Here is a 56,130-nt window from a genome sequence, read left to right as displayed (position 1 = left end):
AACCCGTTGGAGCGCCTGGCCAGGATTCGCAAGGTGTTCTTCCCCGAGCCGGGCCGCACGCTCGGGCGGCACTCGGTCAAGGTCGAGAGCCAGGTCGCGCAGGGCATTCCGGAAGACGTCCGGTTCACCCGGGGCGACGTGGCGTTCGCCGCCCTGCACATCGTTGGCAGCAACAACAGTATGGCGCCGTGGACCGGCCGGACGGCGCCGACGCCGGAGCAGACCGCCGAGGTGCTGAACCGGACGGCGGCGGTCATGCAGAGCATCCGCGACACGTTCGCCCAGGCGCGCGACGAGCACAACAAGGCCGTCGTCCTGCTCACCCAGGCCGACATGTTCGACCCGACGGTGACGTCGCCGTCGTTCGCGGACTACTACGCGTTCCAGCCGATCGTGCAGGAGATCGCCCGGGAGGCGGCGAACTTCCGCGGCCCGGTGTACCTGTTCAACGGTGACAGCCACGTCTACAACAGCGACAAGCCGCTCGCGGCCACGTCGGCGTGGACGAAGTTCTACGGTGTGACCGCGCCGGTGGACAACCTGTCCCGGATCACCGTTGACGGCTCGACCGGCGACAACGACTACCTCCGCGTCACGATCGACTCCCGTAACCCCGCGGTCCTGAGCTGGACCCGCGTCCCGTTCACCTCCTGAACAAGGCAAAGACGCCCGGTGAGCAGGTCGCCGGGCGTCTTTGCGTACTACGTCACAGCGAGGCGAGCGCGTCGTTCCAGGTCTTGGAGGGGCGCATGACGGCGGCGGCCTTCGCCGGGTCGGGCTGGTAGTAGCCGCCGAGGTCGACGGGGGTGCCCTGGACCGCGAGGAGCTCGTCGACGATGGTCTGCTCGTTCGCCGCGAGCGTCTCGGCGAGCGGGGCGAACGCCTTTGCCAGGTCGGCGTCGTCGGTCTGCTGCGCCAGCTCCTGCGCCCAGTACAGCGACAGGTAGAAGTGGCTGCCGCGGTTGTCGATCCCGCCGACGCGACGGGTCGGGGACTTGTCCTCGTTCAGGAACGTGGCGGTCGCCCGGTCGAGCGTGTCGGCCAGGATCTGCGCCCGGGCGTTGCCGGTCGCCTGCGCCAGGTGCTCGAAGCTCGCGGCCAGCGCGAAGAACTCGCCCAGGCTGTCCCAACGCAGGTAGTTCTCCTTGACCAGTTGCTGCACGTGCTTCGGGGCCGAGCCGCCCGCGCCGGTCTCGAACAGACCGCCACCGGCCATCAGCGGAACGACGGACAGCATCTTCGCGCTGGTGCCGAGCTCGAGGATCGGGAACAGGTCGGTCAGGTAGTCACGCAGCACGTTGCCGGTCACCGAGATGGTGTTCTCGCCGCGGCGGATCCGCTCCAGCGAGAACGTGATCGCGTCCACCGGCGCCAGGATGCGGATGTCCAGGCCCTCGGTGTCGTGGTCGAACAGGTACTTCTGCACCTTGGTGATCAGATTGGCGTCGTGCGCGCGGGTCTCGTCCAGCCAGAACACCGCCGGGTCGCCGGTCGCCCGGGCCCGGTTGACGGCCAGCTTCACCCAGTCCTGGATCGGGGCGTCCTTGGTCTGGCACGCGCGGAAGATGTCGCCCGCGGAGACGGCCTGCTCCAGGACGACGGTGCCCGCGGTGTCGACCAGGCGGACGCTGCCGGTGGTCTGGATCTCGAAGGTCTTGTCGTGCGAGCCGTACTCCTCGGCCTTCTGCGCCATCAGGCCGACGTTCGGCACCGAGCCCATGGTGGCCGGGTCGAAGGCGCCGTTGGCGCGGCAGTCGTCGAGGACCGCCTGGTAGATGCCCGAGTAGCTGTGGTCCGGCAGGACCGCGAGGGTGTCGTGCTCCGCGCCGTCCGGGCCCCACATGTGGCCCGACGTCCGGATCATCGCCGGCATCGACGCATCCACGATCACGTCCGACGGGACGTGCAGGTTGGTGATGCCCTTGTCGGAGTCGACCATCGCCAGCTTCGGGCCGGCCGCGAGCTCGGCGTCGAAGGAGGCCTTGATCGCCGGCCCCTCGGGCAGCGACGCGATGCCGTGCAGGATGCCGCCGAGGCCGTCGTTCGGCGTCAGGCCGGCCTTGGCGAGCACATCGCCGTACTGCGCGAACGTCTCCGGGAAGAACGCCCGGACCACGTGGCCGAAGACGATCGGGTCGGACACCTTCATCATCGTGGCCTTGAGGTGGATCGAGAACAGCACGTCCTCGGCCTTCGCCCGGGCGACCTGCGCGGTGAGGAACTCGCGCAGCGCCGCCACGTGCAGGACGGACGCGTCGACGACCTCACCGGCGAGCACCGGGACGGACTCGCGCAGAATCGTCGTGGTGCCGTCGTCGCCGACCAGCTCGATCCGCAGCGATCCCTCGGCCTCGATCACCGCGGACTTCTCGGTGGCCCGGAAGTCGTCGGTGTCCATCGTCGCGACGTTGGTCTTCGACTCGGCGCTCCACGCGCCCATCCGGTGCGGGTGGGTCTTGGCGTAGTTCTTCACCGAGGCGGGGGCGCGGCGGTCGGAGTTGCCCTCGCGCAGCACCGGGTTCACCGCGGAGCCCTTGACCTTGTCGTAGCGGGCCTGGATCTCCCGCTCCTCGTCGGTCTTCGGCTCGTCCGGGTACTCCGGCAGCGCGTAGCCCTGGGACTGCAGCTCGGCGATCGCGGCCTTCAGCTGCGGGATCGAGGCCGAGACGTTCGGCAGCTTGATGATGTTCGCGGCCGGCGTCTTGGCCAGCTCGCCGAGCTCGCCGAGCGCGTCCGCGATCCGCTGGTCGTCCTGGAGGTACTCCGGGAACACCGCCAGGATCCGGCCGGCCAGTGAGATGTCCCGGGTCTCCACGCCGACACCGGCCTGGCCGGCGTACGCCTGGACGACAGGGAGGAACGAGTACGTGGCGAGCGCCGGAGCCTCGTCGGTGTGGGTGTAGATGATCGTCGAGTCAGTCACGGGCCCACCTTATCCGGCGCAGGTCGGACTCCTACGTGGGCCGGATCACGCTCAGGACAGGTCGTCCGGGTGCGCCAACGTGATCCCGGCGGCGACGGTGACGGCGCTCGTGAAGGCCAGCGTGTCGATCGGGGACGCCGCCGCCACGGTCGCCCCGGCCAGCGAGGCGAGGCCCTTTGCGTCGTCCCAGGTGCAGTCGACGAACACCGCTTTGGCCGCCTTGACCTGGGAGAACTCCACACCGGACAGGTCACAGCCCCGGAACACGGCGCCGGTCAGGTCGGCGGACACGAAATCGGCGCTCTGCAGCCGGCAGTCGGTGAGCTCGACCTTGACGAACTTCGCGAACCGGAACGACGCGAAGTCCAGCACGGTGTCGCGGATCGTCACGTGCTGCAGCACCGCGCCCGGGCCGGCGAACCCGATCATCCGGGCGCCGGCGATCGCGACCCGGGTCAGCGCCGCATCGGACCAGCGGGAGTTCGCCAGGTCGCACTGGGTGAGCTCGGTGTCGACCAGGATCAGCTTCTCCAGATCCGAACCGGCCAACTTGCTCCGGGTGAAGCGGCAGCCGCTGATCTCGAGGTGCTCGGCCTCCAGATCGCTCAGGTCCACATCCTCCAGCCCGAGATCGAGCAGTCGCTCCTCGTCCTCGATGGTCTCGGGCAGGCCGGACTCGAGCTGGGCCCGGAAGCGGGGCGCGGCGATCTTCACGGTCCCGACCGTAGCGGGGGTTACCGACAGGTGGCGGACCTGCGCCACTCAGCAAGCGCCGGGGACGCGGCCTGGCTCACGCTTAGGCGGCGTCGTGGAGAGGCCGCTAGCCAAGGTTGGTGAGTGGCGCAGGTCCGCCTCAGGCGCGGAGGTAGTGGGCGGCGGCGCCGATCAGCGCGGAGTGTTCGGTGTCCTTGGTCGCCGAGGCCGGGAAGTCGAGAGCCGATGTCACCAGGTCGAAGGCGCCCGAGATCGAGCCGCCCAGGACTGTGTGAGTTACCCCGAAACGCTCCAGCCAGGGCCTCAGCGCGTCCGCGAGGTCGGTGAACGCGGCGCGCAGGACGGCGAGAGCGGCGGAGTCGCCGGCGCGGGCCAGGTCGGCGATCTCCTTGACGCCCGGGGCCTCGCTGCCGGTGCTCTCGGCGTAGCGGCGCAGGATGGCACGGGCGGAGATCGAGTCCTCCAGCGGTTTCCCGGCGTACGACGTCTTGTACAGCTCACCGCCCGGCGGGACCGTGCCGCCCTCGCGGACCACCTGGCCGTCGGCGAGGAACGCCGTACCGATGCCGGTGCCGATCGTGACGCCGACGCAGCGGGCGGCGCCGCGGACCTCGCCCGCGGTCCACTCGCCGACCGCGAACGCCTCCGCGTCGTTCATGAACAGCAGCCGGTCGATCCCCAGCTCCTTGCTCAGGGCAGCGCCGAGGTTGAACCCGTACAGCCGGTCGAACTTGCCCTGCCCGCGGTACCACGCGACGCCGGTGGCGAAGTCGAACGGGCCGGGCAGCGCGATCGCCAGACCGTTTGCCAGCGGCAACTTCCGGGCCGTGTCCGCGAGCTGCGCGACCACTGCCTCGGCGGCCGCCCGGGAGTCGAGCTCGGCCCGGTCCACCTCGGTCACGTCCCACGTTCCGGGCGCCACCACGGCCGCCGTGACGTGGCTTCCCCCGATCTCCAGCACAGCTACGTCCATCCGCACATCATCGCAGCAGGTCAGTACTCCGCCCGGAACACCTGCTTCCCGGCGCCGTCGTACATGCTGATGTAGATCGGGTCGGCGTTGCCGTTCCTGATGTCGGCGGTGTACACGCGGTGCACCCAGTACCCGTCCTTCATCGCGGCGTCCGCGTGCTGTCCGAGGCCGGCGAACGCGATCCGGGTGACTCCCTCCGGCACCCGGCCCGCGTAGCTGTAGACGACGCCCATACAGGCCGCGAAATCGGGCCGCTCGACCTTCGCCGGACCGCACGCCTGGCTCCAGTACCGCTGGATCTGGTAGGCGCGGGTGATGATGCCGGTGTTGAGCAGGGTCGCCCCGAAGCCGCCCAACTGGTGGCCGCGGATCGGTACGCCGGCCACGCAGTAGGCGTATTGCGATCCGTCGGGCGACCGGCGGACCGTGATCGTGCCGTCGGCATCGCTCGCCTCCACGACCTTGTCGGTCCACCCGCTGCTGACCTGCCGGCGCCAGGCGTCGTCGTTCGCGGTCCGGAAGAAGTCGTCGGACTTCGCGCACAGATCGGTGACGGCGGCGGGAGCGGGCTCGCTGGGCGTCGTCGCCGGCTGCGGCTGCGCGGTGATCCGGCCGACCAGTACCGCGGCGACCACGGCAGTCGCCGCGGTGACGGCCGTCGCAGCGGTCAGCGTCGCGCGACGGACCCGGGTCCGGTGCCGGCCGGCGGCGACCAGTTCGGCGACGTCCGGCGCGAACGACGTACCGCGCTCGGTGGCCCGGTCCAGCAGGGTCTTCAGGTCGTTCGTCATCTCGTCCCCACAACCTCGGAGAGCTCGGCCAAGGACGGGTGTTCGCGCAGTTTGTCCAGAGCGCGCAGCGTTTGGCTCTTCACGGTTCCGGGGCGGCAGTCGAGCGCGATGGCGGTCTCCTCGACGGACAGCTCGTCGAAGTACCGCAGGACGACGCAGGCGCGCTGGCGGGGCGGCAGTTCGGCGAGGGCCTTGGTGATCACCAGCCGGTTCTCGACGACGCCCAGCGCGTCGGCGTCGGCCTCGTTGGCGAAGTACCCGTCGCCGCCGACGACCTCCTGGCTGGACTTGCGGCGGAGCCCGTCGAGAGTGGTGGAGACGACCACCTTCCGCGCGTACGCACCGATCGCGCCCTTGCGCTGGATGCGGCCCCAGATGCGGTACAGCCGGATCAGTGCCTCCTGGGTCGCGTCCTCGGCCCGGCGCCAGTCCCCGCACAGAAGGTAAGCGGTCCGGCACAGAGAGTTGGCGTGATGGGTCACGAACTCGACATAGTCCTGCTCCGTCTCCGGTCTCACCCGCGACCCTCCCCAGTCATGCCGGGTCAAACGTGGTGGGGTACACGTTCGGTTGCACGACGACGGCACTCTTTTCAGTGCTTGAGCACTGAGGGAACGCCCGCGCGCTCCCGACCGTACAGTGACTGCGAGGGGATGAGATGCCGACCGAGAGCAGGACGACGTCCGTGGTCGCGGCGCTGAGCGTCGCGGTGGCGGTGGTCGGTCATGCCCTGGTCGGGGGCGGCGGCGTGCCGCTGGGCGTCGTGCCTCCGTTGGCCGCGCTGGCCGGTGTCTGCTGGCTGCTGGGTGAGTATCTGGCAGGCGAGCGGTTGCTGACCGGCCTCGTGCTCGCCGGTGTGCAGCTGTTCGTCCACGTCACGCTGGACTCGGTGACCATGCACCACGGCATGTCTCTCGCGACCAGCGTGCTGATGACCGCGGCGCATCTCACCGCGCTGCTGGCGGGCGTTCTCGCGATCGGCCGGGCGCACAGCTGGCTCCATCGGGTACGGCGGGTCTTCGCGCGCCTGCTGCCCGAACTGCCGGTGCTCCGCCCGGTACGGCGGATCGCGGCGGAACACGTTTTCTTCGTGGCCTGGACACCGAGCGGGGCCCCGCTCGGCACGAGTCTGTCCGGGCGCGGGCCTCCCGGCGTACGAGGAATCGCAGCTGCCTGAACCGGCCGACCGTGCCGGACTACTCGTATGCCCCGAAAGGTTCTCTCATGCCCAGGAGATTCGCCGTGCGTGCCGCCGCGATCGGCGCGGCGTCCGCACTCGTCGTGATCGGCGCCGCGAGCTCGGCGTCGGCCCACGTCTCGGTGTCGTCGCCGGACGCCAAGCCCGGCGGGTACGCCAAGCTCGTGTTCCGCGTGCCGACCGAGTCCGACGACACCAGCACCACGAAACTCGTCGTCTCACTGCCCACGGACCATCCGTTCGCGCACGTCGGTGCGCAGGTGAAGGACGGGTGGAAGGTGGACAAGCAGGAGACGAAACTGCCCGCCGCGGTGAAGGTCGGGGACGTCACGCTGACCAAGGCGATCACCACGGTCACCTGGACCGCGACCGCGGGCGGGATCCCGGCGAACGACTTCGACGAGTTCGCGTTGTCGGTCGGCAAGCTGCCCGAAGGGGTGGACTCGCTGAGCTTCCCGGCGGAGCAGACGTACAGCGACGGTGAGGTGGTGAAGTGGGCCGACGTCGCGAAGGACGGCGCCGACGAGCCGGAGCACCCGGCGCCGGCGCTGAAGCTGGCCGCGGCGGTCACGCCGGTCGCGGCGACGACGTCGACCGATTCCGCCGACACTGTCGCGCGCTGGCTGGGCGTCGGCGGACTGGTGGTCGGGCTGCTCGGTCTCGCCTTCGGACTCCGGTCCCGCCGGCCCGTGGCGGTCGCAGGGGAGAAGCAGCAGCCGTGCGCCGACTGATCGCAGTACTGGTCGCGTCGCTGGTCGCGTCGCTGGTAGCGCTGGTGATCTCCACCGGCGTGGCGGCGGCGCACGCCAAGCTCGAGTCGATGACGCCGACCGACGGTTCGTCGATGGCCGCGCCGCCGACGAAGGTGGTGCTGACCTTCAGCGAACCGGTCGGCGCCACCGGGACGCAGGTCCAGGTGAAGTCGCCCGGCGGCACGAACGTCGCGACCGGCGACGTCCAGGTCGTCGACAACACGGTCACGCAACCGGTGGGCGCGATGATCGAGGCCGGTAAGTACACGGTCGAGGCGCGCGTGGTCTCGGCCGACGGTCACCCGATCACGGTCGCCGGGGCCTTCACGGTCACGCACGCCGGTCACCCGGCGACCCAGCCGGCCGGGGCCCCGCCCCAGGCCGAGGGGAATTCCAGTGTCGTGACGATCGTCGCCATGTGCCTGGTGATGCTCGTCGTCGTGGCGCTGGCCGTCGTCATCGTCCGCCGCCGCCCGGCCGCCTGATGGAGGTCAGGCGTCCCCGGCTGCTCGTCCTGGCGATGGTTGCCGCAGGCATCGGTGTGATGCTGGTCGCGCTGCTCGCCGCCGGCGGTGCCCCGGGGAAGCCGGCCGACGGGCTGCTCGGCGCCTCGCTCGGTGTGTCCTGGGCGGTTCCGGTCCTGCGGTTTCTCGCGGACGCGGCCGCGGTGGCGACCGGCGGGGCCGTGGTGGCGGTGATCCTCTTCCTGCCGGCGAAGGACGGGAAGCTCGGCGCCAAGGCGATCCGCGCCTGTCAGGACGCCGCGCTGGCCGCCGGGATCTGGGCGGTCGCGAGCATCGGCGGCCTGGTCGCGACCGCGACGGTGATTCTCGGCATCCCGCTGTCCCACCTCGCCGAGCACGCCGAACCGGCCGGCCGGCTGAGCCAGGTCCGCGCACTCGCGGTCGCCGTCGTGCTCACCGCCGTACTCGCCGTCGTCCTCAGCGGCACCAAGACGCTCCGCACCGCGCGGCTGGCCGCCGTACTCACGATCGCGGCTCTGACCGGCCCCTTGCTCACCGGCCACGGCGCGCTCGACCGCACCGACCTGTGGTCCGTCCTCGCGACAACCTCGCTCGTCGTCCACGTCGTCGCCGCGACCGCATGGATCGGCGGTCTTGCTGCGGTGCTGCGCTACACCCGCTCGCGTGAGGCCGTCGAGATCTTCAGCACGCTCGCCCTCGTATGCGCGGTGACGATGGGCATCACCGGACTGCTCACCGCCGAGATCCACCTCGACGGACGGCAGAGCGGCTGGGGCCTGGTCACGCAGTGGGTGACGACCGGGTACGGCGCGCTGGTGTTCTCGAAGGCCGTCGCGTTCGCGATCCTGGTGACGATCGGCTGGTGGCACCGCCGTACGACGCTGCCCGAGCTCACCGCCGGCAACTCCGCCGCGTTCCGCCGGCTGGCCGCGGTCGAGCTCCTCGTCATGGCCGGCACGGTCGGCCTGGCCGTTGCCCTGTCGCGCACTCCCTAGCGCGAGTCGATGACATGTCAACTTTTGTCCGTACAATGGGCAGATGGTGGAACCGCGGTGGCTCGGCGAGCAGGAGGCCGCACTCTGGCAGTCGTACCGCGACACGCATCGTGAACTGATGCGTGCCCTCGAGGCGCGGATGATCACGAACTCGGGACTGTCCGGCGCCGACTACGCCCTGCTGCACCCGCTGTCCGAGGCCGAGGACGGCGTGCTGCGCACCCGCGACCTGGGCCGGTCCGTCGGCTGGGAACGCAGCCGCCTGTCGCACCAGGTCAGCCGGATGGAGAAGCGCGGCCTGGTCTGCCGTGAGGAGTGCACCTCCGACGCCCGCGGGTCGATGGTCCGCCTCACCCCGCTCGGCCGCAAGGCGATCGATTCCGCCGCGCCTGACCACGTCGCCGCCGTTCGCACGTACTTCTTCGACCACCTCACCGCTCAGGAACAGACCCAGCTCGCCACCCTCCTGGACCGCGTCGCCGCCGGCATCCCCCGGACCTGCGTCACCCCGGACTGCGACGAGTAGGCGGGACCGAAGGACAGGACGTAGTGCCCTTTGCCGGCCGTCTGGCTCGGCGGCTGAGCGCGCGCGTGCACCGGTCGGGCGGACACCTCCTGTCCGTCGGGGCCGGTGACACGCCGTTACGGCGGGCGGGTTCCGGCATGCCCCCGACAGAATGATCGCGTCGGGTTCGGATGCGCGCTGGATTTGACAATCGTTTTCACTAAGGTGAGGATGTGGCGCGTGTCCGAGGCTTTGGGTAGGCGTGGGTTCCTGGGGATGGCCGGGGCTACCGGGCTGGCGGCGATCGCCGGCTGCGGGGCGGACGGGGGTGCGGCGGCACCGCCCAAGCAGGGCGGGCGGCTACGCGCTGTGTACGCCGGGGGCGGGGCGAAGGAGGTGCTCGACCCGCACGTGCAGAGCCTGTTCGTGGACATCGCGCGGCACAAGGCGATCTACGAGAAGCTCGTCGAGCTCGGGCCCGATCTACGGCCGGTGGGCCGGCTGGCGTCGACGTGGGAGCACGACGCCACGGCGACCATCTGGCGGTTCACGCTGCGGGACGCGACGTTCCACGACGGCGCCAAGCTGGTCGCGGACGACGTGCTGTACAGCTTGAGCCGGATCGTGGATCCCGCCGTGCCGGAGCGGGTCGCGCAGTCCTCGCTCGCGACGCTGGATCTCAAGCGCAGCAAGGCGATCGGCCCTTCCACGGTCGAGTTGGTGCTGACGCAGCCGAACGCGGAGTTCCCCGCGTTGCTGGCCGGCATCGGTACTCAGATCGTGCGGGACGGCTTCAAGGATCCGGCCAAGCCGATCGGCACGGGTGCATTCCGGCACGTGTCGTTCGAGGCCGGGCGCTCGCTGGTCGCCTCGCGGTACGACGAGTACTGGGACGAGCCCGCGCGGATCGAGGAGCTGCACATCCTGTCCGCGGACTCCGAGGCGCGGGCGACCGCCGTCCAGGGCGGGCAGGCGGAGTACGCCAACGACATGACCGCGACGTTCGCGCGCACGGCCGGGAAGACGGTCCGCATCGTGGCGTCGAAGGCCAGCACGATGCAGGCGTTCGTGATGAAGGTCGACCGGCCGCCGTTCGACAACCCCGACGTACGGCTGGCGTTGAAGCTGGTGGCGGACCGGCAGCGGCTCGTCGACGTGGTGCTCGCCGGGCGCGGCGAGGTGGGGAACGACCTGTTCGGCAAGGGATATCAGTACTACCCGGCCGATCTGCCGCAGCTCGAGCGGGACGTCGACCGCGCGAAGTCGTTGCTCGCGAAGGCCGGGCTGGCGGGCAAGGAAGTCGAGATCTTCACCGCGGACGCGTCGGCCGGGTTCGTCGAGGCGGCGACGCTGTTCGCGGAGCAGGTCGCGGAGGCCGGCGTCCGGCTCAAGGTGACCACCGGGAGCCCGCAGACCTACGCCAAGGACCTGCTCACGAAGGGTGCCATCGGCAACCACCGGTCCGGCGCGATGCCGATCCCGCAGTACGTCACCGACCGGCTGCTGTCGCACTCGCCGTTCAACGTGACGCACTGGCGGCGGCCCGCGTTCGATGCGGCGTTCGCGGCGGCGCGGGCGGTCACGTCCGAGGCCGAGCGGTCGGCCAAGTACGGCGTACTGCAGAAGACGGTGCGCGACGAGGGCGGGATCCTCGCGTGGGGCCTGCCGGACTACCTGATCGCGGTGTCGGCCAAGGTCCAGGGCGTGCAGGCGGTGCCGCCGAACACGCTGGACCAGGGCCGGTTCGACAAGGTGTGGCTGGCCTGAATGCGGTCCTACGCCGTCCAGCGGGCAGGGCTCGCGGTCGTGCAGCTGGCCGTGCTGTCCGTGCTGGTGTTCGTGCTGACTTCGTTGCTGCCGGGGGATGCGGCGGAGATGCGGTTCACCGAGACGCTGACGCCATCGCAGGTCGCTGCGCTCCGGGCCGAGCTCGGTCTCGATCAGCCTGCGGCCGAGCGGTTCGTGCATTGGCTGGGGAACGTGCTGACGGGTGATCTCGGGACGTCGCTGATCAGCGGGGGACCGGTGGTCGACATCGTACGGGACTCGATCGGTGCGACGCTCGTGCTCACGCTGACGACGCTCGCGGTCGTCGTACCGCTGGCCGTTGCCCTCGGCATCGTGATGGGCACGCGGGAGAACGGGGGCCTGGACCGGGCGATCACGTCCGTCACGCTGGCGTTGTCGGCGATCCCGGACTTCGTGATCGCGGTGGTCCTGGTCGCGGTGTTCGCGCTGAAACTCGGCTGGTTGCCCGCGACCTGGGTCGGCGGGGACCTCCTGGCGTCGCCGGCTCTGCTGATCCTGCCGGTCGGGGTGCTCCTCGGCCGGACGGTCTGCCTGTTGTCGCGTCAGGTCCGGGCGGGGACGGTCGCGGCGCTGAACGCGGAGTACGTGACCCAGGCCCGGCGGCTGGGCGTTCCGCGCCGTCAGCTGCTGCTTCGCCACGTCCTGCCCAACGCGGCGGTTCCCGGCGTACAGGAGCTGGCGCGGACCGGTGACACGCTGCTCGGCGGAGTGCTGGTGGTCGAGGCGATCTTCGCGATCCCGGGCTTCGCGACGGCGCTCGTGGACGGTGTGGAGACGCGGGACGTCCCGACGGTGCAGGGCCTGACGCTTGTGCTGGCCGTCGCCGCGCTGCTCATCAACCTCGGTGCCGACCTCGTCTGCAACCGGCTCGTACCCCGGACGGAGGCGCTCCGATGAGCGTGCTGCGCGGGGCCGCGGGATGGGTGGCGGTCGCGCTGTGTGTGGTGCCGTTGGCGGTGGCTGTGCTGGGGCCGTTCCTGCCGTACGACGCCCGCGCTGGGCTGCCCTACTCGTCCGAAGGTCTGCTGGGGACGGACGGGCTGGGGCGCGACGTGCTGGGGTTGTTGCTGGTCGGTGGGCGGACAGCGTTGGGGATGGCGTTCGGCGCGGTGGTGCTGGCGTACCTCGTAGGCGGACTGGTCGGCCTGACGGCCGCGTCGACCCGGCACCGCTGGTTGGACGAGGGGATGATGCGGCCCCTCGACGTCCTGCTGCCGCTTCCGTCGTTGCTGGTGATCAGCGTGGTCGCCGTCGGCTGGCAGGCGTCCGCGCCGGCGATCACGGTGGCCGTCGCCATGGTGAACGTGCCGACGGTCGCGCGGCTGGTCCGGGCAGCGGCCTTGGACGCAGCCAGCGGACCGGTGGTCGAGGCGCTCCGGATGCAACGGGAGTCGTGGTTCACGATCCAGCTCGGGTACGTCGGACGCTCGGTGCTCGGGCCGGTCGCGGCGGATCTCGGCACGCGGATCACGCTCGCGGTGTTCCTCGTCGCCTCGGTCAACTTCCTCGGCCTCGGCCTGAGCCCGACCGCGCCCGACTGGGCGGTCAGCGTGTCCCGCAACCGCGAGGGCCTGCTCCTCCAGCCTTGGTCCGTGCTCGCCCCCGCCCTCCTCCTTGTCTCCTTCACCCTCGGCTTCAATCTCCTCGCCGACCGCCTCGTCCACCACTCCCGTCGTCTTGTCGGGAGCCCCGCATGAGCCGCGACCCGCAGACGACCGAGCCGCTGGTGGGTGAGCCCGACGCGGTCGAGCCTCGCGCGGCCGAGCCGCACGGGGAGTCGGCGGCCGGCGAAGCGTTGGTGCGTGTGGTTGGGCTTTCCGCGGTTGCTGGGGTGGGGGTGTTGGTGGACGGGGTGTCGTTCGAGGTTGTTGCGGGAGAGGTGACGGCGCTGGTCGGGGCGTCCGGGTCGGGGAAGACGACCTCGGCGCTGGCGTTGCTCGGGGAGCATGGCGACGGGGTTCGGCTGGGCGGGCGGGTCGAGGTCGGCGGCCGCGTGGTTGTCGATGGCAACGGCGTGACTGCCGCCGCGGCGGCGGTGCGCGGCCGAGTGGTGGCTTACATGCCGCAGCACCCGGGGAGTGCGCTCAATCCGGCGCGGAGGATCGGTACGACGTTGCGGGAGCTGGCGAAGCTGCATGGCGGCGATCCCGAGGAGGCTGTCCGCCAGGCGCAGCTGCCCGGCGAGGACGCCGTCCTCAAACGTTTTCCGCATCAGTTCTCCGGCGGGCAGCGGCAACGCGTCGCGCTCGCGCAGACGCTCACCTGCCGCCCTGAGGTGCTCGTGCTCGACGAGCCGAGCACCGGCCTCGACTCGGTCACCCGGCTGCAGCTCGTCCACGAGCTGCGGGAGCTCACGGCCGCCGGTCTCGGCATCTTGCTGCTCAGTCACGATCTCGACCTGGTCCGTGCGCTCGCCACCCGCGTGGTCGTCCTCGACGCCGGTCAGGTGATCGCGGCCGGAACCACCGACGTACTCCCGCGAACGCCGGACCTGGACACCTCGGGAACCTCCACGGCGGGCAAACCGTTGCTAACGGCAATGAACCTGAAAGCTTCGCTGCGTCCGCGCGGCCGTGACGTCGTCCTGCACGGGGCCGATCTGTCCGTCCGCGCCGGCGCCTGCCTCGGCATCGTCGGACGTTCCGGCAGCGGCAAGACCACGTTGGCGCGCTGCCTGGCCGGACTGCACGAGCGCTACACCGGCAGCATCCTGCTCGACGATCAGCCGCTGCCGGTCCTGCGCAAGCGCACTCGCGACCAGCACCGCCGCGTCCAGTACGTCTGGCAGGAGGTCCGCGGCTCCTTCGACGAGCGCCGTCCCGTCGACCAGCAGGTCGCCCGTACGGCGCAACGCCTGCGCGGACTCGCGCCGGACCGGGCCTACGCCGAGGCCGTCACCACCCTCGCCCGGCTCGGCGTCGCCGCGATCACCGCCGCCCGTCCGCCGAGCCGTCTGTCCGGCGGCGAGCTGCAACGGGCCGCCCTCGCGCGTGCAGTGCTCGCGCACCCCGACGTCCTGATCTGCGACGAGATCACCACCGCCCTCGACGACCGCGGTACGGAGCTGGTCCTCGACCTCCTGACCGAGCTCAAGCAGCGCGGTACGGCGCTGATCTGGATCGGTCACGACCTGCGGCTGGTCGCGGCCGTCGCCGACCGGGTGATGGTCCTCGACGCCGGCCGCGTGGTCGAGCAGGGCCCGCCCGAAACCCTCACCACCGAACCGCGCCACGCCCTGACCCGCCAACTGGTCGCGGCTGCCCGGATCGGTCACCCCTCATCTCCGCCCGTGCCATCCATCGACACAAGGAGCGAACCGCGCCGATGACGCGACTGCACGACCACCTGGCGGAGGCCATCAAGGATCCCGATCCGATCCGGGTCAGTTCCGCCGCGGGCGACGACCTGATCTGCCTGCGGTTCGAGACCATGAAGGTGTACTCCGCGCTCGGCGCCGTACGCCATCTCCTGGACACCGGGCAGGTCCGGCCCGGCGACACGCTGATCGACAGTTCGAGCGGGATCTACGCGCACGCGCTCGCACTCGCCTGCCACCGGTACGGGATGAAGTGCCACATCGTCGGCTCGACCACGGTCGACCGGACGCTCAGGATCCAGCTCGAGATCCTCGGCGCGACCGTCGAGCAGGTGCCGTCGTCGAACAACCTGCAGCTCGACCAGAACCTCCGGGTCCGGCGGATCGGCGAGATCCTCCGCGACAACCCGTCGTACCACTGGATGCGGCAGTACCACGACGACATCCACTATCTCGGCTACGGGGCGGTCGCGGACCTCGTGGCGCGGCTGGTGCCGGCGGGGCCGCTGTGCCTGGTCGGCGGCGTCGGGACCGGAGCGTCGACCGGCGCGATCGCGGCGTACCTGCGCGAGCGCGGGCGGGACGTGAACCTGGTCGGCGTGCAGCCGTTCGGCAGCGTCACGTTCGGGGCCGGGCACACGCAGGACCCGGAAATGATCATCGCCGGGATCGGCAGCTCGATCGAGTTCCGGAACGTGCGGCACGAGCTGTACGACCGGCTGCACTGGGTCTCGTTCGACTACGCGATGTCGGCCGCGGTCGACCTGCTCCGTACGTCCGGCGTTTTCGCGGGACTTTCCGCCGGTGCGGCGTACCTGTCGGCATTGTGGGAGCACAACTGCGACCGCGGCCGGAAACACGTTTTCCTGGCCGCGGACACCGGGACGCGGTACGTCGAGTCCGCATTCGCGCGGCACGCCGAGGCGCGGCCGCTGGCGTCGATGCGGCCGCGCGAGATCGACTCGCTGGACGAGCTCGCGGTGCCCTGGTCGGCGATGTCCTGGGACCGGCGGGAATCCGCGCAGGCCCGGCGCGAGGAATTCCCATCTGCGACTCCGTCGCATTAATGTGGTCCTGCTGGTTGCACTACAACCCCGAAAGGCCGGCCGATCTCCCATGACCGCTCACGTGGCTGATCTCATCGCTTCTGTTCTGGACGGATCGCGTGGTCCTGCACCGGCAGAGTTCGACGTCACCAGTGCGTTCTGGCTGCACCACACCACCCGGCTGCCCGGCGCCGACGTCACCTACCGGAACTACTACGTGCTGCTGCGAGTGGGCGAGGTCTTCGGTGCCTGCTCCTTCGAGGCCGGCGAGCTCGAGCCGGCGTACTGCGCCGACACCTCCGGCCGCACGCTCGCCGACGTACTCTCGTCCGACGATCCGCTCCCGGTCCGCATCGCGGCGCTGGACGCGTACCTGGCCGCGGTCGAGCCGCACCACACCTCGCCGTACGCCGAGGAGATCGTCCTCCCCGCCGGTACGCCGGATGTCCGCGCCCGCGCCCGCGACGCCGCCGTCGCCGGACTGCTCGACGTTGCCGAAGGCACCAAGGTCGCACTGATCGGCGTCGTCAACCCGCTCGTCGAGGCGATCACCGAGCGTGGCGGCAGCTGTCTGCCGTGCGACTTCAACCTGCGGGCAACTGCGTCCGGCCTGCCCGTCTCCCGTGACATGACCGAGGTGGTCGACGCCGCCGACGCGGTCGTCGCCACCGGGATGACGCTGTCCAACGGCAGCTTCGACCTCCTCCTAACTCGTTGCCGTGAGCAATCGAAGCCGCTCGCGATCTACGCTCAGACCGGCAGCGCCGTGGCCCGCGCGTTCCTCGGGGCGGGCGTCACCGCGCTGTCGGCGGAACCGTTTCCCTTCTCCCAGTTCAGCTCCCGCCCGAGCAGCCTCTATCGCTACAGGACGGACACATGACACAGACCCAGCCGGTCACCACCGAGGTGCCGGGCGACCTCCGGATGGCCAAGCGGCTGTGGCCGTTCTTGCTGGCCTCGACGGCGAGCCTGATCCCGTTCACGGTGTTCGGGATGTACCTGGTGCCGATCGCGGACGCCGCCGGCGGGAGCGTGGCGGAGATCGGCGGCCTGCGCGGGCTCGGCGGGCTGGCGGCATTGGCGGTCGGCGTCCTGCTCGCGCCGCTGATGGACCGGGCGCCGCGCGAGCTGGTTGCGGCCGGCGGCCTGGCTCTGCTCGGTGTTTCCGCGGCATTGGGGGCTGTGGGCAACGTCTTCGCGCTGGCCGCGTTCTGTCTGCTGATCGGCGCCTCGACCTCGATCCTCGCGCCGTCGATCGGGGCCGCCGCGGCCGACCGTTTCAGGTCGCCGGCCGCTGCCGGTCGCGCGGCGACGCTGGTGTCTGCGACGACCTCGGCGATGGCGATGCTGGCGGCTCCAGTGCTGGCCGGGCCCGGGCTGATCTGGGGCTGGCGGGGCAACCTGCTGGCGGCCTCGGCGATCTCGCTCACCCTGTCGGCGGCCTTCTTCTGGCGCGGGCGCGGCCGGAAGGCGCCGATCACCGGAAACGAGCGGGTGAGCTATCTGGCGACGTACCGCGAGCTCGCCCGGATCCCGGGTGCCCTGCCGCTGCTGGCCGTGGCGATGCTGAGGACGGCCGCCTTCATGGGCTACCTCGCGTACCTGGCCGCGTTCTACGACGAGAAGTTCGAGCTCGCGCCTGGCTGGTTCGCGCTGGTCTGGTCGCTGAGCGGCGCGTCGTTCTTCCTCGGCAACCTGCTCGCCGGCCGGTACCTCGCCACCTCACGCCCGTGGATCGCGCCCGAGCGGCTGCTCCTCGCGGGGATCACCGTCGCGCTGATCGCGGTGTCGGCGTTCTACTTCTCGCCGACGCTCCCGCTCACCTTGCTGCTGACCGCGGTCATGGGCGCCAGTCACGCGACGGTGGCGGCCTGCGTCACGACCTTGCTGGTGCACCGCAGCGGTGCACTGCGCGGTTCCGCCCTCAGCGTCAACGCGGCCGGGATGAGTCTCGGCACGTTCCTCGGCGCCGCGATCGGCGGCCTCGGCCTGGGCCTCGGCGGCTACCCCGGTACGGCGATCACGTTCGCCGCGATCACACTCGTCGCGGTGGGATGCGCACTGCGCGTGCAGCGCCGGAGGATCGCCGGGTAGGGGCTGGTTCCGGGATGAATCGGGGTCCTCACCGAGCCGCTGACGATATATCGTTCGGTCTTATGGAGAACCTGCCCGACCGCCCGCACCCGCACGCGCATCTGCGGGCGTCCGACACCGATCGTGACCAGGTCGTCGACGTACTGCGGGAGGCCCTGATGTCGGGCCGGTTGACGCAGGACGAGCACGCCGACCGGCTCGAGCAGACGCTGGGGGCGAAGACCCTCGGCGAGCTGGAGCCGATCACCCGCGACCTCGTCGTCCCCGGTCAGCCGCTGCCCGCGGCGCAGCCGGTGCGGGCCGCGTCGACCAGCCTGGTCCCGATCGAGGAGCCGGCCGACCCGTCGCAGAGCTTCGACACCATGGTCGCGATCTTCGGCGGCGGTGAGCGGAAGGGCCGCTGGCGGGTGAAGCGCCGGACGAACGCGTTCGCGGTCTTCGGCGGGCACGACCTGGACATGACCAACGCGGTCTTCGAGGGCCGAGAGGTGACGATCTACGCGTTCGCGGTGTTCGGCGGGATCGACATCACCGTGCCCGAGGGCGTGACGGTGCGCAACGAGGGCGTCGGCATCTTCGGCGGCTTCGGCGCCCGCGGCAGCGACGACCCGGACCCGAACGCCCCCGTCGTGGTGGTCAAGGGCCTGGCGCTGTTCGGCGGTGTCGGCGGCCAGTCCTCGGTCAAACGGCACGGCAAGAAGAACAAGGGCAAGGGCCACCACGAGTTGCACTGAGCAATTCAGGTGCGACCCGGCGGCGGCGCGACCTAACCTTTCGGCCATGGACTTCGTGCCGGCCGATTTCGACGTGCCCACCGAACTGATCACGCCGCGGTTCCGCCTCGAACCGCTCGGTCCCGAGCACAACGTCTCCGACCACGCCGCGTGGACCGGCAGCATCGACCACGTCCGCGCGACCCCGGGGTTCCAGGGCAGCTGGCCGCCGGCCGACGGCATGTCACTCGAGCGGAACCTCGCCGACCTGCAGCGTCACGCCGACGACTTCGCCGGACGCCGGGGCTTCACGTTCACGGTGCTCGAGCCGGGGACCGGCGAGGTGATCGGGTGCGTGTACATCTATCCGTCCCGCCAGGACGAGCGGATCACCGACGTCCGTTCGTGGGTGCGCGGCGACCGCGCCGCGTTGGACAAGCCGTTGTACGACGCCGTGCACAACTGGCTGACGACGGACTGGCCGTTCGAATCCATCGACTACGCGTCCCGCTCACCAGAGCCGCCCCAAGACCCGTCCAGGTCCTGAGTCGTCCGGCCCCGCTCGTCCGGGCCCTGCTCGTCCAGCCCCCGGCGGTCGAGCGGAGTCGGCCATTCGGGGGTTGACCCCTGAGCTTGCCGGTTGGCCCCTCGGAATGCGAGGGGTCAACCCGCCAGCTGAGGGGTCAACCCCTGAGCCGTGCAGTGGCCGGGGGCAGTGGGTGGCCTGCTCGCCTGCTCGTAGTAGCGAGCCTCCGTGCTGACAGCGGACCTGGTGGCCCGGGCCGCGCCGGGTTGTGCCCGACGTCGAGGTCGGCAGCGGTGGCACTGTGCGGGGCAGGCTGGGCGACGGGACGCCTCGACCCGGGACCCGGAACAGGCAACGGTGACCTGAGACAGGCAATATCAGGTCCCCGCACACCACGTCTTGTCTCACGTCACCCCGCCCGGGGTACTCAGGCTAGATCCACGACTTGAACCACATCCGGCTGAGCCAGTCGGGGTGCGGGAGCACCTTGTCGGTCAGGATCGGCCAGATGTAGGCGAAGTTCAGGACGACCAGGACGACGAAGGCGCCGACGACCGCGCTGCCGATCAGGCGGCGGGGCGTGGCGGTGCTCATCGCGGCGCGGGCCGGGCCGAGGACCTTGCCGAGGACCAGCGCCAGCGCCATCACCGTGAACGGGATCATCGTGACGGCGTAGAAGAAGAAGATCGGTCTGTCGTCGAACGCGAACCACGGCACCCAGCACGTCACGAACCCGACAATCGGTACGCCGAACCGCCAGTCGCGCGCGCCGATCCACAGCACCAGCGCGGCGATCAGCGCGAGCGCACCGCCCCACCACAGCAGCGGCGTGCCGAGGGCAGAGATCACCTGCAGGCAGTTGGTGCCGGTGGGCGCGTCACACCCCGGCGTACCGGGCTTGATGTCGTTGACCGCGTCGAAGCCGATCGGGCGGGCGATGATCGGCCAGCCGGCCGGGTTCGAGGCGTACGGGTGGGTGGCGTGCTTGATGTAGTCGCCGGTGTGGAAGGCGAGCACTTCCTTGTGGTAGTAGGCCAGCGACCGGAAGTCGTCCGGCACGACCTTCATCACGCCGTGCGCCGGGTTGCTCGCGGCCCAGTTGTGGTCGTAGGCGTTGTCGTGCAGCAGCCAGCCGGTCCAGGTGGCGACGTACGTGACGCAGGCGACCAGCACCAGGCTGACGAACGCCGGGATGCCGTCGACCAGCGCCGACTTCACGAACGCGAACCGGACGCCGAGGGCGCGGCGGGCGCCGAGGTCCCAGGCGAACGTCATCACGCCGAACGCGGCGAGCACCCAGATCGCCGACCACTTGGTGCCGAGCGCCAGGCCGAAGCAGACGCCGGCGGCGAGCCGCCACGGCCGGATCAGCAGCCAGCGGCCGACACCTCGACGCTCGCCGTCCGGGGTCGGCTTGTCGAGGGTCTCGGCGTGCCGGCGGCGGGTCCAGTCCCGGTCGGCGACCAGGCAGGAGATCGCGGCGACCAGCCAGAACGCAAGGAAGATGTCGAGCAGCGCGACCCGGGACATCACGAAGTGCAGGCCGTCGACCGCGAGCAGCAGGCCGGCGATGCAGCCGATCAGGGTCGACCGGGTCATCCGGCGGACGGTCCGGATCAGCAGCAGCACGGTCAGCGTGCCGAACAGGGCCGGCATGAACCGCCAGCCGAACGGGGTCATCCCGAACAGTTGCTCACCGGCCGCGATCATCCACTTGCCGACCTCGGGGTGCACGGTCAGGCTCGGGGTGTCCTTGAAGACGTCCAGGTTGCCGGCCAGGATCGCCTTGTCGGCGGCGCCCTCTGGCTGGTCGATGAACTGCCGTGCGTAGCCGAACTTGAGCAGGCTGTACGCGTCCTTGGCGTAGTACGTCTCGTCGAAGACGAACTTCACCGGGTTGCTCAGGTGCCAGAACCGCAGCACGCCGGCCAGCAGGGTGATCGCCAGCGTGGCGATCCAGCCCCCGTCGAAGTCCCGCGGCATCGCCGGGTACAACCGCTCCTTGAGCGGCGGCAGCCGTCGTCCGAGCACGTCCCGCCCGAGCGTCTCCCGCTCCGCGCCGGCGTCACTGCGCCGCGCCGTACCGTCCTCGATCACAGCAGCCACGCCCGCCATCGTACGGACGCGGCGGTACCACCGCCTCCTCAGATCCCCGCACCGGGCTGGGATGATGGGCCGATGAGCGGGCGACTGGTGCTGGCAGGGACCCCTATCGGGGACGTCGGGGACGCGTCGGCGCGGTTGGGGCGGGTGCTGGCGGAGGCTGATGTGGTGGCCGCGGAGGATACGCGGCGGCTGAAGCGGTTGACCTCCGAGTTGGGGATTCAGGTCGGTGGGCGGGTGGTCAGCTACTTCGAGGGGAACGAGCGGGAGCGGACCCCGGAGTTGCTGCAGGCGCTGACCGACGGGCAGACCGTGGTCGTGGTGACGGACGCGGGGATGCCCAGCGTGTCGGATCCCGGGTACCGGCTGGTGGCGGCTGCGATCGAGGCCGACGTCGACGTGACCGCCGTACCGGGCCCGTCGGCGGTGCTGACGGCGCTCGCGCTCAGCGGGTTGCCGGTCGACCGGTTCACCTTCGAGGGGTTCCTGCCGCGCAAACCCGGCGAGCGCGGGCGACGGCTCGGCGAGCTGAAGGACGAGCAGCGGACGATGGTGTTCTTCGAGGCTCCGCACCGGCTCACGCAGTCGCTGGAGGCGATGGCCGAGGCGTTCGGGGGCGATCGGCGGACGGCGGTGTGCCGGGAGCTCACCAAGACGTACGAAGAGGTCAAGCGCGGCCCTCTCGACGATCTCGTCCTGTGGTCGAAGGAGGGCGTCCGGGGTGAGATCACCGTGGTCGTGTCCGGCGCCGACCCGCACCGGGTCATGACGCCGGACGATCTGGCGCGGGAGGTGGCTGTGGACGAGGAGGCGGGGACGCCGCGCAAGCAGGCGATCGCCGACGTCGCGAAGCGCTTCAACGTGCCCAAACGGACGGTGTACGACGCCGTACTCGCTGCCCGGGACCCCGGTAAATAGCACTGGCGCGCGCCACTACCCTTGTTGACATGTCCGAGAAGGTCTATTACGTCACCACCCCGATCTACTACGTCACGGCCGCGCCGCACATCGGCAGCGCGTACACGACGGTGGCCGGGGACGTCCTGAGCCGCTGGCACGCCCAGCGTGGCGAGCGCAAGTGGTACCTGACGGGTACCGACGAGCACGGCGAAAAGGTGATGCGCAGCGCGCAGGCCCAGGGCATGACCCCGAAGGAGTGGACCGACAAGCTCGTCGAGGAGGCCTGGAAGCCGGCCTGGGTGGACGTCGACATTGCGTACGACGACTTCATCCGGACCACCGAGCAGCGGCACACCGAGCGGGTCCGCGAGTTCTGGCAGACGCTCTACGACAAGGGCGACGTCTACAAGGGCGAGTACGAGGGCCTGTACTGCGTGGGCTGCGAGGAGTTCAAGCTCCCGGCGGACATCCGCACCGACTCCGACGGCACCCAGCGGTGCATGATCCACGGGACCGAGCTGGAGACGGTCTCGGAGACGAACTACTTCTTCCGGCTCTCGGCGTACGCCGACAAGCTGCTCGAGCTGTACGAGTCGCAGCCGGACTTCGTCGCGCCGTCGAGCGCCCGCAACGAGGTGATCGCGTTCGTCAAGCAGGGTCTGCAGGACCTGTCGATCACCCGCTCGACGTTCGACTGGGGCATCCCGGTCCCGTGGGACGAGGACCACGTCCTCTACGTGTGGATCGACGCGCTGCTCAACTACGTGACGGCCGCCGGCTACGGCACCGACCCGGAGCGGTTCGAGGAGCTCTGGCCGGCGAACGTGCACCTGGTCGGCAAGGACATCCTCCGGTTCCACGCGGTGATCTGGCCGGCCATGCTGATGGCTGCCGAGGTCGCCGTACCGAAGCAGGTCTTCGCGCACGGCTGGCTGCTCGTCGGCGGCGAGAAGATGAGCAAGTCCAAGCTGACCGCGATCGCGCCGCACGAGATCACCGACCACTTCGGCTCCGATGCCTTCCGGTACTACTTCCTGCGCACGATCCAGTTCGGGTCGGACGGCTCGTTCTCGTGGGAGCACCTGAGCGCGGTCTACACCTCCGAGCTCGCGAACGGCCTGGGCAACCTGGCCAGCCGGATCGCGGCCATGGTCGGCAAGTACTTCGACGGCGCGCTGCCGGAGCCGACCGACCACGGACCGGCCGAGCAGGCGCTCGCGGACAAGCTCGCGCAGACCGTGGCCACCGCGGACAAGGCTCTGGACTCGCTCGCGTTCCAGGACGCGCTGGCGGCGATCAACGAGCTCGTCGGCGCCGTGAACGGGTACGTCACCGAGCAGGAGCCGTGGAAGGTCGCGAAGGACGACACCCAGCGGGCCCGGCTGGCGACGATCCTGTACAGCGCCGCGGAGGTGCTGCGCGGGGTCGCCGTCCTGCACAACCCGACGATGCCGAAGACGTCCGCGAAGCTGTGGACGCTGCTCGGCGCGGAGGAGAAGCTCGGCGCGCTCAAGGACCAGCGAGTCCAGGACGCCGGCACCTGGGGCCAGCTCCCGGCCGGCGCCACTCTGACCAAGGGCGAGCCGTTGTTCCCGCGCCTCGAAGAGGCCTGAGAAAAAGTTCGGCCGGGCTGTCGAAGCCGCGGTGGTGGCTCCGATAACGGGGTGAAAGCGACCCTGATGATCGGAGCGAACGATGAGTGAGCGCGTACTTCCTGGAGTGGTCCGGCCCGCCGCGCGGGTTCGGACAGTGTTTCGGACAGTGGCCGTCTGGGCTGTGCGGGTGGCCCTGGCCGTGCAGTTCGGAGTCGGCGGGGCCGGCAAACTCGCCGGCTCCGACCAGATGGTGCGGATGTTCGACGACATCGGGGCCGGGCGCTGGCTCCGCGTGCTCGTCGGAGTTCTCGAGGTCGCCGGTGCGATCGGGCTGTTGGTCCCGCGGCTGGCGGGTGTGGCGGCGGCGGGCCTGGTCGGCCTGATGATCGGCGCGGTGGTCACGAACGTGGCGATCCTCGGCAGTTCGCCGATCGCTCCGCTGGCGTTCGGCGTCCTCGCCGCGGTGGTGGCGTACGCGCGGCGGCAGCAGCTCGTCGTACTCGGCCGTTCCGTCCGTCGCTGACGCTCGAGGGGACCATCATGTCCGAGCAGTCACCCGCCGACGCCCTGCGCACTCTCGCGCCACTGATCGGCACCTGGAAGGTCGAGGGACCGGGCCACCACGGCACCGTCAGCTACGAATGGTTCGAGGACGGCGCGTTCGTCGTCCAGCGGATCGAGCTGGTGAGCGACGGCGAGACCAGTCGCGGTGTCGAGTACATCGGCGTGGACGCCGATACCGGTATGCTCCGGTCCCATTACTTCTCCAACACCGGCAAGATCCTCGAGTACACCTACCAACTGGCCGGCGGCACGTTGACGATCTGGTTCGGCGGTACCGACTCGCCGGCGAAGTTCGTCGGGGAGTTCGACGCCGGCCACACAGTCAACACCGGTGCCTGGCAGTGGCCGGGCGGCGGGTACGAGTCGACCATGACGCGCGTGGGGTGATCGGCAGTGAAGTACATGATCATGACGTTCGGGGACGAGTCGGCCTGGGACACCCTCGGGCTCGGCGGCCGGGAATCGACCTGGTCGCAGGAGCAGGTGGACGCGCACTACCAGGCGATGGGTGAGTTCTACGGCGAGCTCGCGGCCAACGGTGAACTCGTCACCGGCTTCGGGCTGGCCGACCCGTCGCACACGCTGACGATCGAGGTCGTCGACGGCCGTCCGGTCGCCTCCGACGGTCCGTACGCCGAGGCGAAGGAGGTGCTGGCCGGCTTCGGCATCATCGAGGTCGACTCGCACGACCGGGCCGTCGAGCTCGCCGCACGGTTCTCGGCGCTCGTCGAGACCAGGGTCGAGCTGCGGCCGGTGCTGGAGCAGGGCGGCCAGGAGATGTGACCGGGCCGGCCGAGGAGGTCCCGGCGGAGGCCCGGATCGAGGACCTGCTGCGCGAACTCGCGCCGCGGGTCCTCGCCGCTGTCACGCGGCGCTTCGGCCGGTTCGATCTCGCCGAGGACGCGGTCCAGGAGGCGCTGCTGGCGGCGGCGAGTGGCTGGTCCCAGGACGGCGTACCGCCCAGCCCCGCCGCCTGGCTGACGACTGTCGCCGTCCGCCGGATGACCGACATGCTGCGCAGCGAACAGGCCCGGCGCAGGCGGGAGCAACTGGACGCGACCCGCCGGCTGCCCGAGAGCCTGCTCGGCGACGACAGCATCACGACCGCCGACCAGGACGACACCCTGGTGATCCTCTTCCTGTGCTGCCATCCCGACGTCCAGCCGGCCAGTCAGCTGACTCTCACGCTGCGGGCGGTGGGCGGTCTGACGACGGCCGAGATCGCCCGGGCACTGCTGGTACCCGAGGCGACCGTCGGGCAGCGGATCAGCCGCGCGAAGCAGCGGATCAGCCAGTCCGGCGCACGGTTCCGGCTGCCGGCGCCGGAGGAGCGCCGACAGCGGCTCGACGTGGTGATGCAGGTGCTGTACCTGATCTTCAACGAGGGCTACACCGCCTCCTCGGGGACGACGTTGCAGCGGGTCGAGCTCGCCGCCGAGGCGATCCGGCTGACCCGGATGCTGCGCGAGAAGCTCCCGTCCGAGCCCGAGGTCGGCGGCCTGCTGGCGCTGATGCTGCTGACCCACGCGCGCCGGCAGGCCCGCACCGGTCCCACCGGTGACCTGATCCCGTTGGCGGAACAGGACCGGAGCCGGTGGGACCGTGAGCTGATCTCCGAAGGTGTCGCCCTGCTCGAGGACGTGCTGCCGCGACGCCGGCCCGGGCCGTACCAACTGCAGGCCGCGATCGCCGCCGTTCATGCCGAGGCCGAGCGGTTCGAAGACACCGACTGGGCACAGATCGTCGCGTTGTACGACGTGTTGGTCCGGATGTCCGCGGATCCGGTGGTCCGGCTGAACTCCGCGGTCGCTGTCGCCATGCACCGGGGACCGGCCGCAGGCCTGGAGTTGCTCGACAGCCTCGCGACCGACCCGAAGCTGGCCGGTCACCACCGGCTGGCCGCCGTCCGGGCGCATCTGCTGGAACAGTCCGGCTCGCTGGACACGGCCCGCCAGGCCTACCTCGCCGCCGCCAAACTCACCACCAGCGCACCCGAGCAGCGCTACCTCCGTGCCCGCGCCGCCCGCCTGGTCTAGGCCCTGTCTGGTCTAAACCGCGAGGTAGAGCGCGGCGGCCTGGGTTCGCGTGGTCACGTCCAGTTTGGTGAGGATGTTGGCGACGTGGAACTTCACGGTCGACTCGCTGATGTGCAGGTCGTCGGCGATCGAGCGGTTGCGTTGCCCCTGGGCCAGCCGCTCGAGCACCTCCAGTTCGCGGGCGCCGAGCGCGGCCAGCGGGTCGGACGTGACGGTGAGCGGCGCCTGTGCCGTGCGGAGGGTGATCCGGGCCGTCAGGCCCCACCCGGGGACGGCGTCCAGGTCCAGGTCGCCTTCGTGCAGACGCAGTCGCTCGGACAGCTGCCCGAGGTCGAGGACGTTCTCGATCCGGCCGGGGCCGTCGTCGCGCACGGTCGCCTGCAACTCGGTGCCGCTCCAGCGCCAGCCGACGCGGATCCGGGTCAGCCGGTCTTGCGTGAGCATCGCGAGCACCACCGCCCGGACCGCCACCCGGCCGGCGTGCGCGACCCCGCCCGGGATCAACCGGTCGTTGCCGGGGGCATCCAGCTCGAGCTCGACCGGGCCGTGCCGGAGCAGCGCCCGCAGCGAGTCCGCGAGCCGGTCGAAGGCCTTGCCGACCGGCTCCTCGCCGCTGCAGACGCGGTCGCGCTGGGTGTCGTTGCGAAGTTCACCGAGCCCGTTCAGCGCCAGCTCGACCGCCATCGTGCGAGCGGTCGCGTCGTCGATCCGCTGATTCCGCAGTACGCCGAGAAGCGTCGCGAGCGTCGCCGCATGAGCTTCACCGAGCTCGGCCGCCACATCGTTGCGGGCCTCGGCGACGGCGCGGTTCTGGGCGATCGCGCCTGGTTCGCGTTCGAGAGTCAGCCGGTACATGTGGGCGGTGACGACGTCCCACAACGCCTGCAGCGCGTCGGCGGCGATCGGTTCGTCGGCCGCGCGGAGGAAGACGACGACCGAGCCACGCGGCGCACGATCGCTCGCGATGGCGAGGACCGGGTGCGTGGATCCGGCGATGTTCACGATGCCCTGCCAGGGATGTCCGGCAGTGACTGTTCCCAGCAGCGCGGCGAGGTCGGCACCGGTGATCGCCGCGGCGAGCGCGGGATCGCCGTGCGCGGTGACGGGGGTGGACGCGCACTGCGAGGCCAGTTGGGCGACAGCGCGGTGCGGGATCAGGTCGGCGGTGGCGGCCGAGAGCCGGGAGAGCAGCTCCTCGGCCGGTCCGTCGATGACCTGCGCCGCCGCTGCCAGTACCTGTGCGCCGGCGGTCGGCGCCACCGGTCCCGCGTCCGGAAGCACGTCCGTTTCTCCCATGCCCTTCAGCGTACGTCGGTTGACGCGTCCACCCGGGCCCGTCTTTCGGACGGGGAAGAACTGTCCGATCGGCCAGTCGGGAATAGCCGCGGATCCGCGAACATTTTATTAAAGCGACAACCAAATTTGTGGAGGCAGTGCGATGCGAGCGGTGGTGTTCGAGGAGTTCGGCGGGCCGGAGGTACTCGAGGTCCAGGAGGTGCCGGAGCCGCAGGCGGGGCCGGAGCAGGTGCGGATCAAGGTCCGCGCGGCCGGCGTGAACCCGATCGACTTCAAGGTGCGCCGCGGCTGGACGAAGGGATTCATCGACCCGGTGCTCCCGGCCGTCCCGGGGCTCGAGGTGGCCGGTGTGGTCGACCAGGTCGGTGAGGGCGCGGAGTTCGCGGTCGGCGACGAGGTCGTCGGCTGGTCGGACGGCGGCGCGTACGCCGAGTACGCGATCGCGGGGAACGTGGCGCGCAAGCCCGCGGGCGTGAGCTGGGAGCAGGCTGCCGGCGTACCCGTGGCCGGTGAGACCGCACAGCGCGTGCTTGACCTGCTCGGCGTGAAGTCCGGCGAGACGATCCTGATTCACGGCGCCGCGGGTGCGGTCGGCTCGGTCGCCGTACAGCTCGCGAAGACCGCGGGTCTGACAGTCGTCGGTACGGCGTCGACCGCGAACCACGACTACCTGCGGTCGCTCGGCGCGGTGCCGGTCGAGTACGGCGAAGGTCTGCTCGAGCGGGTGCGCGCGGCGGCTCCGGACGGTGTGGACGCGGTGTTCGACACCGCGGGCCAGGGCGGTCTGCAGGAGTCGATCGAGCTGCGCGGCGGCACCGACCGGATCGTCACGATCGCCGACTTCGCAGCGGCCGAGCTCGGCGTCACCGCTTCCATGGCCGGTACGGCGACGCCCGCGGAGGTCCGCGCCACCCTCGGCGCCCAGCTGCAGGCGGTCGCCGACGGCACGCTGACGATCCGGGTCGCCGAGGCCTTCGACCTCGCGGACGCGGCCAAGGCTCAGGAGCTGAGCGAGTCCGGCCACGCCCGCGGCAAGATCGTCCTCGCTCTGTAGGCGGACCTCCAGCACTCATCAACCTCCGCCGGCGGCGGATCGACCGGGCAGTTCACGCGGGCGCTCGGTCGGCCGTGGCCGGTTGATGAGTGGTGCAGGTCCGGCGCTCAGACGTACGCGAACCGGGACCGCGGTGTCGGTACCTCGTCGACGCGTGGGTCCCAGCGGTCGACGAAGTGCACCCCGGCGGGGACCTCGATGCAATCTGTCGAGGTCCAGCCGCGGGTGAGGGTGGGGAAGTCCGGGACGTCGGGGTGGTAGTGCGGCTTCCCGGTGCCGAGCAGGTCGACGGCCATCGGTGCGCTTGTCGCCTGGTACCGGAAGTCGGCCGACAACCGCAGCCGCTTCGTCCGGTTCGGCATCGCGCCGTGCACGGTCAGGCTGCCGAACAGCAGCACGTCACCCGGCCGGTACGACGCCGTCCGCCACTCCGGATGGTTCTCGTCGGCCTCGGCGCGCATCATCCCCGGCCCGTCCGACGCCTTCACCGGCAGCACGCCGAGCCGCGGCGACCCGGCCAGCACCCGCAACCCGCCGATCTCGGGCGGCGCCGCACTCAACGGCAGCCAGGTGGTGAGCGTGTCCACACACCCCTGGATGAACCGGTAGTCCTGATGGATCGGCGTCGGATTCGCACCCGGCGACGGGGGAGCGATCCGGCAGATGTGCGCCGGATGCGCGAACGTCTCCTCACCCAGCAACCGCGCGGTCAACGACAACAGCTCCGACCGCACAGCCAACCGGTGAAACGCCTCCGTGCTCTGGATCGCCGTATAGGCCCCGAAGAACCCGGCGGACCCTTCCTCGACAGCCCGCCCCGACGCCACCAACTCCAACGGATCGGCATCCCGCGCCAACCAGTCGCTGTCGTACAAGATCCGCGCCAACTGTTCATGCACGTCGCCGACGACATCGCGAGGCAGCAGCCCACGGAAAAACAGGTACCCCTCAGTCGCGAGCCGGTTCCGCAGCACTCCGGCGTCCAGAAGATCGTCGTACGAGTCGGTCAGTTCTTTCATCGGTTTCGTCGCGAGAAGCCCTTCGCCTGCAAGCGGAGGAATCGCGACTCCCTCCCTGCGAAGATCGGGGACTGTCGGTCCCGGCTGATTAGGTGGACTTCATGTCCCGGTTCCGCATGTACCCGACTCCGGCGCAGCAGACTGCGTTGCTGGAGCAGTGCAGACACGCCAGGTATGTATGGAACCTTGCGCTCGAGCAGTGGTCGATGTGGAAGCGCGACAAGGGGCCGACGCCTGGGTTCGGTCAGCAGGCACGGCAGCTGACGGAGGCGAGGGCGGCTTTCGAGTGGCTGCGGTCCGGATCGCAGACCGTGCAGCAGCAAGCTCTGCGTGACTTTGATCAAGCTGTCAGGCTCTTCTACGCCGGCACACACGGACGACCGACGTGGCGCAAAACCGGTCAGCATGAGGGGTTCCGGATCGTCGGTTCCCAGGCGTCCCGCATCGGCGAGCTGAACCGCAAGTGGGCGCGAGTGCGGGTGCCGAAGGTCGGATGGGTGCGGTTTCGCCTGTCGCGGCGCGTCCCGGAGGCGAAGTCGTACCGCGTCACGCTCGACCGGGCAGGACGCTGGCACATCGCATTTGCGGCCATTCCGCCTCCCATTCCTGCACCTCGGAGTGGTGAGGTAGTCGGTGTGGACCGTGGAGTCCACGTGTCGGCAGCTCTGTCCAATGGCGAACTCCTGAGGTGCCCGGGCTGGTCGGTGACCGCGCGGGCGCGGCTCAGGGTGCTGCAACGTCGCATGGCTCGTCGGCAACGCGGCTCCAAACGGTGGGCGCGAGTCAAAGCGGCGATTGCGAGGATGTACGCGAAGGCCGTAGACAGACGCAAAGACTGGGTGGAGAAGACCAGTACGGATCTCGCGCGACGGTTCGACGTCATCCGCGTCGAAGCCCTGCGCATCGCGTCGCTGACCAGGCGTCCCAAGCCCAAGCTCGATCCGGCGAACCCCGGGAGGTATCTGCCGAACCGTCGACAAGCCAAGGCCGGACTCAACCGAGGCATCCTCGCGAGCGGCTGGGGTCAGCTGGTACGCCGCCTGGAGCACAAGGCGGCCGGACGCGTCGAGCAGGTCGATCCCGCGTATACATCTCAGACCTGCAACTTCTGTGGGCATTGTGCACCCGAGAACCGCAAGAGCCAAGCGGTCTTCCGATGCACAGCCTGCGGACGTGAGATGCACGCGGATGTGAACGCAGCACGCAACATCGCGGCCGGACGGGCCGTCAGCGCACGCCAAGAGGTGCCCGTTCGGGTCTCGCCGAAGCGTGAACCTCAACTCACTACCGTGCTGTAGTGGTTGGAATCCCTGGATCTTCGCACCCGGGGAGGACGTCAATTGTTGTTTCCGATCTTGTCCATGGCGGCGGCGATGTCGGCGACGCCGGCCTTGTTCAGGTACAGGTCGTTGACGGTCTTGTTGATCTCGGGGGACTTCGCGGTCCAGCCTTCGGCGATGGGGAGGTTGACGGTGCTGCCGGCGGCCGATTCGAGGAAGGGCTGGACGTCGATGTTCTTCTTCTTCCAGAACGCCTGGTACCCGGCGCCGGCGTCGTTGAGCGCCGGGATGATGTAGCCGGCGTCGCCCATCAGCCGCTGGGCCTTCTCCGAGCCGAGGAAGGCGACCAGCTTGCCGGCCTCGTCGGGGTGCTTCGTCTTCGCGAACATCGCCTCGGCGAGCCCGTTGATCACCACGGTCCGGCCGGCCGGTCCGGCCGGCATCGCCGCGACCCCGATCGGGAACTTCACCTCGGGCAGCGCGAACGGCAGCAGCGCGTTGTTCGCCGGGAACATCGCGACCTCGCCGCGGTAGAACATCTCGGTCGCCTGGCCGGTCGGCGGGTTGGTCCGGGTGCCGTCCGGCGACACTTTCCACTTGAACACCAGGTCGCGCGCGAACTGCAGCGCCTCGACCGACTTGTCTCCGGCGAAGTCGAAGCTGCCGTACGGCTTGTCCATCGCGTGGCCGCCGTTCGACGCGATCCAGTTCAGCCACTGGGTTTGGCTGTGATTCCAGGAGCAGAAGCCCCACTGCTTGCCGACGGTCAGCTTGCGAGCGACCTCGAGGAAGCTGCCCGAGCCGTCGGGCGCCCAGGTCAGCTCGGTCGGCATCGTGACGCCGGCTTTCGCGAACAGGTCCTTGTTGTAGAGCAGTCCGACGATGCCCATGTCCTTCGGCATCCCCAGCTGCTTGTCCTCGAACTTGTACGACTGCACGACGTTCGGGTGGTACGAGTCGAGTTTCAGCCCCGCCTTCGAGATCAGGTCGTCGAGCGGCGTCAAGACGCCCTTGCTCGCGAAGTCGGGGAAGTAGTCGACGGTCAGCCAGAACACGTCCGGTGCCTTGCCGCTGGCCAACTCGGTGGTCAGCTTGGTCCAGTACTGGTCCCACGGCAGCACTTCCATCCGGACCGTGATGTCCGGGTTCTCCTTGGTGAACTCGGCGAAGACGGTCTTGTAGCCCACCTCCTGCTGCTCGTCCCACAGCCGGTAGACGAGCTCGACCTTGCCGCCGCCGGCGGCCTTGTCGTCGGACGAGCCGCAGCCGGCGAGCGCGAGCACACTGCCGGCGCCGATCAGAAATGTCCTCCTGGACAACGACATGAGAGTCTCCGACCTACTTGAGCCCGGTAACGGCGACCGAGCGGACGATGAAGCGCTGGAAGACGACGAACAGGACCAGCAGCGGCGCCAGCGCGATCAGGCTGCCGGCCATCACGGCGTTGTAGTCGACGCCGATCTCCCCCTTGAACAAGGCGATCCCGACCGACAGCAGCCGCTTGTCCTCGCTGCTGGTGACGATCAGCGGCCACAGGAAGCTGTTCCAGTTCGCCACCACGGCGAGCGTGGTGACCGTGACCAGGATCGGTTTCGACAACGGCAGCACGATCGACACCAGCGTCCGGACCCGCCCGGCGCCGTCGATCCGGGCCGCGTCCTCGAGATCCGCGGGGATGCCGCGGAAGAACTGGCGGAGCAGGAAGATCGCGTACGGCGTCCCGAGCATCGTCGGCAGCATCAGGCCGGCCCAGGTGTCCACCAGTCCGAGCTTCTGCATCATCAGGTACAGCGGGATCATCGTGACCACCGGCGGGACCATCAGTGTCGACAAATACACCCAGAACAGGGCGTCCCGGCCCGGGAACGACAGCCGCGCGAACGCGTACGCCGCCAGGATCGCGAACACCACCTGGCCGAGCGTGATGCCGGCCGTGACGAGTGCGGTGTTGACGAGGTAGCCGCCGAAGCCGGAGCCGAGCAGCCGCTCGAACGCCGCCGTACTCGGTGGCAGTCCGGGTTCCCACGGCATCGTCTCGGACAGTTGCCCGGGGCCCTTGAACGCGGTGAGCACGGTCAGGAAGTACGGGAAGATCGAGAACACGCACCCGATCACCAGCACGGCGTAGGTGAAGACGCGCAGTTTCATCCGGACACCTCATAGGTCGTACGGCGTTCGAAGTACGCGAACTGGCTGATCGTCGCGACCAGCACCACCGCGAACAGCAGCACCGAGATCGTCGACGCGTACCCGAAGTCGAACTTGCGGAACGCCTCGTCGTAGATCAGGTACGTCGCGACCTCGGTGCTGTCACCGGGACCGCCCTCGGTCATCACGAAGACCGTGTCGAAGGCCTGGAACGAGCCGATCACGTTGGTGATCAGCACGAACAGCATCGTCGGCCGCAGCAGCGGGAGCGTGATCGTGAAGAAGTGCGCGACCGGTGACGCGCCGTCCAGCGACGAGGCTTCGCGCAACGACCGCGGGATGTTCTGCAGCCCGGCCAGGAAGAACAGCATGTTGTACCCAGCGAACTGCCAGATGTGGACGGCGGCCACGCTCGGCATCGCGAGCACCGGCGACGACAGCCAGGCTGGGCCGTCGATTCCGAACAGCCCGAGGAACTGGTTCAGCGCGCCGCGGCCGGGGTCGAAGATCCAGCTCCAGACCAGGCCGAGAGCGACCGGCGTAGCCATCCACGGGATGACCAGGAGCGCCCGGAAGTACTTCATGCCGCGCAGCTTGCGGTCGACCAGAAGCGCCAGGAGCAGCGACAGGATCGTCGTACCGGGGACGCAGATCACCACGTAGTACAAGGTGACCAGCAGCGAGTGCCAGACGTCCGAGTCCGCGAAGAGCTTCTGGTAGTTGGCGAAGCCGATGAACTCCGGCGTCGACAGCAGCTTCCAGTCGAACAGGCTGACCACCAGCACGATGACGACCGGCGCGAGCAGGAAGCCGAGTACGCCGACCAGGCTCGGCGCGAGCAGGGCGTAGGCCGCGGCGGTCTGCCGGGCCTGGCCGATCCGGCGGGTCCGCCGGGGCGCCGGCCTAAGCATCGGGATCCTTCAGCGGATGCGGGCGCGGCGAGCTCGGGACGAGCAGCTCACGGGTGCGGTCGATGCCCCACCGGTCGAGCGCGCCGATCGGGTCGCTGGACATCCGCAGGCCGGGGCCTTGCTCGATGTGCTGCGCCCACAGCTCGCGCTCCTGGACGTCGGGCCGGACGATCAGGCAGTCGGAGTCGTTCGCCCACCACCGGCCGTGCAGGAACTCGCGCGCCACCGAGGTGGACCGGGCGCCGCGCTGGCCGGGCTGGCTGATGTCGCCGGACGGCGGCTCGACCAACGGATCGGTGTCGGGCGAGATCCGCATGCAGTCGACGAGTCCGAGGCTCGGGAGGATCGGGGCGCCGCAGCCGTGCAGGATCCGGTTCGATCCGACAGCTTGGCGCAGCAGCCGCAGTCCGAGCCGGTACGCCGCGATGCCGTCGACCTGCTCGTGCCGCGGTCCCTCGATCGCGCCGGCGTACAGGAAGTCGAGCTTGAAGTGGTCGTACCCCTGGCGGCACAGCTCGGTGAACACGTCCTGGAGGTGCCGCACGGCGCCCGGATGCGTCACGTCGAGGACCAGTTGCTCCTGGCCCCAGTTCGTGCCGGCGGAAATGCCCGGAACCAGCCATTCCGGGTGTTTCCGGGCCGTCTCGCTGCCGCTCGCGACCAGGAACGGCGCGACCCAGATGCCCGCCCGGCGACCGCTCGAACGGATGTCGGCGGCGAGCGTCACGGTCGAACCGAAGTCGTCGCGCGGCGTCAGCCAGTCGCCGATCGCGGCCTGGTAGCCCTCGTCGAGCAGCACCAGGTCGACGCTCAGGTGGTGCTGGTCGAACTGGCGTACGTCGGTCATCACGTCGCGCTCGGTGACCTTGCCCCAGTATGCGTACCAGCTGCACCACGACGGCCCGAACACGCGCACCGGCGGCGCGCCGGCCGCGAACGCGTCGGCCCAGTCGGCGAGCGCCTGGTTGGGGTTGGCGTGCGTGCTGGTCCTGACGTCGACCTCGCCGTCGGCCTCGATCACCAGCTTGTCGCCGCGCACCTCGGCGCGGATCGACGGGACCGCGTCGGGGGTGATCGCGGCGACGGTGGTGACCTCGTCGGCGGTCGCGACCGCGAGCAGGCCCTCGCCCTGGAAGCGGCCGGCCTCGACCCCCGGGCGGTACGCCATCACGTGATGGTTCGGCGCAGTCGGGCGGGGCGGGCGGGCGTCCAGCCGGTACCAGCCGCTCGGGCTCCAGGACTGCCACCCGTGCTCGAAGACCAGCGTGCCGGTGTCGTGGTCGAGCTCGGCGACGGGGCGGAAGGGCACGGGATCCTCGATTCGGTCGGGTGCAGGATCTTGCTGTGGTTCCGCTAATCTTGGAGCGCCGACGAGGGGATCCACCATGACGGAGCCTGCTGACTTCGAGCACGATCTTGCTACCCAGGTGCTCATCGAGCTGTACAGCGAGATCCCGCCGCCGAGCAAACTGGTCACCGGCCACTTCCACAGCGGCGGCGACTACCGGGTCGTGCGGCCGGACGGTGTGGGCAGTTGGTACCTGCTCTACACAGCGTCGGGCACCGGCCGGTACCTGATCGGCCAGAACAAGCTGATGCTGCGCCACGGGGACGTCGTACTGGTCAGCCCGGGCACCCCGCACGACTACGGGACCGTCGGCACGTACTGGGAGTCCTGGTGGGCGCATTTCCAGCCGCGCCGCGAATGGCACTCGTGGTTGTCGTTGCCCCAGGCAATGCCGGGACTGTCGTACGTGCGGCTGACCCGGTCGTCGGAGACCGATCGCGTGGTGTCGGCGTTCGACCGCCTGCATCGCGACGCGCAGCGCGCCGGGCTGTCCCCGACCGGCGACACCGAGCTGCATCTGCTGGAGAAGAGCGTTGCGACCGAGCTGACGATGAACGGTATCGAGGAGGTGCTGCTGACCGCCGTCGCCAGCCTGCGCCGAGAGACGCAGCATCTCGACGCGCGCGTGCACCTGGTACTCGAGGCCATCACCGCGGACCCGGCCCGCCCGCACACGTTGACCTCACTGGCCGGGCTGGCGCAGGTGTCCGTGTCCCGCCTCGCGCACCTGTTCAAGGAGCAGGTCGGCGACTCGATCATGAACGTCGTGCTCGCGCTCCGGCTGCAGCGCGCGTCCGAGCTGCTCGGCGCCACCGACATGTCGGTGGCGCAGATCGCGGCCGCGGTCGGGTTCGACTCGCCGCACTACCTGAGCCGGCAGTTCGGCCGCCGGTACGGGATGTCCCCGACGGCCCATCGCAACGCCGTCAGGAAGCCGGAGCTAGAGCTATATTGAGCTCGGTCGCCGCCGCGTAGTCCGCACCGCCGGTCAGTCCGACGAGCCGCACGTAGCGTGCCGTCGTACCTGCCGGGAAACGGGCGATCTTCGCGTCGACCGTGCCGTCCCAGGATCCCTGCACCGCCGAGGTGAACGTGACGCCGTCGGTGCTCGTCCGGACGTCGTACGACGAGATGCGGCCGTTCGGTACGTCGGCGTCCTGGCGCGGCGTGTAGACGAGCGCTTCGATCGCCCGGGGCGTCTTGAGGTCGAGGGTGATGTACTGCGGGAGCGGGGCGTGCGGGCTCCAGTTCGAGTGCCACATCGTCGTACAGCTGCCGTCGATCGCGGCCGACGCGCTGTACGCGGCCGAGCCCTGGCTCGTGGCGGTGGCCGTCATCTCGCTCTGCGGCAACAGCGTCAGCGGACCGAACGGGCCGTCGGCCGGTGGCGGCGTACCGGGGATCGCGGTCACCCGGCCCAGACTGGGTGCCTTGAGCAACGGGTGGGTGCGCAGGTAGGTGAGGAACACTTCCTGGCCCATCCGCGGCGCTCTGGTGAGATCCGTGTACTGCTGGAAGCCCGGATAGCCGTACTGCGTGCCGTGCAAGGGCATCGCGGCGCTCGTCGTCACGCGATACGTCTTTCCGAGTTGCAGTGGCCTGCCGTCGATCAGCACCTTGGCCGGATCGACCCTGTCGCCGACCGGCCGGCCGAGATCGTAGGTGTAGCGGAAGTTCGCCGAGGTCGCGAGCGATGACAGCCGGCTGCAGCCGTACGCCGGTGGGATCCACTGCTGCTCCAGGACGGCCTCGACCGTGGAGCCCTTCATCGACAACGTGGTGATCGGCGAGATCCCGGCGACCGGCCATGCCTCGCCGTACGTCACCGTCCCGGCCTGCAGCCCGGCGGCGATCACGTCGACGCCCAGGTCGGCCGGTACCAGCGCGAAGTCGCCGTCCGCCTCCGACCTGTAGAGGTCCGCGACCAGGTTGCCCGTCCGGCTCTCGGCGGTGCGTGCGAAGTCGAGGTCGCGGTCGAGCTTCGTGAGCGGCTCCTGCTGACGTGCCGCCCACTTGTCGGTCCAGTACTTCACGATCTTCTGGACACCGGCGTCCGGCGTGATGTCCTTGGTGACCGCGTGGTTGGTGGCGGTGGTCGCGTCCCGGATCACCTCGCCGGTGGACGGGTCGAGCGAGAGGTTCACCTCGCCCAGCACGCGCCCGTGGTTGCTCGCCTCCAGGACCGGACGCCGTACGCCGTTCGGGTCCGGAATCATGCACTTGAACGCCGTGTGCCAGTGGCCGCCGAGGATCACGTCGATGTCTGGCGACATCGTCCGGGCGGCGTCGAAGATCGGGCCGGTCGGGTTCTTGCACTCGTCGTACAGGCCGCCCTGCTGCCCGCCTTCGTGCATGCTGACGACGATCGCGTTCACGCCCTGGGCCTTCAGCTCGGCCGCGGCCCGGTTCGCGGCCTCGACGACGCCCTGGAACTCGAATCCGGAGCCCTCGATCGACAGCGTCTCGGTCGGCGTGCCCGGAAAGCCCAGCCCGATGAACCCGATCCGCTGCGATCCCGCCCGGGCGATCCAGTACGGCGGGAGCACCGGGCGCTCGGTCCGCGGGTCGACGATGTTCGCCGCGTGGTACGCGTAGTCGGTGCCGTGGAAGTTGCGGCCGGTGGAGTCCTTGAAGCAGCTGTCGAAGCCGGGCTTGCCGTAGCAGGCTCCGGTCGTCATCCGCCGCAGGAACGGGAACTCGCGGTCGAACTCGTGGTTGCCGGCCGCGTCGAAGTCCATCCCGAGCGCGTTCAGCACCTCGATGGTCGGCTCGTTCGCGAACGCCTGCGTGTAGTCCGGCCAGCCGCTGAACTGATCGCCCGAGCCGATCAGGAAGCTGTTCGGCTTCCGGAGCCGGTCCAGGTGCGCCTTCAAGTACCCGGCACCGCCGACCTGCTGGGTGCCCGACGGGCCGGCGATGGTCAGGTTCTCGGTCTCGGACAGATACCCGTGCAGATCGGTCAGGCTGAAGACCTGCACGGGAATCGGCGCTGGCGTTTCGGCCGGCAGCGCGGTCGACCCCGTCACCAGGCCGAGAAGGGCAAGTACTGAGCTGATCCGGGACATCGACTGCTCCTGTCGATCGGGGCGGAACCTCGCTGCAAGTTACTGTCCGCCGCCCGGCGCGGAACATGGCCCCGAATGCTGACTTCCTGCACGATCCGGCTGTCGATCAGAGGTACGTGATCTGTCCCGGCGGTCCGGACTGCCAATGCGCCGGCAGGAACATCCGGGACTGACTCCGGCACGGCCCTTGGCACACCGGGCAGCCGGCGGCGCTGCAGGTGAAGACCGCCCAGACGCCGTACGGCTCCGGCAGTTCGCGGTACTTCTCGGCCATCCGTCCCTTGCAATGCAGGCACCGCGGGGCGTCCTGCACCACCCGCGCCGGCGGTGCGAGGTCGGGCCCGCCGAAGAGGTGACGTACGCCGCGCGTGATCGCGCGGAGGACGCGCACCGGCAGCGGCCCGACAACCAACCGGATCGGCGGTCCGACCGGTCGGTCCACGGCCGGCCGGACCACTGCCGGGGCGTGGTAGGCGGCCGGATACCGACGGGGCCGGCGGGGGCTGGTGGACGGTTCGGGTAGGCGTGGCTGGATCGCGTTCATTGGATTCCCCCTCGAGGACCGCCGCGGGTTCGCCGTGCGGCCCGAAATCCGGGTTTCGAACTGGTCTAGCTCCCACGGTCGGGCCCCGGCGGTGCTCCGTGCGGGCACGCGCAGATCTCCGTACAAGGACGTACACGGCGGCGTACAGCGCCGGCGCTCGTCGTCCTGTAGCGTCGTGACTACTCGCTGTGGGAGTTGGGGCTTTGAGGGGGGCGCCATGGACGAGCCATTGGTCGAGCCGCGGACAGCTTCACCGGATCATGTCCAGACCCGGATGCAGTTCGCCGACGAGCTGACCGTGCTGCGAACCCGGGCGGGCCTGACCGTCCGGAACATCTCCACCATGGTCGGTGGCGCCCAGCCGCACAGCACGATCGGCGAGTGGTTCGCCGGCCGCAGCGTGCCGTCGGACGCGTCGAAGGCCTTGTTCGTGGAGGTTCTGCGGATCTGCGGGATCACCGACGAGGACGAGATCGAGCGCTGGCTTGAAGCGCGCCGACGCGTCCGGCAGGTGCCCGGGCCGAAGGGCGGAAGCCCGCCGTACCGTGGGTTGCGAAGCTTCCAGCCGGCCGATGCCGAGTGGTTCTTCGGTCGCGAGGTACTGACCGAGCAGATCGTCGACCAGGTCATCTCACGGCACGCCGCGGGTGGCGGCATGCAAACGATTGTCGGTGCGTCGGGCTCGGGAAAGTCTTCGCTGGTGCGGGCGGGCGTGATCCCGGCGCTCACCGACCGGGCTGCTCCCGGCCGGCCCGCGTGGCCCGTCGTCTTGATGGCGCCGGGCGCGGAACCCCTGCGCCAGTTGGCGTCCGGGCTGACGGCCGGTACGCGGGTCGGGTCCGAGGTGTTCGCCGAGCAGTTGGCGAGTGATCCCGCCGCGGTCGTCGAGCAGACGGCGGCGTACGTGCTGGCGGCGCGGACCAATGCGCCGGAAGGGGCCGCTGTCCCGGCGCTCGATCGCTTGATCATCGTCGTCGACCAGTTCGAGGAACTGTTCACGATGTGTCCGGACGAGAAGGAACGCGGGGCCTTCGTCGCGGCGTTGGACGCTGTCACGCGGGCACCTGTTCCACGGGAGTCGACGGAGCTGCGATCGGGGGTGGCCACCGTCGTCGTACTGGCTTTGCGGGCTGACTTCTACCCGCAGGCATTGCAGTACCCCGAGATCGCGGCCGCCTTGCAAGGCGCGCAGTTCGTGGTCGGTCCGCTGACCGAGGACGAACTGCGCAGGGCGATTGTCGAGCCGGCCGCCAAGGCCGCCGTGCAGCTCGACGAAGGGCTTGTCGAGTTGCTGATCCGGGACGCGTCGCCGGCGCTGGCGCCGGCCGACGCCACGCCCTCGACGGCCGGGTCGCTGCCGTTGCTCTCGCACGCGCTGCTCGCGACCTGGCAGCGGGCCGAGCGGGGGCGCATGACCACTCACGGGTACCTGCTGACCGGCAGCATCAAGGGCGCCGTCGCGGCGACCGCCGAGGCCGTCTACAACGACTTGAACCCGGCCCAACAGACCATCGCCCGGCGGCTGTTCCTCCGGCTGGTGAATCTCGGCGACGACTTCGCGATCAGCCGGCGCAAGGTCGTGCGCAGCGAACTCGAAGGCAACGGCGCCGATCTCGGCGAGGTGGTCGAACACTTCGTCGGAGCCCGGCTGCTGACCATGGACGCGGACAGCGTCGAGATCAGCCACGAGGCGCTCATCACCGCGTGGCCCCGGCTGCGACGATGGATCGACAACGACCGCGAAGGGCTGCGGCGGCATCGGCAGCTCGCGGACGCCGCCCGGCAGTGGCGTGATCTGCAGCGGGATCCCGGCTCGCTCTACCGGGGCGGCAACCTGCAGGGTGTCCGCGACTGGACGATGGCCGACCGCGACCTGAACACGCTCGAGACCGAGTTTCTCGAGGCCAGTCTGCGGGCGGAGGAGGCTGAGCACGCGGCAGCCAGGCGTGGGACGCGCAGGCTGCAGCAGTTCGTGGCGGCACTGACCGCCTTGTCGCTGGTGGCTGTCGGGCTGACCGTGTATGCCTTCTGGAAACGCCGGCTCGCTGACCGGGAACGCGATTTGGCGATGTCCCGTCAGGTCGCGATCACCGCCGACAGGTTGCGGACGACCGACCCGGGGCTGGCGGCACAGTTGTCGCTCGCGGCTTACCGGATCGCCCCGACGGTCGAGGCCCGGTCGAGTCTGCTCGACGCGACCGGTTCGCCTTCGGTGACAAGGATCGTGCGTCCGTCCAAGGGAGCACAGAGCGTCGTACTCAGCCCGGACGGCCGCATCCTGTACGCCGCCGGTACCGGACCCAGCGACACCGCGATCCTGATCTGGGACATCGGCGACCGGCGCCGGCCACGCAGTATCGGCGGACCGTTGACCGGGCACACGCTGCCGGTGTTCGGGCTCGCCGTCAGCCCGGACGGTCGCCTGCTCGCCACTGGTGGTCGGGACAAGACGATCCGGCTGTGGGACGTCACCGAGCCTGAAAACCCGATGTCCCTGGGGGTTCTGCCCGGTAGTCCGAACGGCACGGTCTACTCGCTGGCGTTCTCTCCGGACGGCAGGACGCTCGTGGCGGGGAGCTCGGACAAATCGGTGCGTCTGTGGGCCGTCGACGATCCACGCCGGCCCGTGCCGTTGACGACGATGCCGGCGCTGAGCGGTTTCGTGCAGACGGTGACCTTCAGCGAATCCGGCAAGGTTCTCGCAGCCGGTGATGCGACCGGTGCGTTGTACCTGTGGGATGTCGCGGATCGTCGTACGCCGGGGTTGGTCAGCCGGACACAGGCCGGGTCCACCCAGATCAACGTCGTACGGTTCGTTCCGCGGCACGACGAGGTGCTGATCGGCGGATCGAAAGGTCTGTTCCAGCGGTGGAACGTGGCCAAGCCGGAGGCACCGGCCAAGATGGCGATGCAGATCCAGGTGCCGGAGAACTGGGTGAACGCCGTCGATCTCACGGCGGACGGCCGGCTGATGGCGATGGGCAGTTCGGACAACGTCGCCCAGGTCTGGGATCTGGCGAGCGGCCGGCTGGTCGCCTCGCTGCCACATCCGGAGCCGGTGTCGTCGGTGGCGTTCGCCGACGGCGACCGGACTCTGGTGACGGCGGGTTCCGACGGCGTGGCGCGGCTGTGGACGATCCCCGGGCCGGTGATCACTGGGCCGACCGCGGCCGTCGCCTCGGCCGCGTTCACTCCGGACGGACGGTCGTTGGTGACGTTCGGCGGCGGAGCCTTTCTGCTGAACGTCTCCCGGCCTCGAGCTCCTGCGGTGCTGGCGCCACCGCTGTTGTCGCCGCTCGCCGATCAGCCGATCAGCGGCGCCGGTGCGCTGAGCCCGGACGGCAAGACCGCGGCCGGCGGTACGACGGTGAACTCGGTCGTCCTGTGGGACGTCGGAGATCCGGCCCGACCGAAGGTCTTGCCGCCACCACTGACAGGGCCGGCCGCGGTGGTCGAATCGCTCGCGTTCAGCCCGGACCGCCGTACGTTGGCGGCCGGCTCGGACGACGGCAAGGTCTACCTGTGGGACGTCCACGATCCACAGCACGTCACGCCGCTGCCGACCGCTCCTGGTCCGGACAGCAACTACGTCTACATGGTTGCCATCAGCCCCGACAGCCGAACACTGGCCGGGGTCACAGCTGACAGCATGATCCGGTTGTGGGACATGAGCGACCCGCGCCGGTTGCGCGCCTTTCCCTCGGTCAAAGGCTCCGCCGACCTGTTGTTCTCGGCTGCCTTCAGCCGCGATGGCAAGATCCTCGCGACCGGCAGCGCGGACGGGACGGTGCAGCTGTGGGACGCCTCGGACCCGGCGCGGCTGTCTCCGGTCGGCGACGTCCTCCGAGGACCGGACGGCACCGTGACCAGCGTCGCCTTCGGCCCCGACGGGCACACGCTCGCCGCGAGTACCCGGAGCGGGCAGGTCTGGTTCTGGGACGTCGGCAGGCCGACGGCGCCGGCCACCGTCGCGATCCTCTCCGCCTCCCAGGCTGCAGTGTGGGCTGTCGGGTTCAGCCCGGACGGGCACACAGTCGTTACCGGCGGGTCGGACCGGACAGTCCGGTTGTGGGAGATGGAGCCGGGCCGGGCCGTCGACCTGATCTGTGCGGCCGGTGGGGATTCGGTGTCGGGCGACGAGTGGGCGAAGTACCTGCCCGGTGTGCCGTACGAACCGGTGTGCTGACGCTTTTCTCCAAGCGCATGCGGGTCGGGAACCGTACGGTCGAGGGGAGAAAGGAGTTCATGATGACTGGGTATCTGGCCGTGGCCGAGATCGATATCGACGCGCCGGCGGCGCGGGTGTGGGACGTGCTGACGAGTCCCGACGAGCTGAAGAAGCTGTGGTTCGGCGCCGAGGTGGAGACGGACTGGGAGGTGGGCAGCCCGATCACCTGGAGCGGCGACTGGGAGGGCAAGCCCTATCAGGACAAGGGGGAGATCCTCGAGGTGCAGCCTGAACGCCTGCTGAAGCTCACCCACTTCAGTCCGCTCACCGGGCAGGACGACGTCCCCGAGAACTACCACACCCTGACCTACACCCTGACCGGCAACACCCACCTGAAACTCGAGCAGGACAACAACGCGACCGAGGAGGAGGCCGACCACTCCCAGGACATGTGGGAGATGCTGGTGGCCAAGGTCAAGGAGGCCGCGGAGACTCAGTAACCTGGCTCGCATGGGTGATGGTGTGGAGGTGGGTCGGCCGACTCGGGAGCGGGCGGCGGTGGGGGAGGACGGGCGGTCGCGGGACCGGAGCCGGCCGGCGGTGCCGGATCCGTTGCCGATGAGCGTGGTCGACGCGCACTGTCATCTCGACATCGCCGACGGGGAGGACGGGGACTGGCTGAGCCCGGCGGAGGCGATCCGGCTGGCGTCGTCGGTCGGCGTCACCCGGATCGTCCAGGTGGGGTGTGACCTGCCGGGCGCGGCGTGGGCGGTCGAGGCCGCCACGCAGTACCCGAACCTGGTCGCCGGCGTCGCCCTGCACCCGAACGAGGCGCCGAAGCTGAAGGCGGCCGGCGAGCTGGACAGCGCGCTCGCCGAGATCGAACGGCTCGCCGCGAGCTCGGACAAGGTCCGGGTGATCGGCGAGACCGGCCTCGACTACTTCCGCACCGGGGCTGACGGGCAGGCCGCGCAGCACGAGTCGTTCGCCGCGCACATCGAGTTGGCGAAGCGGCTCGGCAAGACACTGATGATCCACGACCGGGACGCGCACGACGACATCCTGCGCATCCTGGACCGCGAAGGCGTGCCGGACCGGCTGGTGATGCACTGCTTCTCCGGCGACACCGAATTCGCCCGCGCCTGCGTCAACCGCGGCGCGTACCTGAGCTTCGCCGGCGTCGTCACGTTCAAGAACGCCCAGTCCCTGCGCGACGCCCTGGCCGTCACCCCGCTCGACCGCATCCTGGTCGAGACCGACGCCCCGTACCTGACCCCGTCGCCGTACCGCGGCAAGCCGAACGCGTCGTACCTGATCCCGCACACGGTCCGCAAGATGGCCGACGTCCTCAACATCTCCGTCGCCGAACTCTGCGGAGCCCTCAACGACAACGCGAACCGCGCCTTCGGGGGTCCGTGGTAATGGTCCGGTACGACGACGTGGACGCGCAGGTGCTGTCGCAGGCCGATGCGCTGCGCGGGGCCGACGAGGCCACCGTGGCCGCCGAGGTCGACCGCCTGAAGGCCCTGGCGGAACAGATCCCCGACGAGCGCGATCGCCGGCTGGCACTGATCAGGGCCGCGAAGCTGCCCGAGCTGATCAACGGGGCACCGGCGCCCACCAGCCCGGAGTTCGCGCGGGCGTCCATGCTGCTGGCGCAGGTGCTCGGCAACAAGGGCTCGGCCGCGGACCAGATCGCCCACGCCGAACGCGTGAAGACCGAGATCGCCGAACTGTCCCGGCAGGCGCCGCCGCGCGAATCCCGCACGATCCTGCGGCTGAACTCGACCCTGAAGCGGCTGATCGAGCGCCGCCGGCGCGAGGCCGCGGACGACGGATCGTGACCGACGACGCCGTCGAGATCTCCCCGCTGTCCTGGGAGTACCGGCTGGTGGCCGCGGTCGTGTACGCCGTCGAGCAGCGCGCCGGCGGCGCCGCGGCCGGCGCACGCACGCGGTGGAACGACGACGAGAAGTCCGCCGAGTCCGAGCAGGCGGCGCAGAACGCGATCGCCGGACTGGATCACGAACTCGATCGCATCGAACGCGGCTACCGCGTCGAGAAGGCGCAGCGAGCACAGCAGCAAGCCGGCCGGCCGGGCACGCGGCGCACGCAGGCCGTTCGGCAGGCGCAGGACCGGATGTCGCCGGATCTCGAGCGGCTGCGGGCCGTGACGAGTGGGCAGGCCCCGGCGGCCGGCGCCACCAGTCGGTCGGCGGAGGCCGTCGACCACGCACAGCAGGGACCGAACGACGGCTCGCGTGGGCGGCAGGCTCCCGGCCGGCCGTCGGGGCCTCGGGGCCGGGGGTCGGCTGAGAGGGCCTGATAGACAGGGCTCATGGAGTTCAGTGAGGTCGTGCGGCGGCGGCGGATGGTGCGGAACTACGACCCCGAGCGGGCGGTGGCCGCGGAGGTGCGGGAGCGGATCCTGGAGAACGGGCTGCGCGCGCCGTCGGGCGGGTTCAGTCAGGGGTGGGCGTTCCTGACGCTGGAGGGGGACGACCGGGACCGGTACTGGCGGATCGCCGCCGAGGATCCGGACGAGAAGTATGTGGATTGGATCACAGGGCTGCGCCGGGCGCCGCTGCTGATCCTGGCCTTCGCGCACAAGGACGCGTACCTCGATCGGTACACCGAACCGGACAAGGGCTGGACCGATCGCGACGAGGGCCGCTGGACCGCGCCGTACTGGTACGTCGACACCGGGATGGCGGTGCTGCTGATGCTGCAGACGGTCGTCGACGAAGGCCTGGGAGCCTGCTTTTTCGGGCCTCCTGCAGACAAAGCGGGCCGGTTGCTCAAGGAGTTCGGGGTGCCGGACGGGTTCGATCTGGTCGGGGTGCTGTCGGTCGGTCACCGGGCCCCGGACAAGCGCTCACCGTCGCTGAAACGAGGGCGCCGGACGACCGCCGAAGTGGTCCATCGGGGGCAGTGGGGCCATCACACGGCGTAAGGGTTCCGTTACACCTTTTTGCGACTCGCCGACCAGGGGATTGGCACTTCCGCGACTTCTTCGTTATGGTCCCGTGATGTTGGCCGGGATCGGGGAAGATTCCGGATGGCACAACCCCTCGGCGGGATCAGGGGCTCCGGGCAGCCAGTCCGGCGTTCGTGATCGGCCTGTGCTGTCCCACCCCGTGCCCGGGTAGCCCTACCTGGGAGCGTTAGTGCGTAAGTCCATCATCGTGGCCGTCGGTGCGACGGCCGCGTTTGCTGTCGCGGGTGGCTCCGCGGCGTATGCCGCGAAGAGCAAGACCGTCAGCCTCTCCGTCGACGGCCAGGTGCGGAAGGTGCACACCTTCGGATCCACCGTGGCAGACGCCCTGAAGGCCGAGAAAGTTCAGATCGGTGCGCACGACCTCGTCGCGCCCGGTGTGGACTCGAAGCTGAAGGACGGTCAGGAGATCGCCGTGCAGTACGGGCGGCAGCTGACCGTCAACGCCGACGGCACCAAGAAGGCCTACTGGACCACGGCCGACAGCGTCAACGAGGCGTTCGCCGACCTTGGTCTGCGGTACGACGGGGCTCAGCTGTCCACCAGCCGGAGCGCGCCACTGGGCCGCCAGGGGCTGGAGCTGACCGTCACCACGCCGAAGACCGTGCAGATCGTGCACCTGGGCAAGACCGTGACGATCAAGTCGCTGGCCGGCACCGTCGGTCAGGCCCTGACCGAGGCGAAGCTGCGCTGGGACGCCGACGACCGGATCACCCCGGCCGCCGCGACCCCGCTGAAGGCCGGCGTGAACAAGGTCGGTTTCGTGCAGGTCCTGCAGAAGACCGTCACCAAGACCGAGGCGGTCGCGCACGGCACCGACGAGACCAAGTCGGCGACGCTCGAGGTCGGCACCAAGAAGACCTCCGTCAAGGGCGCCGACGGCTCCAAGGCCGTGACGTACCTCTACACCTACCTGGACGGCAAGCTGTCGACCACGAAGGTCGTGGGGTCGAAGGTGGTGACCAAGGCGGTCGACGAGCAGATCCTGGTCGGCACCAAGCCGAAGCCGGAGGCGCCCACCGTCACCACGCAGACCGACACCCCGTCGACCGGTGACACGAGCGCCTGGGACCGGATCGCCGAGTGCGAGTCCGGCGGCAACTGGGCGATCGACAGCGGCAACGGGTACTACGGCGGTCTGCAGTTCGACCACGGCACCTGGGCGGCCTACGGCGGTACGGCGTACGCCAACAACGCCAACGGCGCGTCGAAGGCGCAGCAGATCGCGATCGCGGAGAAGGTCAAGGCCGACCGCGGTGGCTACGGCGCGTGGCCTGTCTGTGGCAAGCGGGCGTAGTGAAACACTGACGAGGTGACCTCGTCTGATTCATCCACATCAGCCGGACCGAGACTGCTCGGTCCGGCTGATGTGCGTTCACTGGCCGCCTCGCTCGGGGTTCGCCCGACCAAGCAGCGCGGCCAGAACTTCGTCATCGACCCGAACACGGTGCGCCGGATCGTGCGCGCCGCCGAGCTGTCCGACGGCGAGACCGTGCTGGAGATCGGGCCGGGCCTCGGATCCCTGACGCTGGCGCTGCTCGCGGACGGTCACCGGGTCACCGCGGTCGAGATCGACCCGCTGCTCGCGCAGGCGCTGCCGTCGACCGTCGCGACGTACGCGCCCCAGCAGGCGGAGAGCCTGACCGTGGTCGAGGCGGACGCGATGGACGTGGGGCCGGCCGAGATCGGTACGCCGACCGCCTGCGTGGCGAACCTGCCGTACAACGTCGCCGTACCGGTGCTGCTGCATCTGCTCGAGGTCTCGGACTCGCTGCGGCACGGTCTGGTCATGGTGCAGTCCGAGGTCGCGGACCGGCTGGCCGCCGGGCCGGGCTCGCGGACGTACGGCGTCCCGTCGGCGAAGGCCGCGTGGTACGCCGACGTGCGGCGCGCCGGGCCGATCGGGCGGAACGTGTTCTGGCCGGCGCCGAACGTGGACTCCGGGCTGGTCGCGTTCGAGCGCCGCGACCCGCCGGCGACGGCGGCGAGCCGCGCGGAGGTGTTCGCGGTCATCGAGGCGGCGTTCTCGCAGCGCCGCAAGACGATCCGGTCCGCGCTGGCCCGCTGGATGCCGGACCGTTCCCGGCTCGACGAGGTGCTCGAGGCAGCAGGGATCGACCCGCGGGTGCGCGGTGAGATGCTCGGGATCACAGAGTTCGCCGCCCTCGCCGGTGCAGCTAGGACTGGGTAAGGCACTAGCCTGTCCGACGTGCCACCTTCTGCTGAGGTCACGGTGCGGGCGCCGGCCAAGATCAATCTGGGTCTGTCGGTCGGTCCGCCGCGGCCGGACGGGTTCCACCCGGTCGCCACGGTGTACCAGGCCGTTGCCCTGTACGACGACGTGACCGCGGTCCTGCGGGACGAGGACGGCGAGATCTCGGTCGAGATCGCCGGGGACTTCGCGGACGACGTACCGACCGACGAGACCAATCTCGCGGTCCGGGCAGCGCAGTTGCTGCAGGCGGAGTACGACGTCGACGAGGGCGTCGACCTGACGATCCGCAAGACGATCCCGGTGGCCGGCGGGATGGCCGGCGGCTCGACCGACGCGGCGGCGACCCTGGTGGCGTGCAACCGGCTGTGGGGCCTGCAGCTGACCCAGACCGAGCTGCAGCACCATGCGGCCGAGCTCGGCAGCGACGTCCCGTTCTGCCTGGTCGGGCACACGGCGCTCGGCCAGGGGCGCGGCGAGCAGGTCACCGAGGTGATGTCCCGCGGGACGTTCCACTGGGTGTTCGCGATCGCCGACGGCGGGCTGTCCACGCCGGAGGTGTACCGCGAGCTGGACCGGATGCGCCCGTTGCGGCGCGTCGAGCCGCCGCAGGTCCGCCCGGAGCTGATGTCGGCGCTGCTGTCCGGTCAGCCCGGCGCGCTCGCCGTTGCGCTCAGCAACGACCTCCAGGCGGCCGCGCTGTCGCTGCGGCCCGAGCTGGGCGACACGCTCCAGTTCGGCCTCGACCAGGGCGCGCTGGCCGCGCAGATCTCCGGCTCCGGCCCCACCTGCCTCTTCCTCGCCGCCGACAGCCGCAGCGCCGTCGACCTGGCCGTCGAACTCGCCGAGTCCGGCCGCTGCCGCATGGTCCGCCAGGCCGAAGGCCCCGTCCCGGGCGCAAGGATCCTGCCGGCCATCATCAGTCGCTAGAAATTCGCTCGTCGCCGGCCTCGGGCGGTGTTACCGTCCGAGGGTTCCTCATCGACAGACAGGAGACCGGGATGCGCCGCGGATCGATCGACCTCAGGGTTACTGATCGCTTCGACGCATTCGCGAGGACTCTTGAACTCTCTGACGATGGGTATTGTGGCGCATGTCGACGCCGGTAAGACCAGCCTGACCGAGCGGCTGCTGTATGCCGCCGGCGTGATCGACCGGGTCGGTCGCGTCGACGACGGGAACACGCAGACCGACTCGATGGACCTCGAGCGGAAACGGGGCATCACGATCCGCTCGGCGGTGGTGTCGTTCGCGCTCGGCGACCTGCCGGTGAACCTGATCGACACACCTGGGCACTCGGACTTCATCGCCGAGGTCGAGCGCGCCCTGTCCGTGCTGGACGGCGCGGTGCTGGTGCTGTCCGCGGTCGAGGGCGTGCAGCCGCAGACGCGCCTGCTGATGCGCACGTTGCGCCGGCTGCGGATCCCGACGCTGCTGTTCGTGAACAAGATCGACCGGGTCGGTGCGCGGTACGACGAGTTGCTCGCCGACATCCGGCGGCTGCTGACGCCGTCCGCCGTACCGATGGAAACCGTCACGGACCTGGGGACCCGCCCGGCCGGGGTGGAGCCGCTGGCGGTGCAGCGTTCCGAGCTGACGGAGATTCTTGCCGAGCGCAACGATTCCTTCCTGGAGTCGTACCTCGAGGGCGCCGCGGTGGATCAGTCGGCCGAGCTGCGCCGGCAGGTCGCGACCGCGGAGGTGCATCCGGTGTACTTCGGGTCGGCGATGACCGGGACCGGCGTACCGGAGCTGATCGAGGGCATCCGTACGTGGTTGCCGCGGGCAACTGGAGCGCCGGGCGACGAGCTGCGCGCGCGGGTGTTCAAGGTCGAGCGCGGCGCGGCGGGCCAGAAGATCGCGTCGGCGCGCGTGGTCAGCGGGACGCTGGCGGCCCGGACGCCGGTCGCGGTGCATCCCGTGGACGGACCGGAGTACCAGGTACGACCGAGCGGCGTCGAGGTGTTCGCGAACGGCGCGCGGCAGCCGATCGAGCGGGTCGAGGCCGGCCAGATCGTCGCGCTGCGTGGGCTGAAGAGCATCCGGATCGGCGACCAGCTCGGCGTACCGACGACGCAGGTCGGGCGGTTGTTCGCGCCGCCGACGCTGGAGACCGTGGTCAGTGCACGCGACCGGGTGAAGTTGTTCCAGGCACTGATGCAGCTCGCCGAGCAGGACCCGCTGATCCGGGTCCGGAAGGCCGGCGAGCTGACCGTGAGCCTGTACGGCGAGGTGCAGAAGGAGGTGATCGCGTCGCTGCTGGAGTCCGAGTACGGCGTCCAGGTCAGCTTCAGCGAGACGACGCCGATCCACGTCGAACGACTGAACGGCGTCGGTGCTGCGATGCGTGACATCACCGAGGGACCGTGGGCGGCCGGTGTCGGTTTCCGGGTCTCACCGGGCAGCGACGGGCTCGAGTACGAGCTCGAAGTAGAGCTCGGCGCGCTGCCGCGGGCGTTCCACACCGCGATCGAGGAAACAGTCCGGCAGACGCTGCACCAGGGTCTGTTCGGCTGGGAGATCCCGGACATCCGGGTCGCGCTGACGCACACGGCGTACGACAGCGCGGGAACCGTGGCGGCCGACTTCCGTCGGTTGGTGCCGTTGATCCTGCTGCAGGCGATCGCGGAGGCCGGGACGACGGTTCTCGAGCCGGTGAACCACTTCGAGCTCGACGTGCCGCCGGACACCATCTCGCGCATCCTGGCGCACGTCGCCGAACACCGCGGCGTCATCACGCAGGCAACCGACACCCACCTGGAGGGCACGATCCCCGCCGCGACCACGCACCCCTTCGAGTCCCAGCTCCCCACTCTCACCCACGGGGAAGGCCTCCTCACCACGACCTTCCATTCCTACATTCCCGTCGCCACCGAACCACCGATCAGACCCCGCACCGACGGCAACCCACTCAACGAGAAGCAGTACGTCCTTCACCTGAACCAGTCGTGAGCGGACGTGTGCCACCCACCAACGGCCGGTCGGCGCCGCGGTTCACGCTCAGCAGCGGGCCGCCGATGGCCGCCGACGGCGGTTGGTGAGTGGCACAGATCCGCCCTCGTCAGTCGAACTGTTCGAGGATGGTGTGGATCTCTTGGACTGTTTCGGCGCGGTCGGGCCAGTGGGCGGTGATGCAGAGGAGTTCCCGCAGGTGCAGGAGCGGGAGGCGGGCACGCCAGCCGGGGGCAGGCGGGTGGACTTCTTCGTAGGCGTCGAAGAAGGTCTCGGACAGCTGGCCGTAGATCAGGAGCGTGGCGAGGTCGGCTTCCGGCCAGCCGTAGTGGACGGCGGGGTCGATCATCGCCGGTCCGCCGTTCGGGGCGGGGAGGAGGTTGCCGTGCCACAGGTCGCCGTGCAGCAGTGACGGCGGCTGGACCGGGACGAGGTTGACCAGATTGCCGGCGATGCGCTCCAGCCGGCGGCGGTCCTCCGCGGGGAGCTGGTTGTGACAGTTCGGCTCCTCCAGGTAGCGCAGGAGCCGGTGCTCGGCGAAGAACGTGTGCCCGTCGCCGGTCCACGGGTTCCGCTGCGGGAGCGTGCCGAGGTAGTTGTCGACGTGGTACCCGAACTTGTCCGCGGTCTGCTGGTGCTGCAGCGCCAGCGCCCGCCCCGCGTCCTCCCAGTACGTCGGCGACGGTTCCGACGTACCGAGGTCCGACAGCACGATGTACGACGGCGTCACCCGGAGCACCTCGGGGACCGCGAACCCGCCGGGCGCGCGCAGCGCGTCGAGCCCGTCCGCCTCCAGTGCGTACAGGTTCTCCGGCAGGTTGTCCTGCGTCTTGACGACCACCGATCCGCCCAGGGATGTCCGCACGCGGAACGTTCTGCTGGCGTACCCGCCTTCCAGCGGATCGGCGGCGATCGGGTCGCCGAGGGACAGGCCGTCGAGCCAGGCGGAGGTCAGCACCTGGACGATCCTGGCACGCCTCCCGCGGTCAGCTACCCTTGGGCGCGTTATGGCGGCACCTAACTTGGTCAATCTGGAAGCTGTTTCGAAGGGCTTCGGGACCCGCACACTGCTCGACTCGGTCAGTCTCGGCGTAGGCCGTGGTGAGCGGATCGGCGTGGTCGGGCGCAACGGCGACGGCAAGTCGACGCTCCTGCAGGTCCTGGCCCGGCGTGAGGAGCCCGACGGCGGCCGGATCACCCACAACCGCGACCTCAGGCTCGGGTATCTCGGGCAGAGCGACGACCTCGACCCCGACCAGACCGTGCTGCACGCGGTCCTCGGCGACGTCGAGACCTACACCTGGGCGGCCGACCCGCGGGCACGCTCGGTGATGGAGCACCTGCTCGGCGAGGTCGACCACCAGGCGCGGGTCGGCAGCCTGAGCGGTGGTGAGCGCCGGCGGGCGTCGCTCGCCAGGCTGCTGCTCACCGAGGTCGACCTGTTGATCCTCGACGAGCCGACCAACCACCTCGACATCGAGGCGGTCAGCTGGCTCGCCGAGCACGTCGTCGACCGGGCCGGCGCGCTGATCGTGGTCACCCACGACCGCTGGTTCCTGGACGCGGTCTGCACCGACACCTGGGAGGTGCAGGGCGGCCGCGTCACGTCGTACGACGGCGGGTACGCGGCGTACGTGCTCGCCAAGGCCGAGCGGGCCCGGACCGCGCAGGTCACCGAGGCCAAGCGGCAGAACCTCCTGCAGAAGGAGCTCGCCTGGCTGCGCCGGGGCGCGCCGGCCCGGACCAGTAAGCCCAAGTTCCGGATCGAGGCCGCGAACGCGCTGATCGCCGACGAGCCGCCGCCGCGGGACAAGCTCGCGCTGTCCCAGCTGGCGACCGCCCGGCTCGGCAAGGACGTCTTCGACGTCGAGGACGTGAGCCTGAGTTTCGGCGCGCGGACGATGCTCGACCACGTCACGTTCCGGCTCGGCCCGGCCGACCGGATCGGGCTGCTCGGCCCGAACGGCGCCGGCAAGACCACGTTCCTCAAGGTCCTCACCGGGCAGCTCGCGCCGGACCGCGGCCGGGTGAAGCAGGGCAAGACGGTCCGGATCGCGAACCTGTCGCAGACCCTGGAGGAGGTCGACGGCACGGTCACCGTCCTCGACCACATCACCGCGATCCGGCGGACGGCGGCGCTGGCCGGCCGGGGCGGTGAGCTGACGTCGTCGCAGCTGCTCGAGCGGTTCGGGTTCACCGGCGACAAGCTGACGACGAGGATCTCGGACCTGTCCGGCGGTGAGCGGCGCCGGCTGCAACTGCTGCGGATCCTGCTCGACGAGCCGAACGTGCTGATCCTGGACGAGCCGACCAACGACCTGGACGTCGAGACGCTGACCGTGCTGGAGGATTTCCTCGACAGCTGGCCGGGTGTCGTCGTCACCGTCACCCACGACCGGTACTTCCTGGAGCGGGTCAGCGACATGGTTTACGCGATCATGGGCGACGGCCGGGTCCGGCATCTGCCGCGCGGTGTCGAGCAGTATCTCGAGGAACTCGCGGCCGGAATTCCGCGGCGGCCGGCGTCAAATGCGCTGACACCGGCGGCGGAGATGTCCAGTGATTTGGCGGCCACCGGAAATGGTCAGGTGGTTGAGCGTCCGACGGCTGACGCGGCAGTGGCCCGGGCGGCGAAGAAGGAGCTGAACCGGATCGAGCGGCAGCTCACGAAGCTCACCGAGGCGGAGGCGAAGCTGCACGACCAGCTGGCCGCCAGCGCGAGCGACTACGAGCGCCTCGCCGAGCTGGACGCCGAGCTGCGCAAGCTCGCCGACGAACGCGGCGAGCTCGAGACCGCCTGGTTCGAAGCGGCCGAACGCGCCGAATAGCAGGGCTTCCGAGCCGCGGCGCCCCCTCCGATCCCCTGTGATTCGGAGGGGTGCGCCGAGCTTCTGGGTGAGCGGGCCCCGTGCCGGCCGGCGTTGTTCGGGCCCCGAGCCCCGGACACCACGCGACCGCTTTCGGCGGACCACCTCTTGCCGCCGAAGCCACCGTGTTCTGACATTTTGTAGTCGATCAGCCACCGACGGTGACGACCCTAGTAGTGGGCCCGACCGGTGTCGATAGTCGACGGCTACAGCAATCTCACGATCTCATTGCAACTAGCAACGATCGGGACGGGGCGGAAGTGACGGGTCGTCTTTTCGGATAATTCCGGCGTTATTTCGCCGTGCTTTGTCCGCGCGAACAGACGGCTTTGTCGGTAGTTACCGGCCGGTTTTGTTCAGTGCTTTTCGAGGTCGAACGGCCGGACGAGTTCGCGCAGTACGCGGGCGATCTTCTGCTGGTCGCGGTCGCTGAGGCCGCCGAGCAGGGTGCGCTCGTGGGTGAGCAGGTCGGCCATCGCGGCGTCGACCTTGTCCCGGCCGGCAGGCGTCAGTTGCACGAGCACCCCGCGGCGGTCGTGCGGGTCCGGGAGGCGCTCGACCAGGCCGCGCGCGGCCAGCCGGTCGACCCGGTTCGTCATCGTGCCGGACGTGACCAGGGTTTCCTTGAGCAGCCGGCCGGGGGACAGTTGGTACGGCGTGCCTGCTCGGCGGAGTGCTGCGAGGACGTCGAACTCCCACGACTCCAGGCCGTGCGTGTCGAAGGCCTGACTGCGGGCCCGGTCGAGGTGCCGCGCCAGCCGGCTGACCCGGGACAGCACCTCCATCGGCGCCACGTCGAGGTCGGGGCGCTCACGCCGCCAGGCCTCGATCAGCCGATCGACCTCGTCCTCCATGGGTTCGAGAGTACTCATCAAGACTCTTGACATCAAGACAAGTCGCGAGGTTAGAGTATCTCGACATCAAGATAAATCCCATCAAGAGGTTCGAGCAGAGAGGTGCAGCCGATGCGCACGTCACCGGTGTGGAGTCCAGTGCAGTACGGCACGTACGCCGACGAGCGCGCCCGGCCGTTCCGGGACCTGGTCGAGCGGGTCCGGGCGACCGGCGTACGGTCCGTGGTCGACCTCGGCTGCGGTCCGGGCGCGCTGACCGCGACGCTGCGGCAGGTCTGGCCGGACGCCGACATCCGCGGGGTCGACAGCTCGCCGCAGATGCTCGAGGCCGCCGCGCAGTACGCCGACGACCGCCTGAGCTTCGAGCTCGGCGACGTCCGCGAGTGGAGCGGCGCCGATCTCGACGTGATCGTCACCAACGCGACCCTGCAGTGGGTGCCCGACCAGCTCGACCTGCTGCCCGGCTTCGTGCGGGCGCTGCGCCCCGGCGGGTGGCTGGCGATCCAGATCCCGGGCAACGGCGACGCGCCGTCGCACGCGATCCTGCGCGAGCTCGCCAGCACACCGCCGTACGCCGAGTACGCGAAGGACGCGTCGCTGCGCCCCGACGTCCCCGGCCCGGCGGAGTACGTCGACTCGCTCAGCGCGGAAGGGTGCGTCGTGGATGCGTGGGAGACGACGTACTTCCACCTGCTGGCCGGCGACAACGCGGTCCTGGAGTGGGTGAAGGGGACCGGGGCGCGGCCGGTGCTGCAGTCGCTGCCGGACGATCTGCGGGTGCGGTTCGAGGCGGAGTACGGCGCCCGGCTGGCGGAGGCGTATCCGCAGAAGGACTACGGGACGCTGCTGCCGTTCCGCCGGATCTTCGCGGTCGCGCAGAAGAAGGGCTGACGATGCGACTCGATCATGTCCAGGTCTCGTGCCCGCCGGGCGGCGAGGACGTGGCGCGGGCGTTCTACCGCGACGCGCTCGGGATGACCGAGGTGGAGAAGCCGGAGCTGCTCAAGCCGCGCGGCGGGTGCTGGTTCAGGGCCGGTGCCGCGGAGATCCATATCGGCGTGGAGGAGGGGTTCACGCCGGCGAAGAAGGCGCATCCGGCGCTGGCCGTCGACGACCTGGACGCGCTGGCCGCCAGACTGGCCGACCTGGGCTATCCGGTGACGTGGGACAACGACACGATCCCGGGCCGTCGGCGTTTCCACACCAAAGACGGCCACGGGAACCGGGTCGAGATCGTCTGACGGACCGCTCGACAGGAGGTGTCCCGGTCCGCGCGGCGCGTTTACGCTCACGCGAGTGCCTGGCACCGGCCGATTGGCCGACACCTCCTGTCGTCCTGCACCCCTAGCGGCTCGCCCGGCCCCCTCAAGCCGGGCGAG

The 56,130-nt window shown here is 70.0% G+C and carries 53 protein-coding genes (1 of these 53 only partly in view); 37 read left to right on the top strand and 16 right to left on the bottom strand.

The features are described from left to right. Positions 1-654: the 3' portion of a metallophosphoesterase gene (locus ACWEOO_RS30280; RefSeq protein ID WP_452145941.1), read on the top strand. Its footprint begins 363 nt before the window's first position; the window shows 654 of its 1,017 coding nt (coding positions 364-1,017); its start codon lies off the left edge, out of view; the stop codon is at positions 652-654. A gap of 52 nt (positions 655-706) precedes the next feature. Here ACWEOO_RS30280 and ACWEOO_RS30275 read toward each other — a convergent pair whose 3' ends face one another. The 5 genes from ACWEOO_RS30275 to ACWEOO_RS30255 form a co-directional block, all read right to left on the bottom strand. Beyond that, entirely contained in the window at positions 707-2,923 is a 2,217-nt protein-coding gene (locus tag ACWEOO_RS30275; protein ID WP_452145940.1) for an NADP-dependent isocitrate dehydrogenase, read from the bottom strand. Between the two features lie 51 nt (positions 2,924-2,974). Further along, positions 2,975-3,637 (bottom strand): pentapeptide repeat-containing protein, encoded by a 663-nt coding sequence (locus ACWEOO_RS30270; protein WP_452145939.1) that lies wholly within the window; start codon positions 3,635-3,637, stop codon positions 2,975-2,977. Between the two features lie 139 nt (positions 3,638-3,776). Continuing rightward, positions 3,777-4,610 carry an ROK family protein gene (locus ACWEOO_RS30265; RefSeq protein ID WP_452145938.1) on the bottom strand — a complete coding sequence of 278 codons (834 nt, stop codon included), beginning with the start codon at positions 4,608-4,610 and terminating at the stop codon, positions 3,777-3,779. A 20-nt stretch (positions 4,611-4,630) separates the two neighbouring features. Then, positions 4,631-5,401 (bottom strand): hypothetical protein, encoded by a 771-nt coding sequence (locus ACWEOO_RS30260; RefSeq protein ID WP_452145937.1) that lies wholly within the window; start codon positions 5,399-5,401, stop codon positions 4,631-4,633. Further along, positions 5,398-5,919 carry a SigE family RNA polymerase sigma factor gene (locus tag ACWEOO_RS30255; protein WP_452145936.1) on the bottom strand — a complete coding sequence of 174 codons (522 nt, stop codon included), beginning with the start codon at positions 5,917-5,919 and terminating at the stop codon, positions 5,398-5,400. The genes ACWEOO_RS30260 and ACWEOO_RS30255 overlap by 4 nt, the downstream gene beginning before the upstream one ends. Before the next feature lie 140 nt (positions 5,920-6,059). On the opposite strand from ACWEOO_RS30255, the gene ACWEOO_RS30250 reads away from it, so the two are divergent. The 14 genes from ACWEOO_RS30250 to ACWEOO_RS30185 all read left to right on the top strand — a co-directional run bounded on the left by ACWEOO_RS30250 (position 6,060) and on the right by ACWEOO_RS30185 (position 18,861). Next, entirely contained in the window at positions 6,060-6,578 is a 519-nt protein-coding gene (locus ACWEOO_RS30250) for a hypothetical protein (RefSeq protein ID WP_452145935.1), read from the top strand. A gap of 47 nt (positions 6,579-6,625) precedes the next feature. Then, entirely contained in the window at positions 6,626-7,330 is a 705-nt protein-coding gene (locus tag ACWEOO_RS30245; RefSeq protein WP_452145934.1) for a YcnI family copper-binding membrane protein, read from the top strand. Then, the gene (locus tag ACWEOO_RS30240; RefSeq protein WP_452145933.1) at positions 7,318-7,836 is read left to right on the top strand and encodes a copper resistance CopC family protein; all 519 of its coding nucleotides are present in this window, start codon (positions 7,318-7,320) and stop codon (positions 7,834-7,836) included. The genes ACWEOO_RS30245 and ACWEOO_RS30240 overlap by 13 nt, the downstream gene beginning before the upstream one ends. Next, positions 7,836-8,831 (top strand): copper resistance D family protein, encoded by a 996-nt coding sequence (locus ACWEOO_RS30235; RefSeq protein WP_452145932.1) that lies wholly within the window; start codon positions 7,836-7,838, stop codon positions 8,829-8,831. Before ACWEOO_RS30240 ends, ACWEOO_RS30235 begins: the two co-directional genes overlap by 1 nt. A gap of 43 nt (positions 8,832-8,874) precedes the next feature. Continuing rightward, a complete protein-coding gene (locus ACWEOO_RS30230; protein WP_452145931.1) occupies positions 8,875-9,357 on the top strand; it encodes a MarR family winged helix-turn-helix transcriptional regulator in 483 nt (160 codons plus the stop codon). Between the two features lie 219 nt (positions 9,358-9,576). Then, positions 9,577-11,103: an ABC transporter substrate-binding protein gene (locus ACWEOO_RS30225; protein ID WP_452145930.1), complete on the top strand. Its 1,527-nt coding sequence runs from the start codon at positions 9,577-9,579 to the stop codon at positions 11,101-11,103. Continuing rightward, positions 11,104-12,042 carry an ABC transporter permease gene (locus ACWEOO_RS30220; RefSeq protein ID WP_452145929.1) on the top strand — a complete coding sequence of 313 codons (939 nt, stop codon included), beginning with the start codon at positions 11,104-11,106 and terminating at the stop codon, positions 12,040-12,042. Continuing rightward, positions 12,039-12,842: an ABC transporter permease gene (locus ACWEOO_RS30215; RefSeq protein WP_452145928.1), complete on the top strand. Its 804-nt coding sequence runs from the start codon at positions 12,039-12,041 to the stop codon at positions 12,840-12,842. Before ACWEOO_RS30220 ends, ACWEOO_RS30215 begins: the two co-directional genes overlap by 4 nt. Then, on the top strand, positions 12,839-14,473 hold the full coding sequence (locus ACWEOO_RS30210; RefSeq protein WP_452145927.1) for an ABC transporter ATP-binding protein: 1,635 nt from the start codon (positions 12,839-12,841) through the stop codon (positions 14,471-14,473). Before ACWEOO_RS30215 ends, ACWEOO_RS30210 begins: the two co-directional genes overlap by 4 nt. Further along, positions 14,470-15,528, top strand: coding sequence for a pyridoxal-phosphate dependent enzyme (locus ACWEOO_RS30205; RefSeq protein WP_452145926.1), 1,059 nt, complete (start codon positions 14,470-14,472; stop codon positions 15,526-15,528). Before ACWEOO_RS30210 ends, ACWEOO_RS30205 begins: the two co-directional genes overlap by 4 nt. A gap of 61 nt (positions 15,529-15,589) precedes the next feature. After that, entirely contained in the window at positions 15,590-16,387 is a 798-nt protein-coding gene (locus ACWEOO_RS30200; RefSeq protein WP_452145925.1) for a Rossmann-like domain-containing protein, read from the top strand. After that, positions 16,384-17,601 carry an MFS transporter gene (locus tag ACWEOO_RS30195; protein ID WP_452145924.1) on the top strand — a complete coding sequence of 406 codons (1,218 nt, stop codon included), beginning with the start codon at positions 16,384-16,386 and terminating at the stop codon, positions 17,599-17,601. Before ACWEOO_RS30200 ends, ACWEOO_RS30195 begins: the two co-directional genes overlap by 4 nt. Before the next feature lie 62 nt (positions 17,602-17,663). Then, on the top strand, positions 17,664-18,335 hold the full coding sequence (locus ACWEOO_RS30190) for a DUF1707 SHOCT-like domain-containing protein (RefSeq protein WP_452145923.1): 672 nt from the start codon (positions 17,664-17,666) through the stop codon (positions 18,333-18,335). A 46-nt stretch (positions 18,336-18,381) separates the two neighbouring features. Then, positions 18,382-18,861: a GNAT family N-acetyltransferase gene (locus ACWEOO_RS30185; RefSeq protein WP_452145922.1), complete on the top strand. Its 480-nt coding sequence runs from the start codon at positions 18,382-18,384 to the stop codon at positions 18,859-18,861. Positions 18,862-19,272: 411 nt separating this feature from the next. Here ACWEOO_RS30185 and ACWEOO_RS30180 read toward each other — a convergent pair whose 3' ends face one another. Next, positions 19,273-20,955 (bottom strand): dolichyl-phosphate-mannose--protein mannosyltransferase, encoded by a 1,683-nt coding sequence (locus ACWEOO_RS30180; RefSeq protein WP_452145921.1) that lies wholly within the window; start codon positions 20,953-20,955, stop codon positions 19,273-19,275. A 63-nt stretch (positions 20,956-21,018) separates the two neighbouring features. On the opposite strand from ACWEOO_RS30180, the gene rsmI reads away from it, so the two are divergent. The 6 genes from rsmI to ACWEOO_RS30150 all read left to right on the top strand — a co-directional run bounded on the left by rsmI (position 21,019) and on the right by ACWEOO_RS30150 (position 26,038). Continuing rightward, positions 21,019-21,861: a 16S rRNA (cytidine(1402)-2'-O)-methyltransferase gene (gene rsmI / locus ACWEOO_RS30175; RefSeq protein WP_452145920.1), complete on the top strand. Its 843-nt coding sequence runs from the start codon at positions 21,019-21,021 to the stop codon at positions 21,859-21,861. A gap of 29 nt (positions 21,862-21,890) precedes the next feature. Then, complete coding sequence (gene metG / locus ACWEOO_RS30170) at positions 21,891-23,456, top strand: methionine--tRNA ligase (RefSeq protein WP_452145919.1); 1,566 nt, start codon at positions 21,891-21,893, stop codon at positions 23,454-23,456. A gap of 148 nt (positions 23,457-23,604) precedes the next feature. Then, entirely contained in the window at positions 23,605-23,961 is a 357-nt protein-coding gene (locus ACWEOO_RS30165; RefSeq protein WP_452145918.1) for a DoxX family protein, read from the top strand. A gap of 17 nt (positions 23,962-23,978) precedes the next feature. Beyond that, a complete protein-coding gene (locus tag ACWEOO_RS30160; protein WP_452145917.1) occupies positions 23,979-24,389 on the top strand; it encodes a hypothetical protein in 411 nt (136 codons plus the stop codon). A gap of 15 nt (positions 24,390-24,404) precedes the next feature. Beyond that, positions 24,405-24,785 (top strand): YciI family protein, encoded by a 381-nt coding sequence (locus ACWEOO_RS30155; protein WP_452146037.1) that lies wholly within the window; start codon positions 24,405-24,407, stop codon positions 24,783-24,785. Beyond that, positions 24,782-26,038, top strand: a complete 1,257-nt coding sequence (locus ACWEOO_RS30150; RefSeq protein ID WP_452145916.1) for an RNA polymerase sigma factor — start codon at positions 24,782-24,784, stop codon at positions 26,036-26,038. Before ACWEOO_RS30155 ends, ACWEOO_RS30150 begins: the two co-directional genes overlap by 4 nt. Positions 26,039-26,050: 12 nt before the next feature. Here the strand turns inward: ACWEOO_RS30150 and ACWEOO_RS30145 are convergent, their stop codons facing one another. Continuing rightward, a complete protein-coding gene (locus ACWEOO_RS30145; protein WP_452145915.1) occupies positions 26,051-27,334 on the bottom strand; it encodes a helix-turn-helix transcriptional regulator in 1,284 nt (427 codons plus the stop codon). A gap of 142 nt (positions 27,335-27,476) precedes the next feature. Here ACWEOO_RS30145 and ACWEOO_RS30140 point away from each other — a divergent pair, with 142 nt between their 5' ends. After that, positions 27,477-28,388 (top strand): NADP-dependent oxidoreductase, encoded by a 912-nt coding sequence (locus ACWEOO_RS30140; protein ID WP_452145914.1) that lies wholly within the window; start codon positions 27,477-27,479, stop codon positions 28,386-28,388. A gap of 107 nt (positions 28,389-28,495) precedes the next feature. Here the strand turns inward: ACWEOO_RS30140 and ACWEOO_RS30135 are convergent, their stop codons facing one another. Continuing rightward, positions 28,496-29,407 (bottom strand): phytanoyl-CoA dioxygenase family protein, encoded by a 912-nt coding sequence (locus ACWEOO_RS30135; protein ID WP_452145913.1) that lies wholly within the window; start codon positions 29,405-29,407, stop codon positions 28,496-28,498. A gap of 101 nt (positions 29,408-29,508) precedes the next feature. Here ACWEOO_RS30135 and ACWEOO_RS30130 point away from each other — a divergent pair, with 101 nt between their 5' ends. After that, positions 29,509-30,705 (top strand): RNA-guided endonuclease InsQ/TnpB family protein, encoded by a 1,197-nt coding sequence (locus ACWEOO_RS30130; RefSeq protein ID WP_452145912.1) that lies wholly within the window; start codon positions 29,509-29,511, stop codon positions 30,703-30,705. Between the two features lie 38 nt (positions 30,706-30,743). Here ACWEOO_RS30130 and ACWEOO_RS30125 read toward each other — a convergent pair whose 3' ends face one another. The 4 genes from ACWEOO_RS30125 to ACWEOO_RS30110 are packed head-to-tail and all read right to left on the bottom strand — an operon-like array spanning position 30,744 to position 35,055. Further along, positions 30,744-32,012, bottom strand: a complete 1,269-nt coding sequence (locus tag ACWEOO_RS30125) for an ABC transporter substrate-binding protein (protein WP_452145911.1) — start codon at positions 32,010-32,012, stop codon at positions 30,744-30,746. Positions 32,013-32,025: 13 nt separating this feature from the next. Beyond that, entirely contained in the window at positions 32,026-32,835 is an 810-nt protein-coding gene (locus tag ACWEOO_RS30120; protein ID WP_452145910.1) for a carbohydrate ABC transporter permease, read from the bottom strand. Next, positions 32,832-33,746 carry a carbohydrate ABC transporter permease gene (locus ACWEOO_RS30115; protein ID WP_359926798.1) on the bottom strand — a complete coding sequence of 305 codons (915 nt, stop codon included), beginning with the start codon at positions 33,744-33,746 and terminating at the stop codon, positions 32,832-32,834. Before ACWEOO_RS30115 ends, ACWEOO_RS30120 begins: the two co-directional genes overlap by 4 nt. Beyond that, on the bottom strand, positions 33,739-35,055 hold the full coding sequence (locus ACWEOO_RS30110; protein ID WP_452145909.1) for a glycoside hydrolase family 36 protein: 1,317 nt from the start codon (positions 35,053-35,055) through the stop codon (positions 33,739-33,741). Before ACWEOO_RS30110 ends, ACWEOO_RS30115 begins: the two co-directional genes overlap by 8 nt. A 76-nt stretch (positions 35,056-35,131) precedes the next feature. Between ACWEOO_RS30110 and ACWEOO_RS30105 the strand changes: the two genes are divergently transcribed. After that, positions 35,132-36,049 carry a helix-turn-helix domain-containing protein gene (locus ACWEOO_RS30105; protein ID WP_452145908.1) on the top strand — a complete coding sequence of 306 codons (918 nt, stop codon included), beginning with the start codon at positions 35,132-35,134 and terminating at the stop codon, positions 36,047-36,049. Here ACWEOO_RS30105 and ACWEOO_RS30100 read toward each other — a convergent pair. Continuing rightward, positions 36,021-38,159: a discoidin domain-containing protein gene (locus tag ACWEOO_RS30100; protein ID WP_452145907.1), complete on the bottom strand. Its 2,139-nt coding sequence runs from the start codon at positions 38,157-38,159 to the stop codon at positions 36,021-36,023. The genes ACWEOO_RS30105 and ACWEOO_RS30100 overlap by 29 nt on opposite strands. Before the next feature lie 106 nt (positions 38,160-38,265). Next, a complete protein-coding gene (locus ACWEOO_RS30095) occupies positions 38,266-38,601 on the bottom strand; it encodes a hypothetical protein (protein WP_359926787.1) in 336 nt (111 codons plus the stop codon). 319 nt (positions 38,602-38,920) lie between these two features. Here ACWEOO_RS30095 and ACWEOO_RS30090 point away from each other — a divergent pair, with 319 nt between their 5' ends. The 10 genes from ACWEOO_RS30090 (at position 38,921) to ACWEOO_RS30045 (ending at position 51,030) form a co-directional block, all read left to right on the top strand. Then, positions 38,921-42,889 carry an nSTAND1 domain-containing NTPase gene (locus ACWEOO_RS30090; protein ID WP_452145906.1) on the top strand — a complete coding sequence of 1,323 codons (3,969 nt, stop codon included), beginning with the start codon at positions 38,921-38,923 and terminating at the stop codon, positions 42,887-42,889. Positions 42,890-42,951: 62 nt separating this feature from the next. Further along, positions 42,952-43,371, top strand: a complete 420-nt coding sequence (locus tag ACWEOO_RS30085; protein ID WP_355700732.1) for an SRPBCC family protein — start codon at positions 42,952-42,954, stop codon at positions 43,369-43,371. 10 nt (positions 43,372-43,381) lie between these two features. Beyond that, on the top strand, positions 43,382-44,293 hold the full coding sequence (locus ACWEOO_RS30080; RefSeq protein WP_452145905.1) for a TatD family hydrolase: 912 nt from the start codon (positions 43,382-43,384) through the stop codon (positions 44,291-44,293). Continuing rightward, positions 44,293-44,715 carry a hypothetical protein gene (locus tag ACWEOO_RS30075; RefSeq protein ID WP_452145904.1) on the top strand — a complete coding sequence of 141 codons (423 nt, stop codon included), beginning with the start codon at positions 44,293-44,295 and terminating at the stop codon, positions 44,713-44,715. The genes ACWEOO_RS30080 and ACWEOO_RS30075 overlap by 1 nt, the downstream gene beginning before the upstream one ends. Continuing rightward, positions 44,712-45,197, top strand: a complete 486-nt coding sequence (locus ACWEOO_RS30070) for a hypothetical protein (RefSeq protein WP_452145903.1) — start codon at positions 44,712-44,714, stop codon at positions 45,195-45,197. Before ACWEOO_RS30075 ends, ACWEOO_RS30070 begins: the two co-directional genes overlap by 4 nt. A 12-nt stretch (positions 45,198-45,209) precedes the next feature. After that, complete coding sequence (locus ACWEOO_RS30065; protein ID WP_452145902.1) at positions 45,210-45,824, top strand: nitroreductase family protein; 615 nt, start codon at positions 45,210-45,212, stop codon at positions 45,822-45,824. A 214-nt stretch (positions 45,825-46,038) separates the two neighbouring features. After that, positions 46,039-47,163, top strand: coding sequence for a transglycosylase family protein (locus tag ACWEOO_RS30060; protein WP_452145901.1), 1,125 nt, complete (start codon positions 46,039-46,041; stop codon positions 47,161-47,163). Between the two features lie 72 nt (positions 47,164-47,235). Further along, positions 47,236-48,057: a 16S rRNA (adenine(1518)-N(6)/adenine(1519)-N(6))-dimethyltransferase RsmA gene (rsmA, locus tag ACWEOO_RS30055; protein WP_452145900.1), complete on the top strand. Its 822-nt coding sequence runs from the start codon at positions 47,236-47,238 to the stop codon at positions 48,055-48,057. A gap of 18 nt (positions 48,058-48,075) precedes the next feature. After that, positions 48,076-49,008 (top strand): 4-(cytidine 5'-diphospho)-2-C-methyl-D-erythritol kinase, encoded by a 933-nt coding sequence (locus ACWEOO_RS30050; protein ID WP_452145899.1) that lies wholly within the window; start codon positions 48,076-48,078, stop codon positions 49,006-49,008. 147 nt (positions 49,009-49,155) lie between these two features. Then, entirely contained in the window at positions 49,156-51,030 is a 1,875-nt protein-coding gene (locus ACWEOO_RS30045) for a GTP-binding protein (protein ID WP_452145898.1), read from the top strand. 109 nt (positions 51,031-51,139) lie between these two features. Here the strand turns inward: ACWEOO_RS30045 and ACWEOO_RS30040 are convergent, their stop codons facing one another. After that, a complete protein-coding gene (locus ACWEOO_RS30040) occupies positions 51,140-51,988 on the bottom strand; it encodes a fructosamine kinase family protein (RefSeq protein WP_452145897.1) in 849 nt (282 codons plus the stop codon). A 49-nt stretch (positions 51,989-52,037) separates the two neighbouring features. On the opposite strand from ACWEOO_RS30040, the gene ACWEOO_RS30035 reads away from it, so the two are divergent. Then, a complete protein-coding gene (locus ACWEOO_RS30035) occupies positions 52,038-53,858 on the top strand; it encodes an ABC-F family ATP-binding cassette domain-containing protein (protein ID WP_359926750.1) in 1,821 nt (606 codons plus the stop codon). Positions 53,859-54,253: 395 nt separating this feature from the next. On the opposite strand, the gene ACWEOO_RS30030 is transcribed toward ACWEOO_RS30035, so the two are convergent. Further along, positions 54,254-54,769: a MarR family winged helix-turn-helix transcriptional regulator gene (locus ACWEOO_RS30030; protein ID WP_359926747.1), complete on the bottom strand. Its 516-nt coding sequence runs from the start codon at positions 54,767-54,769 to the stop codon at positions 54,254-54,256. A gap of 93 nt (positions 54,770-54,862) precedes the next feature. Here ACWEOO_RS30030 and ACWEOO_RS30025 point away from each other — a divergent pair, with 93 nt between their 5' ends. Together ACWEOO_RS30025 and ACWEOO_RS30020 are read left to right on the top strand one after the other, a co-directional pair. After that, positions 54,863-55,642 (top strand): methyltransferase domain-containing protein, encoded by a 780-nt coding sequence (locus ACWEOO_RS30025; protein WP_452145896.1) that lies wholly within the window; start codon positions 54,863-54,865, stop codon positions 55,640-55,642. Positions 55,643-55,644: 2 nt separating this feature from the next. After that, entirely contained in the window at positions 55,645-55,992 is a 348-nt protein-coding gene (locus tag ACWEOO_RS30020; RefSeq protein WP_452145895.1) for a VOC family protein, read from the top strand. Positions 55,993-56,130: the final 138 nt, after the last annotated feature.

Source organism: Kribbella sp. NPDC004138, from assembly GCF_053603655.1.
The sequence above is the reverse complement of the archived record's forward strand: the minus strand, read 5'-3'. Positions and strand labels throughout refer to the sequence as shown.

What these genes read in the sequence shown, in the direction of transcription:
- ACWEOO_RS30120 (WP_452145910.1), bottom strand. Translation starts at nt 32,835, where the DNA reads ATGAAACTGCGCGTCTTCACCTACGCCGTGCTGGTGATCGGGTGCGTG.
- ACWEOO_RS30075 (WP_452145904.1), top strand. Translation starts at nt 44,293, where the DNA reads ATGGTCCGGTACGACGACGTGGACGCGCAGGTGCTGTCGCAGGCCGAT.
- metG (WP_452145919.1), top strand. Translation starts at nt 21,891, where the DNA reads ATGTCCGAGAAGGTCTATTACGTCACCACCCCGATCTACTACGTCACG.
- ACWEOO_RS30105 (WP_452145908.1), top strand. Translation starts at nt 35,132, where the DNA reads ATGACGGAGCCTGCTGACTTCGAGCACGATCTTGCTACCCAGGTGCTC.
- ACWEOO_RS30090 (WP_452145906.1), top strand. Translation starts at nt 38,921, where the DNA reads ATGGACGAGCCATTGGTCGAGCCGCGGACAGCTTCACCGGATCATGTC.
- ACWEOO_RS30135 (WP_452145913.1), bottom strand. Translation starts at nt 29,407, where the DNA reads ATGAAAGAACTGACCGACTCGTACGACGATCTTCTGGACGCCGGAGTG.
- ACWEOO_RS30065 (WP_452145902.1), top strand. Translation starts at nt 45,210, where the DNA reads ATGGAGTTCAGTGAGGTCGTGCGGCGGCGGCGGATGGTGCGGAACTAC.
- ACWEOO_RS30210 (WP_452145927.1), top strand. Translation starts at nt 12,839, where the DNA reads ATGAGCCGCGACCCGCAGACGACCGAGCCGCTGGTGGGTGAGCCCGAC.
- ACWEOO_RS30185 (WP_452145922.1), top strand. Translation starts at nt 18,382, where the DNA reads ATGGACTTCGTGCCGGCCGATTTCGACGTGCCCACCGAACTGATCACG.
- ACWEOO_RS30045 (WP_452145898.1), top strand. Translation starts at nt 49,156, where the DNA reads ATGGGTATTGTGGCGCATGTCGACGCCGGTAAGACCAGCCTGACCGAG.
- ACWEOO_RS30130 (WP_452145912.1), top strand. Translation starts at nt 29,509, where the DNA reads ATGTCCCGGTTCCGCATGTACCCGACTCCGGCGCAGCAGACTGCGTTG.
- ACWEOO_RS30030 (WP_359926747.1), bottom strand. Translation starts at nt 54,769, where the DNA reads ATGAGTACTCTCGAACCCATGGAGGACGAGGTCGATCGGCTGATCGAG.
- ACWEOO_RS30220 (WP_452145929.1), top strand. Translation starts at nt 11,104, where the DNA reads ATGCGGTCCTACGCCGTCCAGCGGGCAGGGCTCGCGGTCGTGCAGCTG.
- ACWEOO_RS30245 (WP_452145934.1), top strand. Translation starts at nt 6,626, where the DNA reads ATGCCCAGGAGATTCGCCGTGCGTGCCGCCGCGATCGGCGCGGCGTCC.
- ACWEOO_RS30125 (WP_452145911.1), bottom strand. Translation starts at nt 32,012, where the DNA reads ATGTCGTTGTCCAGGAGGACATTTCTGATCGGCGCCGGCAGTGTGCTC.
- ACWEOO_RS30080 (WP_452145905.1), top strand. Translation starts at nt 43,382, where the DNA reads ATGGGTGATGGTGTGGAGGTGGGTCGGCCGACTCGGGAGCGGGCGGCG.
- ACWEOO_RS30260 (WP_452145937.1), bottom strand. Translation starts at nt 5,401, where the DNA reads ATGACGAACGACCTGAAGACCCTGCTGGACCGGGCCACCGAGCGCGGT.
- ACWEOO_RS30155 (WP_452146037.1), top strand. Translation starts at nt 24,405, where the DNA reads ATGATCATGACGTTCGGGGACGAGTCGGCCTGGGACACCCTCGGGCTC.
- ACWEOO_RS30180 (WP_452145921.1), bottom strand. Translation starts at nt 20,955, where the DNA reads ATGGCGGGCGTGGCTGCTGTGATCGAGGACGGTACGGCGCGGCGCAGT.
- ACWEOO_RS30265 (WP_452145938.1), bottom strand. Translation starts at nt 4,610, where the DNA reads ATGGACGTAGCTGTGCTGGAGATCGGGGGAAGCCACGTCACGGCGGCC.
- rsmI (WP_452145920.1), top strand. Translation starts at nt 21,019, where the DNA reads ATGAGCGGGCGACTGGTGCTGGCAGGGACCCCTATCGGGGACGTCGGG.
- ACWEOO_RS30205 (WP_452145926.1), top strand. Translation starts at nt 14,470, where the DNA reads ATGACGCGACTGCACGACCACCTGGCGGAGGCCATCAAGGATCCCGAT.
- ACWEOO_RS30230 (WP_452145931.1), top strand. Translation starts at nt 8,875, where the DNA reads ATGGTGGAACCGCGGTGGCTCGGCGAGCAGGAGGCCGCACTCTGGCAG.
- ACWEOO_RS30025 (WP_452145896.1), top strand. Translation starts at nt 54,863, where the DNA reads ATGCGCACGTCACCGGTGTGGAGTCCAGTGCAGTACGGCACGTACGCC.
- ACWEOO_RS30195 (WP_452145924.1), top strand. Translation starts at nt 16,384, where the DNA reads ATGACACAGACCCAGCCGGTCACCACCGAGGTGCCGGGCGACCTCCGG.
- ACWEOO_RS30100 (WP_452145907.1), bottom strand. Translation starts at nt 38,159, where the DNA reads ATGTCCCGGATCAGCTCAGTACTTGCCCTTCTCGGCCTGGTGACGGGG.
- ACWEOO_RS30190 (WP_452145923.1), top strand. Translation starts at nt 17,664, where the DNA reads ATGGAGAACCTGCCCGACCGCCCGCACCCGCACGCGCATCTGCGGGCG.
- ACWEOO_RS30035 (WP_359926750.1), top strand. Translation starts at nt 52,038, where the DNA reads ATGGCGGCACCTAACTTGGTCAATCTGGAAGCTGTTTCGAAGGGCTTC.
- ACWEOO_RS30140 (WP_452145914.1), top strand. Translation starts at nt 27,477, where the DNA reads ATGCGAGCGGTGGTGTTCGAGGAGTTCGGCGGGCCGGAGGTACTCGAG.
- ACWEOO_RS30020 (WP_452145895.1), top strand. Translation starts at nt 55,645, where the DNA reads ATGCGACTCGATCATGTCCAGGTCTCGTGCCCGCCGGGCGGCGAGGAC.
- ACWEOO_RS30250 (WP_452145935.1), top strand. Translation starts at nt 6,060, where the DNA reads ATGCCGACCGAGAGCAGGACGACGTCCGTGGTCGCGGCGCTGAGCGTC.
- ACWEOO_RS30160 (WP_452145917.1), top strand. Translation starts at nt 23,979, where the DNA reads ATGTCCGAGCAGTCACCCGCCGACGCCCTGCGCACTCTCGCGCCACTG.
- ACWEOO_RS30215 (WP_452145928.1), top strand. Translation starts at nt 12,039, where the DNA reads ATGAGCGTGCTGCGCGGGGCCGCGGGATGGGTGGCGGTCGCGCTGTGT.
- ACWEOO_RS30115 (WP_359926798.1), bottom strand. Translation starts at nt 33,746, where the DNA reads ATGCTTAGGCCGGCGCCCCGGCGGACCCGCCGGATCGGCCAGGCCCGG.
- ACWEOO_RS30235 (WP_452145932.1), top strand. Translation starts at nt 7,836, where the DNA reads ATGGAGGTCAGGCGTCCCCGGCTGCTCGTCCTGGCGATGGTTGCCGCA.
- ACWEOO_RS30085 (WP_355700732.1), top strand. Translation starts at nt 42,952, where the DNA reads ATGACTGGGTATCTGGCCGTGGCCGAGATCGATATCGACGCGCCGGCG.
- ACWEOO_RS30145 (WP_452145915.1), bottom strand. Translation starts at nt 27,334, where the DNA reads ATGGGAGAAACGGACGTGCTTCCGGACGCGGGACCGGTGGCGCCGACC.